49 protein-coding genes and 3 pseudogenes (2 of these 52 only partly in view) are annotated in these 56,450 nt (G+C 70.5%); 16 read left to right on the forward strand and 36 right to left on the reverse strand.

Annotated elements, in window-relative coordinates:
* Positions 1–2,013, reverse strand: partial view of a hydantoinase/oxoprolinase family protein gene (locus QA634_RS28490; protein ID WP_012335319.1) — the 5' portion only. It extends 81 nt beyond the left edge of the window; the window shows 2,013 of its 2,094 coding nt (coding positions 1–2,013); its start codon is at positions 2,011–2,013; its stop codon lies off the left edge, out of view.
* 1,023 nt (positions 2,014–3,036) lie between these two features.
* Between QA634_RS28490 and QA634_RS28495 the strand changes: the two genes are divergently transcribed.
* The 6 genes from QA634_RS28495 (at position 3,037) to QA634_RS28520 (ending at position 8,154) form a co-directional block, all read left to right on the forward strand.
* Complete coding sequence (locus QA634_RS28495) at positions 3,037–3,441, forward strand: PRC-barrel domain-containing protein (RefSeq protein WP_012335320.1); 405 nt, start codon at positions 3,037–3,039, stop codon at positions 3,439–3,441.
* Between the two features lie 85 nt (positions 3,442–3,526).
* The gene (locus QA634_RS28500; RefSeq protein WP_012335321.1) at positions 3,527–4,036 is read left to right on the forward strand and encodes a ferritin-like domain-containing protein; all 510 of its coding nucleotides are present in this window, start codon (positions 3,527–3,529) and stop codon (positions 4,034–4,036) included.
* Positions 4,037–4,055: 19 nt separating this feature from the next.
* Entirely contained in the window at positions 4,056–5,699 is a 1,644-nt protein-coding gene (locus QA634_RS28505; protein ID WP_012335322.1) for an FAD-dependent monooxygenase, read from the forward strand.
* A 300-nt stretch (positions 5,700–5,999) separates the two neighbouring features.
* Positions 6,000–7,058: a type III polyketide synthase gene (locus QA634_RS28510; RefSeq protein ID WP_012335323.1), complete on the forward strand. Its 1,059-nt coding sequence runs from the start codon at positions 6,000–6,002 to the stop codon at positions 7,056–7,058.
* Positions 7,055–7,558: an isoprenylcysteine carboxyl methyltransferase family protein gene (locus QA634_RS28515; RefSeq protein WP_012335324.1), complete on the forward strand. Its 504-nt coding sequence runs from the start codon at positions 7,055–7,057 to the stop codon at positions 7,556–7,558. Before QA634_RS28510 ends, QA634_RS28515 begins: the two co-directional genes overlap by 4 nt.
* Positions 7,559–7,656: 98 nt before the next feature.
* Positions 7,657–8,154 (forward strand): ferritin-like domain-containing protein, encoded by a 498-nt coding sequence (locus QA634_RS28520; RefSeq protein WP_012335325.1) that lies wholly within the window; start codon positions 7,657–7,659, stop codon positions 8,152–8,154.
* A gap of 87 nt (positions 8,155–8,241) precedes the next feature.
* Here QA634_RS28520 and QA634_RS28525 read toward each other — a convergent pair whose 3' ends face one another.
* From QA634_RS28525 to QA634_RS28560, 7 genes are all read right to left on the reverse strand, one after another.
* Entirely contained in the window at positions 8,242–8,607 is a 366-nt protein-coding gene (locus QA634_RS28525; RefSeq protein ID WP_012335326.1) for a hypothetical protein, read from the reverse strand.
* Between the two features lie 92 nt (positions 8,608–8,699).
* The gene (locus QA634_RS28530) at positions 8,700–9,266 is read right to left on the reverse strand and encodes a DUF2231 domain-containing protein (protein WP_265576441.1); all 567 of its coding nucleotides are present in this window, start codon (positions 9,264–9,266) and stop codon (positions 8,700–8,702) included.
* A gap of 433 nt (positions 9,267–9,699) precedes the next feature.
* On the reverse strand, positions 9,700–10,107 hold the full coding sequence (locus QA634_RS35980) for an integrase core domain-containing protein (RefSeq protein ID WP_083784748.1): 408 nt from the start codon (positions 10,105–10,107) through the stop codon (positions 9,700–9,702).
* 141 nt (positions 10,108–10,248) lie between these two features.
* The gene (locus QA634_RS28540; protein ID WP_012335328.1) at positions 10,249–10,578 is read right to left on the reverse strand and encodes a hypothetical protein; all 330 of its coding nucleotides are present in this window, start codon (positions 10,576–10,578) and stop codon (positions 10,249–10,251) included.
* A 326-nt stretch (positions 10,579–10,904) separates the two neighbouring features.
* Entirely contained in the window at positions 10,905–11,642 is a 738-nt protein-coding gene (locus QA634_RS28550; RefSeq protein ID WP_012335329.1) for a Crp/Fnr family transcriptional regulator, read from the reverse strand.
* A gap of 23 nt (positions 11,643–11,665) precedes the next feature.
* Positions 11,666–13,198: an acyl-CoA carboxylase subunit beta gene (locus QA634_RS28555; protein WP_012335330.1), complete on the reverse strand. Its 1,533-nt coding sequence runs from the start codon at positions 13,196–13,198 to the stop codon at positions 11,666–11,668.
* A gap of 177 nt (positions 13,199–13,375) precedes the next feature.
* Entirely contained in the window at positions 13,376–14,296 is a 921-nt protein-coding gene (locus QA634_RS28560; protein ID WP_150108887.1) for an alcohol dehydrogenase catalytic domain-containing protein, read from the reverse strand.
* 623 nt (positions 14,297–14,919) lie between these two features.
* Here QA634_RS28560 and QA634_RS28565 point away from each other — a divergent pair.
* Entirely contained in the window at positions 14,920–15,825 is a 906-nt protein-coding gene (locus QA634_RS28565) for a LysR family transcriptional regulator (RefSeq protein WP_012335332.1), read from the forward strand.
* A 52-nt stretch (positions 15,826–15,877) separates the two neighbouring features.
* Here the strand turns inward: QA634_RS28565 and QA634_RS28570 are convergent, their stop codons facing one another.
* The 3 genes from QA634_RS28570 to QA634_RS28580 all read right to left on the reverse strand — a co-directional run bounded on the left by QA634_RS28570 (position 15,878) and on the right by QA634_RS28580 (position 20,892).
* The gene (locus QA634_RS28570; protein WP_012335333.1) at positions 15,878–18,316 is read right to left on the reverse strand and encodes a YbcC family protein; all 2,439 of its coding nucleotides are present in this window, start codon (positions 18,314–18,316) and stop codon (positions 15,878–15,880) included.
* Between the two features lie 19 nt (positions 18,317–18,335).
* Positions 18,336–19,895, reverse strand: a complete 1,560-nt coding sequence (locus QA634_RS28575; RefSeq protein ID WP_012335334.1) for an NADH-quinone oxidoreductase subunit L — start codon at positions 19,893–19,895, stop codon at positions 18,336–18,338.
* A gap of 184 nt (positions 19,896–20,079) precedes the next feature.
* Positions 20,080–20,892 carry a DUF6671 family protein gene (locus QA634_RS28580; RefSeq protein WP_265576442.1) on the reverse strand — a complete coding sequence of 271 codons (813 nt, stop codon included), beginning with the start codon at positions 20,890–20,892 and terminating at the stop codon, positions 20,080–20,082.
* A gap of 619 nt (positions 20,893–21,511) precedes the next feature.
* Between QA634_RS28580 and QA634_RS28585 the strand changes: the two genes are divergently transcribed.
* On the forward strand, positions 21,512–21,709 hold the full coding sequence (locus QA634_RS28585) for a hypothetical protein (RefSeq protein ID WP_012335337.1): 198 nt from the start codon (positions 21,512–21,514) through the stop codon (positions 21,707–21,709).
* A gap of 312 nt (positions 21,710–22,021) precedes the next feature.
* Here the strand turns inward: QA634_RS28585 and QA634_RS28590 are convergent, their stop codons facing one another.
* Both QA634_RS28590 and QA634_RS28595 read right to left on the reverse strand, forming a co-directional pair.
* Positions 22,022–22,639 carry a PepSY domain-containing protein gene (locus QA634_RS28590; protein WP_012335338.1) on the reverse strand — a complete coding sequence of 206 codons (618 nt, stop codon included), beginning with the start codon at positions 22,637–22,639 and terminating at the stop codon, positions 22,022–22,024.
* Positions 22,640–22,740: 101 nt separating this feature from the next.
* Positions 22,741–22,875: a hypothetical protein gene (locus tag QA634_RS28595; protein ID WP_012335339.1), complete on the reverse strand. Its 135-nt coding sequence runs from the start codon at positions 22,873–22,875 to the stop codon at positions 22,741–22,743.
* 606 nt (positions 22,876–23,481) lie between these two features.
* Between QA634_RS28595 and QA634_RS28600 the strand changes: the two genes are divergently transcribed.
* The 4 genes from QA634_RS28600 (at position 23,482) to QA634_RS28615 (ending at position 27,622) form a co-directional block, all read left to right on the forward strand.
* A complete protein-coding gene (locus QA634_RS28600) occupies positions 23,482–24,726 on the forward strand; it encodes an NAD(P)/FAD-dependent oxidoreductase (protein WP_012335340.1) in 1,245 nt (414 codons plus the stop codon).
* Positions 24,727–25,224: 498 nt separating this feature from the next.
* Complete coding sequence (locus tag QA634_RS28605; protein WP_018263894.1) at positions 25,225–25,392, forward strand: hypothetical protein; 168 nt, start codon at positions 25,225–25,227, stop codon at positions 25,390–25,392.
* 368 nt (positions 25,393–25,760) lie between these two features.
* The gene (locus QA634_RS28610) at positions 25,761–26,570 is read left to right on the forward strand and encodes an MCP four helix bundle domain-containing protein (RefSeq protein ID WP_012335341.1); all 810 of its coding nucleotides are present in this window, start codon (positions 25,761–25,763) and stop codon (positions 26,568–26,570) included.
* Between the two features lie 704 nt (positions 26,571–27,274).
* Entirely contained in the window at positions 27,275–27,622 is a 348-nt protein-coding gene (locus QA634_RS28615) for a hypothetical protein (protein ID WP_150108743.1), read from the forward strand.
* Between the two features lie 468 nt (positions 27,623–28,090).
* Here QA634_RS28615 and QA634_RS28620 read toward each other — a convergent pair whose 3' ends face one another.
* A complete protein-coding gene (locus tag QA634_RS28620) occupies positions 28,091–29,269 on the reverse strand; it encodes an NnrS family protein (RefSeq protein ID WP_012335342.1) in 1,179 nt (392 codons plus the stop codon).
* A gap of 160 nt (positions 29,270–29,429) precedes the next feature.
* Between QA634_RS28620 and QA634_RS28625 the strand changes: the two genes are divergently transcribed.
* Positions 29,430–29,822: a metal-sulfur cluster assembly factor gene (locus QA634_RS28625; RefSeq protein WP_012335343.1), complete on the forward strand. Its 393-nt coding sequence runs from the start codon at positions 29,430–29,432 to the stop codon at positions 29,820–29,822.
* A 251-nt stretch (positions 29,823–30,073) separates the two neighbouring features.
* Here the strand turns inward: QA634_RS28625 and QA634_RS28630 are convergent, their stop codons facing one another.
* From QA634_RS28630 to QA634_RS28690, 13 genes and pseudogenes are all read right to left on the reverse strand, one after another.
* A complete protein-coding gene (locus QA634_RS28630; protein WP_012335344.1) occupies positions 30,074–30,655 on the reverse strand; it encodes a DUF2478 domain-containing protein in 582 nt (193 codons plus the stop codon).
* A gap of 55 nt (positions 30,656–30,710) precedes the next feature.
* The gene (gene mog / locus QA634_RS28635) at positions 30,711–31,232 is read right to left on the reverse strand and encodes a molybdopterin adenylyltransferase (protein WP_012335345.1); all 522 of its coding nucleotides are present in this window, start codon (positions 31,230–31,232) and stop codon (positions 30,711–30,713) included.
* A gap of 8 nt (positions 31,233–31,240) precedes the next feature.
* Positions 31,241–32,263 carry a GTP 3',8-cyclase MoaA gene (gene moaA, locus QA634_RS28640; RefSeq protein WP_012335346.1) on the reverse strand — a complete coding sequence of 341 codons (1,023 nt, stop codon included), beginning with the start codon at positions 32,261–32,263 and terminating at the stop codon, positions 31,241–31,243.
* Between the two features lie 191 nt (positions 32,264–32,454).
* A pseudogene (locus QA634_RS28645) lies at positions 32,455–33,054 on the reverse strand (carbonic anhydrase); the annotation flags it as partial.
* The gene (locus QA634_RS28650) at positions 33,029–33,613 is read right to left on the reverse strand and encodes a hemerythrin domain-containing protein (protein ID WP_012335348.1); all 585 of its coding nucleotides are present in this window, start codon (positions 33,611–33,613) and stop codon (positions 33,029–33,031) included. The gene QA634_RS28650 and the pseudogene QA634_RS28645, both read right to left, overlap by 26 nt.
* On the reverse strand, positions 33,591–33,899 hold the full coding sequence (locus QA634_RS28655) for a hypothetical protein (RefSeq protein WP_012335349.1): 309 nt from the start codon (positions 33,897–33,899) through the stop codon (positions 33,591–33,593). Before QA634_RS28655 ends, QA634_RS28650 begins: the two co-directional genes overlap by 23 nt.
* A gap of 10 nt (positions 33,900–33,909) precedes the next feature.
* Entirely contained in the window at positions 33,910–34,743 is an 834-nt protein-coding gene (locus QA634_RS28660) for a peptidylprolyl isomerase (protein ID WP_012335350.1), read from the reverse strand.
* A gap of 68 nt (positions 34,744–34,811) precedes the next feature.
* Positions 34,812–35,576, reverse strand: coding sequence for a respiratory nitrate reductase subunit gamma (gene narI, locus QA634_RS28665; protein WP_012335351.1), 765 nt, complete (start codon positions 35,574–35,576; stop codon positions 34,812–34,814).
* A gap of 12 nt (positions 35,577–35,588) precedes the next feature.
* Positions 35,589–36,335 carry a nitrate reductase molybdenum cofactor assembly chaperone gene (gene narJ / locus QA634_RS28670; RefSeq protein WP_012335352.1) on the reverse strand — a complete coding sequence of 249 codons (747 nt, stop codon included), beginning with the start codon at positions 36,333–36,335 and terminating at the stop codon, positions 35,589–35,591.
* Positions 36,336–36,349: 14 nt separating this feature from the next.
* On the reverse strand, positions 36,350–37,879 hold the full coding sequence (gene narH / locus QA634_RS28675) for a nitrate reductase subunit beta (protein WP_012335353.1): 1,530 nt from the start codon (positions 37,877–37,879) through the stop codon (positions 36,350–36,352).
* Positions 37,880–37,962: 83 nt separating this feature from the next.
* Entirely contained in the window at positions 37,963–41,721 is a 3,759-nt protein-coding gene (locus tag QA634_RS28680) for a nitrate reductase subunit alpha (RefSeq protein WP_012335354.1), read from the reverse strand.
* A 190-nt stretch (positions 41,722–41,911) separates the two neighbouring features.
* Positions 41,912–43,279 carry an MFS transporter gene (locus tag QA634_RS28685; protein WP_012335355.1) on the reverse strand — a complete coding sequence of 456 codons (1,368 nt, stop codon included), beginning with the start codon at positions 43,277–43,279 and terminating at the stop codon, positions 41,912–41,914.
* A 62-nt stretch (positions 43,280–43,341) separates the two neighbouring features.
* Positions 43,342–44,721, reverse strand: a complete 1,380-nt coding sequence (locus QA634_RS28690) for an MFS transporter (RefSeq protein ID WP_012335356.1) — start codon at positions 44,719–44,721, stop codon at positions 43,342–43,344.
* A gap of 265 nt (positions 44,722–44,986) precedes the next feature.
* Here QA634_RS28690 and QA634_RS28695 point away from each other — a divergent pair.
* From QA634_RS28695 to QA634_RS28705, 3 genes and pseudogenes are all read left to right on the forward strand, one after another.
* Positions 44,987–46,110 (forward strand): annotated as a pseudogene (locus QA634_RS28695) (efflux RND transporter permease subunit); the annotation flags it as partial.
* Positions 46,111–46,660: 550 nt separating this feature from the next.
* Positions 46,661–46,900: a hypothetical protein gene (locus QA634_RS28700; RefSeq protein ID WP_236728874.1), complete on the forward strand. Its 240-nt coding sequence runs from the start codon at positions 46,661–46,663 to the stop codon at positions 46,898–46,900.
* A 113-nt stretch (positions 46,901–47,013) separates the two neighbouring features.
* Positions 47,014–49,128, forward strand: a complete 2,115-nt coding sequence (locus QA634_RS28705) for an alkyl/aryl-sulfatase (protein ID WP_012335358.1) — start codon at positions 47,014–47,016, stop codon at positions 49,126–49,128.
* A gap of 114 nt (positions 49,129–49,242) precedes the next feature.
* Here the strand turns inward: QA634_RS28705 and QA634_RS28710 are convergent, their stop codons facing one another.
* From QA634_RS28710 to QA634_RS28755, 9 genes and pseudogenes are all read right to left on the reverse strand, one after another.
* Positions 49,243–49,557: a Rieske (2Fe-2S) protein gene (locus QA634_RS28710; RefSeq protein ID WP_012335359.1), complete on the reverse strand. Its 315-nt coding sequence runs from the start codon at positions 49,555–49,557 to the stop codon at positions 49,243–49,245.
* A gap of 25 nt (positions 49,558–49,582) precedes the next feature.
* Positions 49,583–49,720 carry a hypothetical protein gene (locus QA634_RS28715; RefSeq protein ID WP_012335360.1) on the reverse strand — a complete coding sequence of 46 codons (138 nt, stop codon included), beginning with the start codon at positions 49,718–49,720 and terminating at the stop codon, positions 49,583–49,585.
* Between the two features lie 11 nt (positions 49,721–49,731).
* Positions 49,732–50,436, reverse strand: a complete 705-nt coding sequence (locus QA634_RS28720) for an ABC transporter ATP-binding protein (protein WP_012335361.1) — start codon at positions 50,434–50,436, stop codon at positions 49,732–49,734.
* Positions 50,429–51,244 (reverse strand): ABC transporter ATP-binding protein, encoded by an 816-nt coding sequence (locus QA634_RS28725; RefSeq protein ID WP_012335362.1) that lies wholly within the window; start codon positions 51,242–51,244, stop codon positions 50,429–50,431. Before QA634_RS28725 ends, QA634_RS28720 begins: the two co-directional genes overlap by 8 nt.
* Entirely contained in the window at positions 51,241–52,287 is a 1,047-nt protein-coding gene (locus tag QA634_RS28730; RefSeq protein ID WP_012335363.1) for a branched-chain amino acid ABC transporter permease, read from the reverse strand. The genes QA634_RS28725 and QA634_RS28730 overlap by 4 nt, the downstream gene beginning before the upstream one ends.
* On the reverse strand, positions 52,284–53,156 hold the full coding sequence (locus tag QA634_RS28735; protein ID WP_012335364.1) for a branched-chain amino acid ABC transporter permease: 873 nt from the start codon (positions 53,154–53,156) through the stop codon (positions 52,284–52,286). The genes QA634_RS28730 and QA634_RS28735 overlap by 4 nt, the downstream gene beginning before the upstream one ends.
* Positions 53,157–53,222: 66 nt before the next feature.
* The gene (locus QA634_RS28740) at positions 53,223–54,371 is read right to left on the reverse strand and encodes an ABC transporter substrate-binding protein (protein ID WP_012335365.1); all 1,149 of its coding nucleotides are present in this window, start codon (positions 54,369–54,371) and stop codon (positions 53,223–53,225) included.
* 29 nt (positions 54,372–54,400) lie between these two features.
* Positions 54,401–55,602: pseudogene (locus tag QA634_RS28745) on the reverse strand (xanthine dehydrogenase family Fe-S subunit).
* On the reverse strand, positions 55,599–56,450 hold the 3' portion of the coding sequence (locus QA634_RS28755) for an FAD binding domain-containing protein (RefSeq protein ID WP_012335367.1). Its footprint extends 15 nt past the window's final position; only the last 852 of its 867 coding nucleotides appear in the window; the start codon falls outside the window, past its right edge — the gene reads right to left on this strand; it ends in the stop codon at positions 55,599–55,601. Before QA634_RS28755 ends, QA634_RS28745 begins: the two are co-directional and overlap by 4 nt.

Genomic DNA, 56,450 nt, shown 5'->3' on the forward strand with positions numbered 1-56,450 from the left:
GAACTCCTCGACGACGAGCGGTCCCGGCCGGGCCGTCGCGCCGAGGGCATCGCGGCCGACCACCTCGACGAGCCTGGGCTCCTCGCCGCGCGCGAAGGAGACCGCGCGGGTGCCCCGGCCGGCGGCGCCCGCGCGCGGGGCGATCGCCATGGCGTCGAAGGCGAGGCGCTTCTCCCGCAGCCCCCGGCCGACGACCCGCAGCTTCATGAACTCGATCGGCGTCGCGTCCCGGTAGCCGTAGGTCTTCACGTATTCCGCCACGAACCGCTCCTCGAGCGCGGCGAGGTCCTCGCCCTCGAACGGGACGGTCAGCTCGGTGGCCTGACCCTCGTGCCGGAGGTCGGCTTCCCAGAGCAGGTGCCGCCGCGCCTCCGGGTAGCCGTCCTGGGCAAGACGCTCCGCGACGTCGGCCTCCAGGGCGGCCTTGGCCGCGGCGAGGTCCCCGGCATCCATCGCGTCGAGGCGGCGCGCGACCACGGCGAGGGCCGTGTGCTCGGTGTCGGAGGCCAGCATGCCGACCGCGCAGAACACCCCCGAGAGGGGAGGGACGACCACGCGTCCGATCCCGAGCTGACGCGCGAGGTCGGGCGCGTGCACGCCGCCGTTCCCGCCGAACGCCATCAGCGTGAAGTCGCGGGGATCGCGGCCGCGCTCGATCGTCACGGCCCGCACGGCGCGGGCCATGGCGGCGTTGGCGACCGCGCGCACCCCGTGCGCGGCGTCGGCGACCGCGAGGCCGAGCGGATCGCCCACGTGGTCGCGGATCGCCCGCTCGCTCAGTTCCCTGCTGATCGCCAGGCGGCCGCCGGCGAGCGCACTCGCATTGATGAACCCGAGGACGACGTTGGCGTCGGTGACGGTCGGGCGCGCGTTGCCGAGGCCGTAGCAGGCCGGCCCGGGCACCGCGCCCGCCGAGTGGGGGCCGACGACGAGCAGGCCGCCCTCGTCGATGGCGGCGATCGAGCCGCCGCCTGCGCCGACCTCCGCGATGTCGATCGCCGGGACCTTGAGCATGTAGCCGCCGGCCTTGATGAAGCGGCTCGAGGTCGAGATCCCGTCCCGAAACTCGTACTCGGACGTCATGGTCGGGCGGCCGTCCTCGACGATCACCGCCTTGGCGGTCGTGCCGCCCATGTCGAACACGATGATGTCGCGGTCGCCGCGCGCGTGGCCGAGGCGCGCCGCGCCCGCGACGCCGCCGGCCGGCCCCGACGCCACCACCATCACCGGCCTCTCCAGGGTCGCGCGCGCGGCCAGCATCCCGCCGTTCGAGGTCATGACCAGGATGGGCGCCCCGACGCCGATCCCGCGCAGCCCGCGCTCCAGGGCGTGCAGGTAGGCGCGCATGGCCGCGAGCAGGTAGGCGTTCACGACCGTCGTGCTGGTCCGCTCGTACTCCTTCATCTCGGGCAGGACCGTGCAGGAGCTGGTGACCAGCAGGTGGGGGAACTGCTCGCGCAGGATCGCCTCGGCGCGCCGCTCGTGCGCGGCGTTGCGGTAGCTGTTGATGAAGGCGACGGCGACCGCCTCGATCCCGGCCTCGCTGAGCTGGCGGCCGGCGGCGACGACGTCGGCCTCGCTGAGGGGCCGCACGATGGAGCCGTCGGCGGCGACGCGCTCGTCCACCTCCAGCCGGTGGCGACGGGAGACCAGCGGCTTCGGCTTGTCCCAGGTCAGATCGAACATGTCGGGCATGCGGATGCGCCCGATCTCCAGCACGTCGCGGAACCCTCGCGTCGTGATCAGCCCCGTCCTCGCCCCCGTGCGCTGAAGGATCGTGTTGGAGCCGACCGTGGTGCCGTGAAGGACTTCGGCGACTTGCGAGGGCGCGATCCCGAGCTCCGCCAGCAGCGCGGCGACACCGGCCACGACGGCCCGGCTGGGATCGTCCAGGGTCGAGGAGAGCTTGCTCTGATGGACGGTGCCCGCCGCGTCGAGCAGGGCGATGTCCGTGAAGGTGCCGCCGATATCGACGGCCACGCGGACGCTGGCGTCGGAGGAGCGCGAGCCCATCGGGAACCTCTTCTAACTAACCAGTTAGTTAACTATGCGGCGCCGAAGCTGGAGTGTCAAGGAGCGCACGCGGCCCGCCGCAGCCGAGGCGGCGGGTCGGGATCGGGCCGGCGGGCCAAGCGCGCCTCGCGAGCCTCGTGCCGGCACACCGGACGGTTCGGCTCGAGGTTGCCGGCGGGCGCCCCGGCGCATGCCGGCGGGCGGCGAATTGCCTCACGCCGAAACAGGTGGACCGCGAGACAATTGTGCCGGGGTGGCCAGCAGCTCTGGCCGACTTCTCCGGGAAGGATGGCTCGATGACCGTGCAGGCTTGGCCGTGGCTGACCCTGTCCGCGACGTCGCCCGGTGCAGCGGCCATCCGCTTTCCCGCCAACCGCCGGTCCTCCGATGACGAGATGGGTCGTCACGATCGGACGTGGCCGGGGATGGGCACGCCTGCCGCTCGCAGCAGCCTCGGCAGCACACCAGGATCGTCCATCGGCTCACGACAGCGAATGCGCCGTCACGGCTCAGAACCGTCTCCGTGCCCTCGCCACGGAGGCAAGGCACCCCGGCCGGCACGGGGCGGAACCGTGTTCGGCAGGCTGGCCGCCAACCCGCCGCTCATCGCGACCGCCCTGTCCTTCGGCTGCCCAGAGATCTCTCGGGCCAAATGGAACTGGCATCACATTTTCCGCAATCCGACTGCCGCGGCTTACGCCATGATCTGACCACTTCCGCACGGATAATTTTGCAACAAAGCTGATGATTTGCATGAGACGCTTCGGCGTGACTTTGCACTCCTGTCGATGATCTGGATCAGACATGCGCCATTGTTGCGCATATGTTATTCGCTTTGCCTCATATGATAAGATTTATTGGCAAATGCGGGTAAGCAGGTGCCTACATAGCATCTATTTAAGACGTAAATGGAAACGCGAATGATGTTGGGCGGAAAGTAGATGCACAGAAGGTCGCAGGCCGGAACGAGAGCATGTCTGATGGATTGGAGAGCCGATCAATCTTCAACGACAGGAGCCTCGCATGCGACGTTCATTCCTGGCCATTGCTTTAACCGCCGCCATGGCGACGCCGGCCTTTGCGGTGGACGACAATCAGAAGGTCCCCACGCGCGGGCCCGAGTTCATCACCGTCCCTCAGGATGCCGTGCTCAGCTACAGTCTCATCGGCCTCAACGTCGTCGATGGGCAGCAGAATACAGTTGGCGAGATCAAAGATCTTGTCCTTGAGAGTGGCCAGCTGAAAGGATACATCGTTTCGGTCGGCGGCTTCCTCGGCATGGGCGAGCGCTACGTTGCCGTCCAGCCGAACTCCATCTCCCTTGGCTACGACGAGGAGAATAAAAAGTGGAAGGCCATCGTTGGCGCGAGCAAAGATCAACTTAAATCTGCTCCGGAATTCAAATACGAGGGCAAGTTCAAGCGGTAAAGTCAATTCACCGCATTGACTTTCCAGCAAATCATGCCTCGCGCAGCCGATCAACGCGGGCATCACTGCATCTATGGAGAAATGTATGGCTACCGACATCAGCTCGATCTACACGACCGCTCTGCGCAATACACACGCTCTCGAAACCCAAGGCCTCAGCCAGATGGAGCATCAGCTCACCGGTCTTGAGCACTACCCCGAGTACGCGAAGACCCTGCAGGCGCATGTCGGCATCACGCGCGAGCAGATCAGAAGAGTCGAGCAGGCGCTCTCAGCTCTCGACGCCAGCGCCTCGACCCTGAAGGAGACGGTCACCAACACCGCCGGCAAGATCGGCGCAGCCGTGCACGCCTTGGCCCAGGATGAGACACTCAAGAACCTCTACGCGGGCTACGCCTACCAGTACGACCAGATCGCCGCCTATCGCTCGCTGATCGTCATCGCTGAGGCCGCGGGTCACCCTGAGCACGCGCCCCTGTTCCGCAAGTCCCTCGAGGAGGAGAAGCAGGCGGCGCAGCGCGTCGACGGCCTCATCGAGTCCGTGACCCGCGCCTACATCGAGCGCACGACGGCGGGCGCGAAGGCCGACAGCTGAGCCGGCCCGGCGCCGACCGATGCGCGACCTCCGTGTCGATCTGGACAGCGACGTCCTCATCGTCGGGGCCGGCCCGGTCGGGCTGGCTCTTGCGATCGGTCTTCGGCTGCACGGGCTGTCGGTGCGCGTTGTCGACCGGGCACGAGGCCCGAAGAACGAACCCCGCGCCGCCGTGATCTGGCCGCGCGGGGCCGAGGTGCTCGACGACCTGGGCCTCGGGGCCGCCGTGTCGGAGGCGGCCAACGCGCTCCGCACGGTGCACTTCTACGGGCAGGGCCGGCGCCTCGGAGCCGCCCAGCTGGGCTCCGTCGCCAGCGCCTACCCGACCCCGCTCCTGATCGAGCAGCACGTGACGGAGCGCCTCCTCGAAGGCCGCTTGCGCGCGCTCGGGGCCGAGGTCGCGTGGGGATGCGAGGCGCGCGACCTCTCGCCCGATCCGTGCGGTGTGACGACGATGCTCGCCGATTCCGCCGGGCGGGCCCGCCCGTGGCGCAGCGCCTGGCTGGTCGGCTGCGACGGCTCCCGCAGCCTCGTGCGGGATCGCCTCGGGATCGCGTTCGAAGGGCACCGCGTCCCTGATCTGCAGATCCTGCAGGTCAACGCCGTCCCCCGCTGGCGGCACCCGGCCAACGCGCGCGAGGGCTACTATTTCCTCGCCCCCGGCGCGTGCCTCGGCTGCTTTCCCGTTGCGGAGGGCTCCTGCCGCTTCTTCTGCTACGCGACCGACCCGGATCCGGACGCGCACGCGCCGCCGTCGCTGGCGGAGGCCGAGGCGCTGATCGCGCGGGTTGCGGGGACGCCCGAGATCCGGCTCGAACGGGCGACCTGGTTCAACCGCGCGCGTTTCCAGACCCGCCTCGCCGCCCGGATGCGCCGGGGTCGCGTGCTCCTCGCGGGCGACGCGGCGCACGTGTGGTCGTCGCTCGGCGGCCACGGCATGAGCCTGGGATTGCGGGGCGCCCACAATCTTGCCTGGAAGCTGGCCGCCGTTCACGGAAAGCGAGCCCCGGACCTGCTGCTCGACAGCTACGAGGACGAGCAGCGCGCCAGCGTGAGGCGCTTCCTGAGCCTGATGCGCTACAATCTCGTCGAGACGCCGAGTTCGCGACCCGGCCTCCTCCTGCGGGAGGGCGCCCTGTGGGCGGCGCTAGCGCATTCCGCCCCGATCCGGTGGGTCGAGCGCGCGGTGAGCGACGTCGACGACCATCACCGTGACGGCCCGCTGGCCGGAGGCACGACCGCCCCGGCGCGAGCGCCGCGGGGACTGCGTCCGGGCGACCGTCTTCCCGACGCCGGCGAGGGCGATACGCCCGACCGCCTCCACGGCTGCCTCGACTACCGCTCCTGGACACTCCTGCTGCCGCTCGACGCGTCGGCGGCGGAGCATGCCGCGATCCGCTCCCTGCTCGCTCCCTGGAGCGACACCATCCGGATCCGGGTCGCGCCCGCTTCCGCCAGGATGATCCTTCCACGCGCAAGCCTCGTCCTGGTCCGGCCGGATCGGCACGTGGCACTGATCGCGCAGCGCCGGGACCTCGCGCGTCTTCAGCGGTACGCTGCGCGTTGGCTCGTCGGGCCGTCCCCAAGCGGGCCCACCGCCCCGGCAGCCGCGGACGCGAGCGCCGATGACGGGTCGCTGTGCCGCGACTCACCCCACCACTAGGACCGTCGGATGGACGAGCCGCCCGTGGCCCGACCACGACCGTGCCCGCGGCTCTCGGCTCGTTCGGCGACGCACCCCCTCATCACCCTGGCGCACGCGCCGAGCGTGCGCGGCCTCCGGCCCGCCGCGACCGACCGGGCCGAGGTCCAGGTCGGCTCCGTTCCGGCCCGATCTCGTCTTCGACGCTAAATCGTCGCGGCAGAAACATTGTGCCCTCCTCCTTGTTGGCCGATTGGAATGGCCGCCCCGGATCGGAGGGCAGCGTTCCACTCCCAAGCTGCCTCTCCGAGGATCCGCCGCATGACGTCCACACGCGCACGGCTTCTGTCGCTGGCGACCGCGGTCCCACCCCACGTCCTTCGCCAGACGGACGTTGCCGAGATGGCCAGCACCCTGTTCTCCGAACGCTACGGCGAGTTCGACCGACTGTCGCGCGTGTTCGCCACCACGGGCATCCACAAGCGGCATTCCGTTCAGCCGATCGACTGGTACATGCAGGCGCGCGGCTGGCCGGAACGGACGGCCGCGTACCTGCGGGGTGCGGAGGACCTGTTCGCCGAGGCCGCCACGAAGGCGCTGGACGAGGCGGAGCTCCTCGCCCGGGACGTCGATGCCGTGGTCACAGTGTCGTCGACCGGCATCGCGACGCCGAGCCTGGAGGCACGCGTCCTGCAGCGGCTCGGCCTGCGCCACGATGTCATGCGGGTTCCGGTCTTCGGGCTCGGGTGCGGCGGCGGCGTCTCGGGACTCGCGGTCGCGAGCCGGTTGGCCGAGAGCCGCCCAGGCTCCAACGTGCTGTTCGTCACCGTCGAGCTCTGCACGCTGGCCTTCCGCCTCGACAAGCTCACCAAGGCCAGCATCGTCGCCACCGCCCTGTTCGGGGACGGGGCCGCGGCGTGCATCCTGCGCGCGGGCGGGGACGCCGGCGTGGCCGAGGTGGAGGCGACGGGCGATCACACCTGGCCGGACACGCTCGACATCATGGGCTGGGACGTCGAGGAGGCCGGCTTCGGCGTCATCTTCGCCCGCGCCATCCCGCCCTTCGCGGAGGCGAATGTGGGCCCGGCGGTCCTCGGCCTGCTCAAGCGCTGGCAGCTCGGTCCCGAGCAGGTCGACCGGTTCATCTGCCACGCGGGCGGGACCAAGGTCATCACGGCACTTGAGCGCAGCCTCGCGATCGGCCAGGGCGCGCTCGACCACGAGCGCGCGGTTCTGTCGGAGTTCGGCAACATGTCAGCCCCCACCGTGCTGTTCGTGCTCGACCGCGCCCGCAAGGCCGGTCTGCCGCCCCGCTCGGTGCTGACCGCGATGGGACCAGGGTTCACGGCGAGTTGCGCCTCGCTGAGGAGCCCGTCGTGACGGCCGCGATCCTGGTCCTTGCACTGGTCACGCTGCAACGGCTGGGCGAACTCGTGCTGGCGCGCCGGAACACGCGGCGTCTCCTGTCGCGGGGCGGTGTCGAGGTGGCGCCGGAACATTACGGGCTGATCGTCGTCCTTCACGCCGCTTGGCTCGCCGGGCTCTGGCTCCTGGCTTGGTCACAACCCGTGGATCCGACCTGGCTCTCCGTGTTCATCCTGCTGCAGGCCGGCAGGCTCTGGGTGCTGGCCAGCTTGGGAGAGCGCTGGACGACGCGGATCATCGTGCTCCCGCAGGCACCGCTGGTGCGGCGCGGGCCCTACCGCCTGTTCTCGCATCCGAACTACGCCGTCGTGACGGGCGAGATCGCGGCGCTGCCACTCGCGTTCGGCCTCATCGGCTACGCGATCGTATTCAGCATCCTCAATGCGGCTGTGCTGGCGATCCGCATTCGCGCCGAGAACGCGGCCCTGGGCACAGTCCGCGTCGCTCCCCGATAGCGGCGCCGACCAATGGATCCTGCCCCGCGCGCGTGAGGCGGAACACGGGTTCGTGCGCGCGGTTGATCGAGCATTTCACCTCATGAAGGAGCCGTGCCATGGCCGCACCGAGCCGCCTCAAAGAGGTATACCTGGACGAGCTGAAGGATCTCTGGTCGGCAAACGACCAAATGGCAGGCGCCATCAGGCAGCTGACGAGCCAAGCGAGCGACCCGAAACTGAAGCAGATGCTCGAGCATTCCGTCGGGGGCATCACCAAGCACTCCGAGACCCTGCGCAGCCTGATTGAGCGAGCCGGCGGGCGGGCGGAGCCTGAATACTGCAAGGGCATGGCCGGCCTCGTCGCCGAGGCGCAAAAGCACGGCTCGCAGGAGGCGCCGCAGGATGGCAGGCTGCGCGACGTGGTGCTGATCGCCCAGTACCAGCGCATGACGCATTACGGCCTGGCGGGGTTCGGGACGGCTGCCGCGTACGCTCAGGCGCTGGGCCAGTCAGAGGACGCGGCGAAGCTGAAGCAGGCCACCGCGGAAATCTACAAGGGCGACGCGTACGCGACCAAGCTGGCCGAGAGCCTGCAGCAAGTCGCCGCCAAGTAACCGCCCCGAACAGGCAGCGGGCCGACCTCGACAAGGCCGGCCCGCTCTCAGATGATAAGGCCAGATCGCGCGAATTTCCGCCGTGCCTTATGGCAGGGCGCCGGCTTTCTCCTTGGCGCGAGTCATCGTATCGTTGCAGCCCTTCTCGTCACCTGCCTGCTGCTGCGCGCGCGCTTTCCGAACGAGTTCGCGCGCCTCCTGAACGCCCGATGCGGAGGGCTGAAGCGTCCGGTCCGAGGGCTTCGTCTCCGGCGGCTTGTCCAGGGCCTTCGGTGAGTTCGAGGACGTTGGGCCGCCCGGAGGCTCCCGGCCGGTCACCCGCTCGGCACCGGCACTGTCGAGGCGCCGCTCGATCGTCGCGATCTGTTCAGAGCACGAGGAGGCCTGTGCGCCCGGCGCGTTCGCCAGGATCGAGGCTGCGGTTGCAAGAACAAGAACAAGAGAAGCGCGCATCGAAAATCCTCATGAATCAGCCCGTCAACGAGCGGGCTGGGCGGTTGATCCGCGTGCCCGCGGCTTCGCTGTGCAGGACGGTGGCATGCTCCTCAGGACACCACGCGCTTCTCCTCGTCAGTGTGCTGGTCGGCATGACCATCCACGCCGACCATGTGGCGGTAGGAGAGTTCCGCGCCGGCCCAGCCCGTGATGCCGAGCAATGCCGCCGTTGCGCCCGACAGGGCGACGTCGGTTGCATCGCCGGCCTGGTCGCGATCGCGGCCAGACCGCCGGGCGAGGTTCGCAGCGGCGAGGGCCAGGGCCGCGGCGTTGCCGTAGGCATGCAGGCGGCCGGCCGGCTTCTGTCGCGCCCGGCGGATCGTGAGGTAGTCGATCGCGCCGACCGCGCCGGCGGCCACTCCGGACGCGATCCCAGCTCCCAGCAGGAGCTTCGACGCGCGCGCCCAGAACGGATCGCGCGTTGCACGTGCGGCGATGTCGGTCAGGAGCGCGCTGGTCAGAAACGCGATTGGAAACGGGATCATCATCGGGTGGACAGGGTGGCCGACAATCGCGGCCGTGCTCGGTAGACCTCGCGTCGGATTGGCGCGGTCTCCGTCCCGTTCCGGAGTGAGCTGAGAATACATGCGTTGAGCCGGCGTGACGTGTAGATTCATCATATTTCTCCTTTTATATTTCACCGTCGCCGCATAAATTGCGCGCGACGCATCATTGCAGAGATCACACTTGTCCGAATTTCCTTACGAAACTTGGAAAGACATGCATTTGTGTTTGGAAGAATAAATTGCTATGCTCGGTATTCTCGCGTCGAATTGCTTATTGTAATCACATTCAGGCGGCCGCCGTCAGGATGTCCGCCGATTTCCTGAGTGAGCATATCCGCACGCTTGCCACTCGGAGCATCCTCATCTCGGGACCAAGCCGTTCCCGGGCCCTGATTGCGGCCGGACGCTGTCACTTCGTCGCATATTGATGCTGGCATGCAGTGCGTGAGCCACCAACTCGCACCTAGATGCACTGTTCCAGCCTAGCAGTACCGCGCGCGTTGCTCACAATAGCGCTGCGGCATTGTGGCGGATCACAGAATGGTTAGTGCGGCAAATAGGAGCACGCCGTCTCGCGCCATCCATGAACAACGCCTATCCGTGATGCTCGCCGCAACCGGACATTTCCGTCAAGCGTCGCGATTGGCCGCTCAGGGTCGAGGCCGCGTGAGAACGCGGATCGTTCAGGGTGCGGGCGTCCGCGCGGAGGAGGCCCGCGGATCGAAGCCGCGGGCCTCGAGCCCGGATGGCCGCTCCCGGTGGACCGACCCCGAAGAGCTGGGTGGCGGTCCCCCGGATCCTGGTCCGGCCGGAGGGTGGGCCTCCGGGTCTCGTTAGGCGGCCTCCCGGGCCGCCGCCACGCCCCGATCTGGGCCCGGGCATCGGCCAACGACGAGAACCGGTTCGCGTTCAGGCACTCGTCCCGCGGGCGGCCGTTGAGCGACGCCGCCAGCGCTTTGTCGGTCGGCTTGCCAGGACGCGAGACGTCGAGACGACCTCAGGCCCGTGATCGACCTGAGTCGCACCCGGTGCTCCGCGCAGGAGCGCTCAGCGGGCGACGACGGCCACGGCCTGCTCGCCCATCCGGAGAGGCTCAGCCTCGCCGTTGAGCCTCCATCTGGGTGTGCCCCAGCCCAACCTGAGGCCGAGGCTCTCCACCGTGCGTGTCGGTGAAGGTGGAGCGCTCGCCGGTCTGCTTGGCCCGGTGCACCTGGACTCGCTGCCAGATCAGCACTGCGAACACGAGCGCGAAGGTTGAGAAAGCCAGCCAGTAGATCAAACCCGCGTCACCCATCGGTACCTCGAGAGCACGTTGCAAGATGTTGAGTGGCAACGCCAGCGCCGGAAGCTGCGTTCCAAGCTCGACAGCTCTATCGGCAAGAACTTTCTGCTGACCCGTGGCGGCGTTCTGCGGGCTGTCCATGCAAGGTCGGCAAGGGCCCTGACTGGGTCTCGAAGGCGCTCGATCGCCGGTCCTGCGAGACCGGCGTCACGCTCGACGTCTCACGTCCTGGCAGAGCGACCGACGACGCGCCGGTGGCGCATCTAAGCATGCGAGAGCCCGAACGCGAAAGACTGCCGTCGCTGACCGGCATGGACAACAGGATTGAATTCTCGACATCGTTCTACAATAAAGCCTCGCTCACACGTCTTTGCCGCGGCTCACATCCAGAGAATTGCTTTGGGATTGAGCCGAGGGATCGGCGAATCGCTCAGGCGGATCAGCCTGCCGGCACACCGAGATCGAACCTAGGATGCCTGTCGAAAAGCGCAGATGTAAGCGAAGTCATCATCGACATATCTGAGCAGACTTCTCACATCAACGACTTCGAGTTCATTATTGTTCACCCTAATCTCTCGATCAGCAATAAGTCTCTCGATTGCCGAGTCGAAGGAAACATCATTCAAACCTAACGCAGAGCAAAATTGCGCTTTCGCGAGAGGAATCACTGATTTTGCGGAGCGATCTGAATGGGACATCGTGAGACGGAGGGAGAATTCGCATAGCAGTTTCGCGAAGGCGAGCGACGGACGGTCGTGGGACGATCGGTGCGCCAGTTCGGAGCGGATCCGGGCGGCGATCAGCGTCTCGCGCCACAACGCCGTGGCGAGACGGGGGCTGCTCGCCATTGCGGCGAACAGGTCGTCGTGCGGCACGAACCCGAGCGTGGCCTCGGTCACGCTGCCGATCGCTTCCTCTGCGAGCGGCAGCATCAGGCTGCATGCATTGCACAAGTCTCCAGGCAGGTGGAACGACAACACCGATCGTCTCGACCCGCCCTCGCGGTAGCTGCACAGCCAGCCGTCGAGAACCACGCAGCAGGAGGACGGCAGGTCGCCAGCGCGAACGATCTCTGCCCCCGGTCCGACACGGCGAACGCGGACGGGAAGGGACGCCAGGGCTGCCTGGTCCTCCCGGGACAGCACGGTCCGCACCGTGAGCTTGCGGATCAGCGCCGAGATCGGGCTGCTCTCGATGTCGTACATGGTCGTGCGCGGGTCCGGGCCTCTCAGAGCGGGATGGTGTCGTGCTTCTTCCAGGGCTGCTCCACCCTCTTGGGACGCAGCATGGCCAGGACCCGCGCCACCCGGCGGCGGGTCGAGTGGGGCATGATCACCTCGTCGATGTAGCCCCGCTCCGCCGCCACGAACGGCGACATGAAGCGCTCCTCGTACTCGGCCGTGCGCGCCGCGATCTTGTCGGGATCGCCCATGTCCTGCCGGAAGATGATCTCGACCGCGCCCTTGGCGCCCATCACGGCGATCTGCGCGCTCGGCCAGGCGTAGTTCACGTCCCCGCCGATGTGCTTGGAGGCCATGACGGCGTAGGCACCGCCGAAGGCCTTGCGGGTGATGACGGTGACGAGCGGCACCGTCGCCTGGCTGTAGGCGAAGAGCAGCTTGGCGCCGTGCTTGATGAGCCCGCCATATTCCTGCGCCGTCCCGGGCAGGAAGCCCGGCACGTCCACGAAGGTGACGATCGGGATGCCGAACGCGTCGCAGAAGCGCACGAAGCGGGCCGCCTTGCGCGAGGCGTCCGCGTCGAGCACGCCGGCCAGCACCATCGGCTGGTTGGCGACCAGCCCGACCGTGCGCCCCTCGATCCGCCCGAAGCCCGTGATGATGTTGCGCGCGAAGGCCGCCTGGATCTCGAAGAAGTCGCCCTCGTCGACCACCCGGCGGATCAGCTCGCCCATGTCGTAGGGCTTGTTGGGGTTGTCCGGGATCAGGGTGTCGAGGCTCTTGTCGAGCCGGGAGGGGTCGTCGAAGCTCTCGATCTCCGGCACGCCCTCGAGGTTGTTGGCCGGCAGGAAGTCCATCAGGCGCCGGATCTGCAGGATCGCCTCGACGTCGTTCTCGTAGGCGCCGTCCGCGATCGAGGACTTGGCCGTGTGGACCTTGGCGCCGCCGAGCTCCTCGGCGGTGACGACCTCGTTGGTGACGGTCTTGACCACGTCCGGGCCGGTCACGAACATGTAGCTGGTGTCGCGGACCATGAAGATGAAGTCGGTCATGGCCGGCGAGTAGACGTCGCCGCCGGCGCACGGCCCCATGATCACCGAGATCTGCGGGATCACGCCCGAGGCGAGGACGTTGCGCCTGAAGACCTCGCCGTAGCCGCCGAGCGCGGCGACGCCCTCCTGGATGCGGGCGCCGCCGGCATCGAACAGGCCGATGATCGGGGCGCGCATCTTGAGGGCCATGTCCTGGACCTTGATGATCTTCTGGGCGTGCGCCTCCGAGAGCGAGCCGCCGAACACCGTGAAGTCCTTGGAGAAGACGAAGACGGTGCGGCCGTTGATGGTGCCCCAGCCGGTGACGACGCCGTCGCCCGGGATCTTCTGCCTCTCCATGCCGAAGTCGATGGAGCGGTGCTGGACGAACATGTCGAATTCCTCGAACGAGCCGGTGTCGAGGAGGAGTTCGATGCGCTCCCGCGCCGTGAGCTTGCCCTTGCCGTGTTGGGCGGCGATGCGCCGGTCGCCGCCGCCGCGCCGCGCATGCCCGCGGCAATCCTCCAGCCGGGCCAGGATTTCCTTCATGGCGTGGCAACCCATGTCTCGAGAATGACGGAGGCCGAGGTCTCGCGAGCAAGCGTCGGCGAGAGCGTTTTCCGACGCGGCGGATGCCGGTTCATCGAAGACGTTGCGGCAACATCGATGAGCAAGGGCAGCGTCCGGTTGCACGATGATCGGGCGCGCCCGGGCCGGGTTCGCGCCTCAGCGCGAGCCAGAGAGTTCCAGCACGTCGTCGAAGGTGCGCAGGCCCGCCTTCTGGGCGTTCACCAGCACCGCCATGTTGCCGGGCGCGTGCTGGTTGCGCCACATCTTGGTATGGGCGTGCGGGATCTTGTCCCACGGGAACAGCTCGCTCATGCACGGATCCACCCGCCGGTCGATCACGAACTGGTTCGCGGCCGCCGCCTGCTTGAGGTGCGCGAGCTGCACGCCGAACACGCCGAGCCCGCCCGAGGCGCCCCAGATCAGCACGTTCTGGCCGGGCCTCACCGTGTGCGGCGCGTGGCCGAACAGCATCCGGTAGGCGGTCGCGAGGGTGAGCGTGTAGCAGGCGCTCTCCTCCCAGGTCAGGTGCTGGGGCCGCCGCATCAGCTGGCGCGACTGCACCCGGCAGAACTGCCCGAAGGAGCCGTCCGGGGTCTCGTAGCCCCAGATCCGCTGCGACGGCGAGACCATCGGGTCGCCGCCATTGCACTCCTCGTCGTCCCCGTCGTCCTGGTTGCAGTGGACGATGACCTCGTCGCCGACCTTCCAGCGCTTCACCTTGGCGCCGACCGCCCAGACGATGCCGGACGCGTCCGAGCCGGCCACGTGGAAGGGGGCCTTGTGGACGTCGAAGGGCGAGATCGGCTCGCCGAGGCCCGCCCAGACGCCGTTGTAGTTGACGCCCGCGGCCATCACGAGGACCAGCACCTCGTCGTCGCCGATGGTCCAGGTCGGGACGACCTCGACCTGCATGGAATCCTCGGGCGGGCCGTGCCGCTCCCGGCGGATCGCCCAGGCGTACATCCTGGACGGCACATGGCCGAGCGGCGGGATCTCGCCAATCTCGTAGAGGTCCTTCGGCGCGACCGACGCGCTTGCCCTGATGAGGCGCGGCCGGTGCAGCAGGAGGGCGCACATGAGGGCCTGCCGGTCGACCTGACCGGCCACGAGCGGGACCGAACGCGCGGCCGAGCGCATCGCGGCCACGACCTCATCGAAGTCGATGCAGTACGACGATTGCAGCACGTACGATCGGGTCGCCGGGTTGGCGACATACGCGTCGATGGCCGCGTCGATATCAGCATCCAAGATGCTGTTCTGCCGCAGCAAATCCAGCACACTCGGCGTTGAACCCGCTGCAGCTGAGCCAGCCAAAGGGTATATATTGTTTTTCATGAACATGGCCGACTCCGCTGGAACGTCGCTTCTCTTTTCGGCGATTTATTGGTCAGGCAGGTGTACGAGGTGTTTTCTCGACAATAAGATCCATGATTTATCAATACAACTCGTAACAATAATTACATTATGTTCCATCCGCCTGGAATCAGGATGGTCCGGCTGTTCATCATCAACGAAATTAAATGTAACATTATTTTCCAGGTCGACACGACAGATGCTTCGATCACCTGCGGATCTTCAATGGTATAGTTACGCAAATCTCCGCAAAGCGGCCACTGAACAGATTTGATCGTACATGCCCTTATGCCGGACGGCAAATTCAAAGATTGTCACGCATCGTTCTATTAAGTAGATATGCCGGCATGACGGCCCTGAACTACCACCACCTGCGGCTGTTCCACCGCATCGCCCATGAGGGCAGCCTCACCCGCGCCGCCGAGGTCCTCAACCTGTCGCAATCTGCCCTCTCGGTTCAGCTCCAGAAGCTCGAGCAGCAGCTCGGACACCAATTGTTCGAGCGCCGGGGAAAGAAGCTGACCCTCACCGAGGCCGGCCGGATCGCCCTCGACTACGCCGACACCGTCTTCGAGACCGGGAACGAGTTGATCAAGGTGCTGCAGGGACGCCCTCGCGCGGCACAGCACGTGCTGCGCGTGGGAGCGCTGACCACGCTCTCGCGCAACTTCCAGCTCGAGTTCCTCAGGCCCGTGATCGGGCGTTCGGACGTCGAACTCGTGGTGCGTTCGGGCACGATGCGCGAATTGCTGGCCCAGCTGGAGATGCACAGCATCGACGTGGTCCTCGCCACCACCGCGGTTCGGCGGGACGCGGGCTCGGACTTCCACAGCCACCTCATCGCCGAGCAGCCCGTCAGCCTCGTCGGACACCCCGGGCCGCACCAGGAGCCGCTGCGTTTCCCGGAGGCGCTGCGCACCGTCCCGGTGACGCTGCCGAGTCTCGACAGCGAGATCCGGGTGGCCTTCGACCGGGTGCTGTCGCTGGCCGGCATCCACCCGATCATCCAGGCGGAGGTCGACGACATGGCCATGCTCCGCCTGCTGGCGAGGGAGGGGACCGGCGTCGCGGTCGTTCCCCCGATCGTCGTGCAGGACGAGTTGCACGCCGGGCTCCTGATCGAGCATTGCCGCATCCCGGACGTCGCGGAACGCTTCTACGCGATCGTGCAGACCAGGCGCTTCCCGAACCCGATCCTGCAGGAGCTGATCGCCGCGAGCGCCCCGCCGCGCGCCGCGTCGGCGGCCGATTAGGGGCTGGGCCGTCGCGATCCGCGTCGGCCCAGCCCCATGCGTTGCGCGGCGGTCAGACGGCGGCCCTCAGCGGCAGGCCAGGCACGGCGCCGTCGGAGGCCGCGGTGCTCGTCCACCGCAGGTCACCCGCGTAGCGCCACGCCATCCGGCCATCCTGGTCCAGTGCGAACAGGTGCAGCCAGCGATTGTCGAACAGGGCGCGCACCTCGCGGTGACGCTCAAGGACGTCGGTGATCGCCTGCCGCGGCGCCTCGATCAGGACCGACAGCCGCAGAGGCTCGTGCGCGTGGTGCTCGCCGTCGTGGACCGATTGCCGAGGCAGGCCGGCCCGCAACGGACCGCCATTCCCCTCCAGGACCCCGATGCCGCCCACGACGTTGTGCAGCAGCTTGTTGCCGCTGCCGAACAGCTCCGGCGCCACGGTCGACCCGTAGTATTGCAGGCTGATCCAACTCGCCACGACCACCGGCGCGGTCACGATCAGTTCCAGGACGCCGAAGCCCTCGTCCCGCTGCCAGTCGTAGTCGTGCAGGAAGGCGCGGCCGTGCAGGGGCTGACCCGCCGTGCGGTGGCGCGGCGCCGCGATGAAGGCATTGCAGCCGGCCAAGCCCCATTCGGGGCGGGTCTCGGCCCAGTCGCGGCTGCGGCGGACCACCGACGCGTTGTCGCGCGCGCGGGGCAGGCGGAGCGCGCGCTCCGCGCGGGCGAGCTTGCCCGCCTGCGCGAGCCAGACCCGCACCGGCTCCAGACCCTGCAGGGGCGACCCACCCGGAAGATCCCCGGCGTAGAGCGTCACCTCGTCGGTCGTCGTGTCGTGCAGCCCCGCGAGGAACACCGTGTCCGCGGGCACCTCGAGGCCGCGCTCCCGCAGCCCCGCCCGCACATCCGCATCGTTGAGAAGCTGGGCCAGCAGGCGGGCATTCACCTCGCCCGAGTACCCGCCGCACGCGCCGCAATGCAGCGCGCTGGCGTGAGGGTTGTTGACCACGTTCGCGCCGTGCCCGACGAGCAGGACGATCGGGGCGAAGGTCGAGGTCAGCGACATCGCGCGCAGGACGGCGTCCGCCGTCGCGACCCGGGACGCGAGGTCGCGCGGCGGATCGAGGCGCGGCATCGGATCGTGGGGCGTCGCCGGGCCGCCCAGGTGGAGCGAGTCGCCGAGCAGCTTCGCCGCGTAGAGGGGACCCGCCGCCTCCACGAAGGCGAACGAGGACACGGCCGCCTGCCGGAAGCGGCCCCAGGCGCGGCGCGCGCGCGCGGCGAGCCGCGACGCATGATCCGCGTCCGAGAGAGCGGGACCGCCCGCGCACGTGCGGAGCCCCGGATTGAGGAGAACGGGCAGGCGGCGCTCCGCGATGTCGGACGCGAAGCGCCGGTGCGCGGTCGCGAGGCCGAAGAAGCCCGCGAAGCCGAGGGTGCGGATGCCGGGATCGAGGGATTCCAGGGCGCGGCGGAAGACCTCCGACCGCACGTCGATGCAGAACGCGGCCTGCAGGGCCGGCCGGCTCTCCCCGACCCCGGGGGAGCCGCCGGCAAGCGTGGCGGCAAGCGTGGCGGCGAGCGCGCGCTGCGCCGCGCGCTCCGCGGCGTCCTGCAGGATGGAATCGATCACGAGGTCGCGCGTCGGCCGGGCGGGCGAGGCGTGCGCGGCGGCCACCGCCGCCCAGCTCTCGGCGATCCGCTCGCCGTAACGGGTGAGCAGGGCCTCGTCCCAGATCACCCGGACGGCGAGGAGATCCCTCAGCGTCCCGTCGGTGCCCCCGGCGAGCTCGGCCTGCCAGAGCTTGTAGCGGGCGTACTGGGCCCAGCCGCCGAGGGAGAGCAGAATCTGGTGAAAGTAGCTCTCGAGCGCGCCCGGGCTCAGGCCGAGCCCGCAGACCGCGCGGGCGAGGGCCGGGAGAGCCCCGTCGGGGACCTCCGAGACGTGCCGAGCGAACCCGCCCAGTCCGGCGATCTCCGGGGTCAGATCGTGGATGGCCCAGGCCCGCCAGAGCGCGAGGGTGCTCCCGCCCGAGGGAGCCGCCCACAGGGCCTGCCCCTCGTCGAAGTGCCCCGCCGCCCAGGCACCGAGCCGGTCGGCGATCAGGCCCGGCCAGTCGATCCCCGACGCCTCCGCGCACAGGGACGCCACGGTCGGAAGGGGCCGCACGGGCTCAGGGTCCAGCGCGGCGGCGCCTCTCAGGGCGCCGAGGTCGGCCGGGCGCAGGTCCGCAGGCGCGTCCGCCAGGGCGTCCAGGAGATCCTCGTCGGTGATCGACCCCGCCGCGATCCTGTCCCGGTACCAGGACCGGGGCATGGTCACCGCCGCGCCGCTCGCCCGTCCAAGGCGCGCCCCGGCGGCCCAGAGCGGCTCGCCGGTATGGCCCAGGAAGGGATTGACGGCGACGCTGGAGGCCAGCGGCCACAGGGGCGGAATGAGGCGTCCGGCACCATCGGCCGCGGCCCTCACGGCGTCGTGCGGGGTCGGCAGGGAGTGGACAATCTCGATCATCGCAGGATCTCCGAAGCGGTCAGGAGGCGCCGCGCGCGGACCAGCCACCGATCAGCCGATCGAAGGCGGCGTTGGCGTAGAGCCCGTTGGCGAGGTGCACCCGCAGGCCCGCGGCCGCGGGGTGGTAGGCCCAGAGCGGGAACATCGCCTGCAGGACCGCGACCAGCCCGAAGCTGAGCAGGGCGAGCACGATCAGCGCCCATTCCAGCGGCCCCGGCGCCGGCGTCGGCGGCAGCACGCCCGCGGTGAGGCGGATGGCGGCCAGCTGCAGCGCGAAGTAGGCGACCGAGGTGGCGACCGCGTAGACCGCGGTGCGCCGGGTCAGCTCCCGGGGCGCGGCGTCGGCGAAGCCCTGGGCGAGCATGTAGGCGACGCCGAAGATCAGGATGGCGCCGAGCGCGAGGGCCTGGGGCGACTTGTGCGCCAGCCCGAACCCGAGGCCGACCAGCACGAAGATGATGAGGGCGGACAGGAAGGCGCGGCCGACGGCGACGGCGCCCGGGACGGCGACCGGCCCCGGGCGGCGAATGGCTGCGACCGCCTCGACGGCGCCGCCCGAGGCCAGGAAGGCGTGGGCCTTGTAGAGCGAGTGCGCCACGATGTGCAGCAGCGCGAGCGGGAACAGGGCCAGCCCGCATTCGAAAGTCATGAAGCCCATCTGGGCGACGGTGGACCACGCCAGCGAGGTCTTCACGGCGGGCTGGGTCAGCATCACCAAGCCCCCGAACAGGGCCGTGAAGCCGCCGACCATCACGAGAACCGCGAGCACCCCGGGGGCGAGGAGGAGCACGTCCGCGAAGCGGATCAGCAGGAACCCGCCCGCGTTGATCACGCCGGCGTGGAGCAGCGCCGAGACGGGGGTCGGCGTCTCCATGACCTCGGTCAGCCACCCGTGCGTGGGGAACTGGGCCGACTTGAGCATGGCGGCGAGCGCGAGCAGGCCGGCGGCCGCGACGGCCAGCCCGCCGCCCTCTCCGGCGCGGGCCGCGCCCAGGATCCGGCCGAGGTCGCCGGTGCCGTAGGCCGCGGCGAGCAGACCCGCCGCGGCGATCAGGGCGGCATCGCCGAGGCGCGCGGTGATGAACTTCTTGCGCGCCGCCCGCCGAGCGGCCGGGCGTTCGCCGTAGAAGAGCAGGAGGCGGTGCAGGAACAGGCTGGTCGCGATCCACGCCGCGACCAGTTGGGCGAGGTTGCCGGCCGTGACGAGCAGCAGCACCGAGGCGAGCGTGAGGCAGAGCCAGCCGGTGAAGAGGCCCTGGCGCTCCTCGCCGTCGAGGTAACGCGACGCGTAGCGCACCACGATCCAGCCGATGAAGGTCACCAGCAGGAGCATGGTGATGCTGACCGCATCCAGTCGGACCGAGAGGCCGATTCCGTGCAGCCCGACCAGGGAGCCCGCACCGGGCCCCGCCATCGCCAGCACGGCCGCCGAGACGATTGCGACCGCGAGGGCAACGAGGGTCGCTCCCTCGGCGAGCCGGAGGACGACATGCGGGCGCCGCTCCCGGTTCGAGAAGCAGGCGGCGGCGCAGGCGAGCAGCGCCGCGGGCGCGAGCAGCGGCACGTCGAGAATGGGCACGAGGATCTCCTCGGGATCTGCTGTGGTCGCGAGATCTCGTACCTAATCGGATGGTTTCTGGAAAATTGATTGTTTATGACACATCATTCTATGAAATGAATAGAGCGAGGCGTCCGGGATCGGGCAGGGTCGGGAGCCTCCGGCTCCGACGAGACGGGCCGGTGATCGGGAGGAGACCCGACCGCTACGGATTGCACGCGGGGCAGGAGCGCGCGGGCGCGCGGCTCAGCCCGTCGCCGCGCGCCCGCTCGTCCCGGTGACCGCAGGCGGGACAACCGAATAGCTCGGCCGCGACCATGTCGGTCGGCTCTCCACACTCCTCGCAGATCAGCCCGCTCCGCGTCCCCGTGCGGCCGAAGCCGGGAGCGCCGCAGGCCGGGCAGGGCGTCGCCAGGCGCCGCGCCAAGCGTTCTGCCAGCACCCCGAGGCTCCTCATCCGAGTCGGATTGAGGTGCGCCCGCATATCGGTCTCCAGGCGCGCCGCACCGTCAGCGGAGACGGCCGCAGCGTCCCGAACGGCCCGCTCCAGGTCGGTCCGGGAGGTGATCCCCTTGGTCAGGGCCACGAGCGGATCACCCGCGTTGGGGCGGACGATGAGGCCGTGCGACGGAAAGCCGACCCGTTCCAGGAAAGGCGCGAGGGTGTCGCCTGGGGCACTCACGCAATGCGCGAAGTTCGTGGCCTCGTCCACGAGGCTCTCATGGACGACGAGGCCGCGCACCTCGTCGACGAACACGAGCAGTTCCATGCCCGCCGGGAAGAAGGGCACGGCCGGATGCGGTCCGAAGGTGCCCTCGCTGGCGAGCCCGAGCGGGAGGCCCGCGATGTGCATGCCGAGCCGTGCCTTGCGCAGGGCAACCTCCAGCATGGTGCCCCGGCGCGGAACCTCACCCGAGAAGGTTCCGAGCTGATCCGTATCGAGGCCGAGCGCCGGCCGGACGATGAGGCCGAGGTGGTCGGCAAAGGGAGGCGCGATGGCCCGCTCCTTGCCGTGCATGGTTGCGAGCACGACCGCGGCCCCCCCGTAACGCGCGACCGCCGATGCTCCCGGCCCTGGTCGTTTGCCCATCGCACCTCACGCCGCTTCGACACGCGTCAGGATGGTCGTGACGTCCTCGATCCGAACGTCTTGGATCCGAACGTCTTGGATCCGAACGTCCTGGATCCGATGATGGGCATGATGCGCGAGCGCCCGACATGCGAGAAGTTGTCCGTGACCATCTCCGTTCCGCGGGTGGCCTGCCGCACGTGAGTGATCTCCTGCATCGTCGCGCCCTGCTTCCCCATTGCCGAATATCGCCACGATGCCAAATTCACTACCAACTTTGGTTAGCCTATGCCGAGTTGACGGGCGGTTTCAACGATCTTGTCCTGCGCGTGCTCAGCCACACCCTCGCCCCAATCGCCCAGGCCGTTTGTGGATGGCAACGGAGCAACCGGGCCTCATCAGACGATCGTTCGAGCCTGCCCTGGCCCGCCCGGCACCCTTCGCCGTGGGGGCCGTCCTCGTCGCCGCGACACCTCGGCTCTTGCGGCCGGAGTGTGGCGCAGCACAGCCGCGTCCCGCGCACCGTTTCACGATGCTGGTCAGCAAACGCGCTGACGCAGAGGAGACGATGATGCTCAAGACCCGGACGAAACCGGCTCAGCTGAAGCTCGACACGCGGGCGGCCATGTCCGACGCGGACCTCGATCAGGTGTCAGGTGGCCTCAACCCGCAGCCGCTGCCGCCGAAGGAACTCTTCAAGGCGTTCAGCTTCTCGTCCTTCAAAGTGCTGCCGTCGTTCACCCTGCCGAGCTTCTTTCGGTTCTGATCGTCCGGAACCACCACAGCGTTTCAGCCCGCCCGGTCCTGCCGCGGCGGGCTTCTCTTTGCCGACGCGATGGCGGCCGGGCTCCGCGACGTCCAGACCGCCTTGGCCAGTGATCCGGGATTCGCTTGATCGAAGCGGATCCCGGATCACGCGCCTGCGCGGCGCCTGAGCGCGGCGCCTGAGCGACGCCGCCATCCGCATGGCCGAAATCGGAGATGGCGAAGCCATCAACCGGATGTCGGATGAGCTGGCCGACGCCTTCACCCGCCGCCCTGCCTGTTCCAAGGCGGCGGTCGCGTTCTCTTCGCGTGCTTAGTCGATCACCTTACCGTCTGGCCCGACTTTGATCTTCTGGCTCCTGTCGGACAGCGCTACACTGATCTCGTAGGCTACCGAGCTACCCTCGCGCTCGACTTCGGCCTCAAATGCTTTCCCGCCACCGGCCTTCTGCTCGGCTATCGCGAGTGCGTCCTTCAACGAGGTCTTGGCGTTCTGGAAATCGCTGACCTTCAGGCGCGTGAAGTAGCGCTCAATCGGCTGGTTCTCCGACTTGATGAGCGCGCCCGTGTCGGCGTTGATGTAATGCTCGACCAGCTTGCCATCCGGGTAGACGACTTTGATCTCCCAATGGGCCGGATTGTTGCTCTTGGCCTTCTCGAAGTCGGCGTCAATGGCACGGCCGCCCTGTCCGCCCTGACTTTCGGCGGTGGCCAGTGCCTGCGCCAAGCCGATCTTGCTCGCCTTTGCGGCTTCCCATTCCTTCAGATCGCCGCTGGCTCGGGCCGAAGGTGCGGGCGTTGGGGACGTTTGCGGGGCTGGAGCCGCGGGTGCGGGCGCCGGGGTCGTGGGTGCAGTCGGCGCGGTCTGCGCAAGGGTGAGGTTCGTGGTGAGCACGAGCAGGGCCAGACCGATAGGAAGACGCGTTGTCATGGGGGATCCCTCTCCCAGGCTGATGACGACGCCCAAACGCTTTGCCTCGGACAGGGTTTCAGCAGAGGATCCCAAGCTCTCAGAGCCTCCGGTTGCCAAATTCAGGCCGAGCCCCGCGGTCCGGCACCCGCCACGAACAAGTTGCGGCGGGTCTCGGCCCAGCCCTCCTCCAGCGTCCTCGTCGCGTTGACGGCCGGCCGTCGCTCGTTCACGTCCCGGCCGGAGCGACGCACCATCTGGTCATCTCGGCGATCGCCGAGACCACGGCTTCGGTGCGGCCGGTTTCCGGCAGCATGTCGAGCGCGTTCTTGCGCGGGCCGCGACGGACGAAGCCTGCGTGCCGACGCTGCCCCGATCTCATGCTCGATCTCACGGAATGCACGCCGAGGCTCCCGGCCGCGTCACGGAGCGGCTTCGTGCCCGGTCCGGCCTCGGTTCCGGCACGGGCGGCCGTCCGCGTCGTGCCGGAGCTTCCACGCCGAGACGAGAGGCGGGGCCGCACGCGGCGCCAGCGCCCCCCAAGTTGCCGCGCACCCCCAAGTTGCGAGGCGGAGATCCGAGGGGCCGAGATGCGCCGATGTCATCGAAACACGCGGGACGCCGCCGAAGCGGCACGCGGCACCGCGCCGAGAGCGTTCCTTCACGAGCGCTCGTGGATCCGGACGAGGCCGCGAACGCGGCGGACCGCTCCAGCGCCTGCGAGGCTCTGCTCAGCAGAATTGCATGGCGCAATTCTGCTTAGACTTTTGTTTTCGCATCATTCTTGCCGCCAAACCGGTGACCACTTCGGCGAATGATGCTTAGGGTGAGAGCGTCTGGTCCGTGCGCGGAGGCAACTCTCAATGGCCAAGCGGATCCTGGTGGTGGGCGGCGGCTTCGCCGGCCTCTGGAGCGCGGCAGCGGCCGCGCGGGCCCGCGACGCGCTCGGGCTGAGCGGACAGGTCGCCGTCACCCTCGTCGCACCGGACCCGTTTCACGTCATTCGGGTGCGCTGCTACGAGGCCGACCTCGCGCCCCTCGCCGTGCCGCTCGACGACGTGCTCGGCCCCGTCGACGTCGACCGGATCGAGGGGACCGTCACGGGGATCGATGCCGTCGCGCGCCGCCTCGTGGTGCAGCCCCGGGGCGGGCCCGGCCCGTTCACGCTCGCGTACGACCGGCTGATCCTCGCCCCGGGCAGCGTCCTGACCCGCCCCCAGGTGCCGGGGATCGACGCGGCACTCAGCATCGACACGCTCGCCGGCGCGCGCCAGCTCGCCCGCCACCTCGACGGGCTCGGCCGCGGTGCCGGTCGGGACCGGACCGGACGCTGGACCGCCGTCGTGGTCGGCGGCGGACTCGTCGGACTCGAACTCGCCTGCGAACTCCCCGCCCGCCTCGCCGCGGCCCGTGACCGGGCCGGGGAGGCAGGTCCCGTACGGACCGTGCTGGTCGACCGCTCCGCCGAGGTCGGGTCGGCGATGGGCGGCGCGGCGATGCCGGCCATTCGGCAGGCCCTGGCGGCGGCCGGCGTGGAATCCGTCGTCGGCGGCGTTGCGGCGGTCGACGCGGCGGGCGTGACCCTCGGCGACGCAACCGCGATCCCGGCGCTCACCGTGGTCTGTGCCACCGGGATGCGGGCGAGTCCCCTTGCCGGAGAGCTCGGGGTACCCCGCGACGACCTCGGCAGGCTGCCCGTGGACGCGCTGATGCGCGTCATCGGCGTCCCGGCCGTGTTCGCGGCGGGCGACGTCGCCGTGGCCGACGCCGACGATGCCGGTCACCGGACGGTCATGTCGTGCCAGCACGCGCGGCCGATGGGCCGCTTCGCGGGACACAACGCGGTCTGCGACCTGGCAGAGCGGCCGGATCTTTGCCGACCGTTCGCGGCGCCCGATTACGTCACGGTGCTCGATCTCGGCGAGTGGGGGGCCGTCTACACCGCGGGCTGGGACCGCGAACGTCTGATGGCCGAGGGCGCAGCGGCGAAGGCGATCAAGCGCACGATCAACGGCAGCCGCATCTACCCACCGCTCTCCCGCGATCGCGCCGCGATCCTGGCCGCGGCCGCGCCCATCATCCAGGCGCGCCCCGCGACGGCGGCCTAGAGCAGCACCCGATCACGTTGCAATCGGGTGCTGCTCTCGATCTTCGATCCTGCCGCATTTTCTGCGACGAACCGGCATCCACTTCGTCGGAAAATGCTCTAGCGCGGGATCGGGTCAGCCGGCTCAGGGAGGGGCGAGCGGGACACCGGCGCGCCGGGACGCCGCCCCGTCCGCGCGCCTCGCAGGCGCGGCGGTCCGGCCGGGGCCGGTCGGGCCGCACGAGGACAGCGGCTGCCACGCGGTGCCGCCCGCGGTCCGGCGTGTGTGCGGCGCGCGATCTCGTGAAGAAGAAAGAATTCGCCGCGACATCCTTCAGATGGAGGATGATCGATCGCGTGAATATAAGATCGCACGCAATGCAACCGCTGCCATTCGACACTAGTCTCACGATTCGTGCTTTGGGCGAGAACTTTATTCGTGCATGATGCCAGCCGACAACGTCGCGCAGGTGATCGCCTGTGGACCGGGCTGCCGCATGGCACGATGTGGGAGGCTTGCATGAACAAGCTGAGCTTATTCGCCGCCGCTCTCGCCCTCGCCACGGCGGCATTCTGGGCCACGATGCTGACCTCTCCGCCGACGTCGGAGGCCTCGGCGCCTGCCGGCCGCGTCGGCGCGGAGTTGTCGACGGCAGACCACTGCGTCTCCTTCGGCGTCTGCCCGTGACGCCCCGCCCGCCGCGGGCGGGCGCCCGTGGCCTCGTTCGAGGGTCTCAGGCACCCGGGAGGCGTTGCGTTCGCTCCCGTCGGATGGTGGCTCGCCATCCTGGCGCTGAGCGGCGCCGGCCTCTCGCTCCCGGCGCATCGGGGCGACCTCCGCCGCTTACGACCTAAGACCGACGCGATATTCCGGCTGATGCACCCGCGCCATCAATCACAAGTGACCGAGTAGCAGGTGCTATCGAGAGGCATACAACGTGAGATTATACATCTGCTAACCGGTCGTATATCAAATTTTAGATGTTTGTCCGATAAAAAGAGCACCGATCGCTGGGATGCGGGGGGCCGCCCCTCGAACCGATCGGAATCTGTACCATGACTGCTCTCTCGTCGATCAAAGCGCGACTTGTCGGAACCCTGCTGCTGCTCAGCAGCCTGCTCCTGGTCTCGGTCGCGGCGGGCTACCTCTCGCTGTCCTGGAGCACGGCCAGCACCCGAACCATCTACCAGGATCGCGTCGTCTGCCTCGGGCAGATCGCCTCGATCCGGGACGGCTACGACCGCATCACCGCGATCCTGCGCGAGATCCGCGAGAGCGCGCTCGCGCCCCGGACCGGCCTCGAGCGCGTCGCCGGCATGCAGGCGGAGATCAACTCGGCCTGGTCGGCCTATCGGGCCACCTACCTGGCTCCGGAGGAGAAGCTGATCGCCTCCGAGGTCGAGACGCGCATGCGGGAGAACGCCTCGCTGCTGCGCGGCATCGGGCAGGCCGCGGAGACCGACTCGGCCGGCCTGCGCCAGATGGTCCAGCACGCGCTCGACACCATGGTCCGACCCACCCACGCGGCGCTTGAGAAGCTGACCGCGTTCCAGATCCAGGAGACCGGCCAGGAATTCGCCCGCTCGGAGCAGACGGCCGGCCGATCGAAGGCCCTCCTGATCGCCTGCCTCGCGGCGGCGATGCTGGCGATCGGCTTCGGGCTCTACACGGTCGTGAGCGGCGTGGTGCAGGCGGCCCAGGGCACGCAGCTGGTCGCCGCCAGCATCGCGGGCGTGCGGGACGCGGCGTCGGAGACGGGCGCGGCGTCGGCGCCGGTGCTCGCCTCCGCGGGCGCGCTCGCCCGTCAGTCGGACCGGCTCGGCGTCGAGGTCGCGACGTATCTGCGGAACGTGCAGGCCGCCTGAGCGGGTTCGGGCACGAAGCCGTCCGTCCCGCTCGGCCGAGCGCTGACGGCCCAGCACTCGGCTGCGACCGAGGGCTGTCGCGATCTTGCCTCGCGGCGCCGGAGTGCCGTGATCCGGGATCCGGTTGACCAGAGCGGATCCGGGATCACGCGCCCGCGCGGCGCCTGAGCGAAGCCCAGATCCGCGAGACCCGAAGGGATCAAGCGGATCAGGAGCCCGCGCGGCGCTTGAGCGAAGCCCACATCCGCCATCCCGAAGGGATCATTCGGATTTGCGATGATACGGGATGGCGCGGCACCCTGGAGGAGCGTCTTCCGGCGCCTGTCGTGCCCCGCGATCGCGCCCGGCCCGCCGCCCGCGCGACGGGCCGGCACCGGCAAGCTGCGCGCCGCCGCGCAGCAGGACCTCGCCGGGCCGTTCGGGGCATCGACGCTCCGAACGGGGAATGCGGACCGTCATCCGACAAGCCGCCTCGCGCGGCCTCATACGACGGAGCCACTCAATCCTAGATTACAACGGCACAGATCTACCAAATCGTCAGCCGTCGAGATCTTATCACATGTTATAGATATAGTTCCTACGGCATATGCAATGTTCGTCCTACGGCTAAGTTGTTCTCTGTGTTGGATTTATCTATAAGACTAGCAAAGCGGCTGCATCGCACGACGATTCTGTCTCGACTATGCGAGCGGCCGAACACCAGAATGGTGGATGCAATGGAAAATGTAATCCCATTCTTGAATGTGAACGCATCGCAAGACGACTTCAGGAGGCTCACAGACGACCTGAGGGCCGCCTTCGAAAGAGGAGACGATCTTGGTTCTCGGGCTATTCACATTGAGAAGATTGCCACCGAAATCAATATTAAGATCCTGAATTTGCGAGCTGAAATTGAAAATCTGGAGAGGATCAGATACGTTGATGGCGCCACTCACGACGTATTTTTAGAGTCGTGCGAGAAGTTATGTGATGATTTGGAGACAATCGCAAATTCGTTCATAGCTTTGTCAAATCATGCGGCCAATGTCGAGGAGGAACAGGAAATCCGCTGAGGATTTCAGCGCGGAAGAGATCCTGACCGGTGTCGCTGACTCGCGGAGTTGAAGGGCCGCAGCCGATCCCTCGACGGCTCGCGCCCATGCTTCGAAGCAAACGCAAGGGAGCTGTCCGGCTCCGCCTGCCGAGGCTCGGCCGCAGCACGCGCAGGGACGGCCGCGGACGGGCCGGCCGGCGATCTCCTGGACGCCCGCCGTCCGGCAGCCGGGGCCCGCTCGGGACGTGCGTCGCGTGCGCGAGGCAACGCCCCGCGCCGGCCGTGACCGTCGTCGGCCCCCGATGCGCGCCCGTCTCCCCGCGAGGTGCGGGGAGTGCCGTGAAACCGAGGAGGATCGCGGGCACGACGAGGAGCGGCAGCGCCTTGAGCCCGGCCCACCGCGAGGGCTGGGCGCTCCAGCTTTCGTGGTCCCGCGTTCGGGCCCGGATCGCCGCGCGACGGCGTTACGCGCCCATGCCGACGCCGCTCACTTGAGCCTGGGTCGGGTGAGCACGGTCCAGTACGCGGCCGCGAAGCCCAGGAAGGCAGCAGCCCACAGGGTCCCGGCGATGGGAAGCAGGACGCCGAACCATGCCGGGTGGACCGAGGCGCAGACCCGGGCCAGCACCGAGGCGACGACGAGGGCGTAGACCGCCTGCACGGCGGGGGACGCCGCAAGGGGCCGGCCGGTGTGCCCGAGGCTTGCGCGCGACATCACGGCGAGGGTCATCACGCCGATGGCGCCCCCGGTCCAGGCGTGGATGCCGGCCCCGGCCGGCAGCGTCCCGAGCGCCGCGAGGCCGACGAGCACGAAGCCGAGCGGGACGAAGCCGTAGGCCACGTGCAGGATCAGGACCAGCCGGTCCCGCCAGGTGCGGTCTCCGGCCCAGCGGGCGAGGCGCACGGCCTGGAGCAGCCCGGCCGCGAGGAGCGCCGCGCCCGTCCAGGGCCCCTCCGGCACCGCGACCCAGGCGGCGAGCGCGACAGCGGCACTCACCAGCGCGACCGCGTCGAAGCGGTCCGCCGGGGCGGGCAGGCGTCCCGGGTTCTCGCGGGCGAGCCAGTTGCGGGTGAAGCTCGGCACGATGCGGCCGCCGATCAGCATGACGAGCGCCAGCGACGCGGCGATGCCGACCCGGGTGCCGTGCGCGGCGATGCCGGACAGGTGCGCCTCCGCGTGGAACAGCGCGTTGCCGCCGAGGAGCAGGACGAGGACGCCGAGCACCTTGAGGTTGCGCCAGTTGCGACCGGCCAGGATCTCGCGGGCGACCGCGGCGGTGAGGAGAGCGAGGAAGGACAGGTCGGCCAGCGCGGCGGGAAGCCAGCCGGTCAGGGCCGACAGCCCGACCGCGAGCCGTCCGACCACCCAGGCGAGCACGAGGACGAGGAGGGGGGTTCCCTGCAGCGGCAGCCGGCCGGTCCAGTTCGGGACCGCGGTGAGCAGGAAGCCGGCCACCACCGCGGCGACGAAGCCGTACAGCATCTCGTGCACGTGCCAGTCGCGCGCCGCGAACGCGGTCGGGAGCGCGAGGTCTCCGCCGAACATCGGCAGCCACGCGAGCACGGCGAGGCCCGTGTAGAGGGAGGCCAGCAGGAAGAAGGGCCGGAAACCGTAGGACAGGACCGCCGGTCCCTCGTAGGCGCGCAAGCGCGGTATCGGAGCCATGGCCGTCCCTCCTCGCTCGGCTGGCCCGCCAGGGCGGCGCGCGCCGGCCGGGCGGTCCGATCCCGGATAGCGGCTCCGACGACGATGCTGATTGACCTGGATCAAGGCCATGATTGGCACAGGTCACATCTTTCGGACGCGACCACGGGAGGGGGTGACGATGCTGTCCTGGCTGAGACGTCGCGCGGCGCGGCAGGAGCCCGAGGCGGCGGACGATCCCGGTTCCCTCGACCCGGACGTGCTGGATTGCCTCAAGGGCGTGCTCGACCCCGAGGTGGGCGTCAGCGTCGTCGCCCTCGGCCTCGTCTACCGGGCGCTCCGCACGCCGGACCGCGTCGAGGTCGACCTGACGCTCACCACGCGCACCTGCCCGCTCGGCGGTCTCCTGGTGGAGGACGCCCGGGAGCATCTCCGCCGGCGCTTCGGCGACTGCCCCGACGTCGTCGTCACGCTGGTCTGGAGCCCGGCTTGGACGCCCGACCGGATCACCGGCGAGGGCCTGGAGGCGCTCGGCCACCAGCCCCCCTCCCTCCGGGAGCGCCTGCGGGATTGATCACGGTCACCGTGAACAGGGATCGCGGCGAGCGGGGTCCTCCCGGGTTGCACGGCACGCAGCGGCCACCCCGCGCAGCCCGCTGCCGGCCGGCGGCCGGGAAGCCCGGCCGAGGATTCGGGTGACGGCGGCTGGGCCGCAGCGGCCGGCGCGGCCGCTGCGCGCACGATCCGCGGATGTCGGCTTCGCTCAGGCGCCGCGCACAGGCGCCGCGCAGGCTCGTGATCCGCTTCGATCAAGCGGATCCCGGATCAGGCGTGCCCGGCCGGCGCGTCGCCGCCCATCCCGTCCAGGGCCCCCGCGCGCCCTGACGGCGATGGGCGCGTGAGCAGCCGGCCGCGGCACCACGCCTCGATCCGGTCCGCATCCGGGGGCATGACGGCGTCCTCCTCTCCCGCGAAGGCGCGCCACGCGGGCAGCAGCGCCTCGCTCACCGGCACGACCGACGGGATGCCGGCCACGATCGCCGCCGTCTCGGCGCGGAGCCCCCGCCCCTCGGCCTCCTGACGGCCGAAGCGGTTGACGAACAGGAGCTCCGGCTCCGCCGCGACCGCGGCCGCGAGCCAGGCGGCCCCCTCCGCGAGACCGCAGGTGGTCAGGCGGCACCCGCGCGCCGCGCCGCCGCGGCTCTCGAAGATCTCCACCCGCCGGCCGGACCCGATCTCCTCCAGGAACAGGCTCGCGCAGCGCGACGGAGTGCCTCCGCGGCGGAACTGGAGCAGGCCGCCGACCCGGTATCCGGCGCCGGCGAGCCGGCGGACGACTTCCGCCAGGACCGCGTCGGGGCGGCTCGCGCGCCCGTAGGCGACGACGCAGATGGAGGAGGCGCACATGGCGGAGAACCGATGGCGGGGAACCGATGGCGGGGAACCGGTCTCGGAGCAGATTTCAGGACGGCCGGAAGGCCCGCACCACGGCGGGGTCGGTCTCGATGCGCGCCGCCCCGATCAGGTCGAGGCAGTAGGGCACCGCCGGCATGATTGCGAGCAGGGACAGGCGGATCGAGGACGGGCGTCCCGGCAGGTTGATGACGAGGGCCCGGCCGCGGATGCCGGCGGTCTGGCGTGACAGGATGGCCGTCGGGACCTGCTCCAGGCTGCGCGCGCGCAGCACCTCGCCGAAGCCCGGCATCATCCGCTCGCAGGCCGCCCGCGTCCCCTCGGGCGTGAGGTCGCGCGGTGCCGGGCCCGTCCCGCCGGTCGTGAGAACGAGGTCGCACCCCTCGCCATCGACGAGGTCGATGATGGCGTCGCGCACGCTCTCCAGACCGTCCGGCACGAGCCGGGCGACCGGCTCCCAGGGCGAGGCGAGCAGGTGCGCGAGTTCCGCCCAGATCGCCGGGCCGCCCTCGTCGGCGTAGAGGCCGGCCGAGGCGCGGTCCGAGACGGTCAGGATGCCGATGCGGGCCATGTCCACGGCTAACCTCCCGTGACGCTCATGTGGCGGGCCAGCGCGGCCCCGGCGCCCCGTCCGATGACGAAGTCGTGGCCCTTCGGCTTGCGCAGGACGGCGGCGTCGATCGCCGCCTGCAGCAGCCCGTCGCCCTCCGAGCCCCGGAGCGCGGCGCGCAGGTCGCGCCCCTCCTCGTGCCCGAGGCAGGTGTAGAGCATGCCGGTGCAGGTCACCCGCACCCGGTCGCAGCCCTCGCAGAAATTGTGGGTCAGCGGGGTGATGAAGCCGAGCCGCCCGCCCGTCTCCGCGACGCGGACGTAGCGGGCCGGGCCGGCCGAGCGGTATGCCAGCGGTTCAAGGGTGAGGCGCCGCGCCAGGCGCCGACGCACGACGTCGAGGGGGAGGAACTGGTCGGCCCGGTCGGGTCCGACCTCGCCGAGCGGCATGACCTCGATCAGGGTCACGTCCATGCCGCGCCCGTGCGCGAACCGCACGAGGTGCTCCAGCTCGTCCTCGTTGGTCCCCTTGAGCGCCACCGCGTTCAGCTTCACGGACAGGCCGGCGGCCTGCGCGGCGTCGAGCCCGTCGAGGACCGCGCCGAGATCCCCGCGGCGGGTGATGGCGCGGTAGCGGTCCGGGTCGAGCGTGTCGAGGGAGACGTTGACCCGCCGCACGCCGCACGCGGCGAGGTCGCGCGCGCGGGCCGCCAGCAGGGTCCCGTTCGTGGTCAGGGTCAGTTCGTCGAGCCCGCCCGCCCCGAGGTGCCGGGAGAGGGAGTCGAGCAGCCGGACGACGTCCCGGCGCACCAGGGGCTCGCCGCCGGTGAGCCGGATCCGGCGCACGCCGCGCGCCACGAAGGCCGAGCAGAGCCGGTCGAGCTCCTCCAGGGTGAGGAGGTCGCGCCGGGGCAGGAAGGTCATCCGCTCGGCCATGCAGTAAGTGCAGCGCAGGTCGCAGCGGTCCGTCACCGACACGCGCAGGTAGCTGACGTGCCGGCCGTACCCGTCGACGAGCGGGTGGCCGGAGCGGGCGGGGACCGGGCAGGTCATGGTGCGGCGGCCTCTCGGTGGTCCATGCTCCGGCGGGCATCCGCCTCCCCGCAGGGGGCATCCTCGACGCCGTCGAGCAGGTGCACGGCGCTGAGCCTGATCTGAGCCGAGCGGTCGTCGGCCGGCGTCGGGTCGACGTGCCGCGCCGGGACGGGCGACGCCCGCGGCCCCGCGGCGTCGTGCGTGACGCAGAGGTCGCGCACCAGGCCGTCCCGCAACCCGTAGATCCAGCCGTGAACATGCAGCGGGCGGCCCGCCGCCCAGGCGGCGCGGACGATGGGCGTGCGCGCCACGCGCGCGACCTGCGCCTCGACGTTGAGCTCGCAGAGCAGGTTGACGCGGGCCTCCGCGTCGCGGATCGGGGCGAACCGGTCGCGCTGGCGCGCGTGGATGGCGGCGACCGGCGCGAGCCAGTGGTCGACCAGGGAGCCGCCGTCGCACCGCAACGCCCGGCGCACCCCGCCGCACCCGTAATGCCCGCACACGATGATGTGCCGCACGCCGAGCGTCCCGACCGCGTATTCGAGCACCGAGAGCAGGTTGAGGTCGCCCGTGTGCACCACGTTGGCGACGTTGCGGTGGACGAACAGCTCGCCCGGGTCGAGCCCGATGATCTCGTTGGCCGGCACGCGGGAATCCGAGCAGCCGATCCACAGGAAGTCGGGGGCCTGCTGCGCCGCCAGCCGGCGGAAGTAGCCGGGGTCCTGCCGCGTCTTGGCGATGGCCCAGTCGGCGTTCCGGTCGAACAGGTCCGCGATGGTCCGGTCAGGCATGGCCGACCCCGCCCGCAAGCCGCCATCCCCGGCGCGCCGCCATCCGCCGCGACAGGCCCGCCAAGTCCGCCGCCGTCAGCCGCGTCCCGGCGAGCGGCATGACGAGCGCGTTCTCGACGGCCACGCGCCGGCGCAGGCGGGACGCGAACAGGCGGAGGGACCGGCGCAGGCCGTCGTCCGGCGCCGCGCCGCCGGCCACGGCCGACAGGCCCTGCGCCAGGGCCGCGACCAGCTGCTCCCCGAGCGCGTGGTCGCCGGCGAGCGCGCCGAGCACGTCCTCGACGCGGTCCTCGGGCCACGCCCTGCGCCGCACCAGCGGGTGGAGGTCCTCCTCGTCGTCCAGCCCGTGGATGGAGAGGTCGCCGACGAGGTGGCCGGCGAGCGCGAGGGCGAGGGCGCGGTCGACGGCGTCCTCGTCGGCGGTCTGCTCGGCGAGGGTGCAGAGCCGGCGCATGCGCAGGTGGTCGACGAGGAGGTAGTCGAGCGGGTGCGCGAGCAGGCCGCGGTCGGGCGGGGCGAAGGCCTCGCGCCCCGCGCGCGCGTTCGCGGCGGGCTCAGTGGCGGTGTCCGCAGGCATGGGAGCCTCCCGGGGCGCTCAGCGCGAATTCGACCATCCGGCGCAGGCAGGCGAGGCCGGGCTCGGTCGTCCGGCCCATCGCGCCGATCAGGCCGACCCACTCCTCGTCGGAGGCGGTGTCGGAGAACAGGCCGACCGCCCGCGCCGCGAAGGCGCCGGGCGCCACACCCGCGCGGGCCGCGGCCTCCTGGACCCGGCCGAGCAGGACGAGGTCGCCGAGCTGGACGAGGGTCTCGGCGGCGACGGCCTCGTCGTCGAGTCGCGCGATGATGTCGCCGAGCAGCATGGCGCTCTCCTCAATTGACGTTGAGCGCGCCCGGCGCCGGGATCTCGATGCCCTCGATGCGCGCCTGCCCGAGGAGCCGGGCGACGTACTGCGCCTGGGCGCGGCGCCGGAGCGCCTCGGACAGGTACGCGGCGATGCGCGGGCTCGCGGCCTCGAAGGGGAGGGTGCCCCCGTCGAGGCGGCGCCCGAGGCGGATGACGTGGACGCCGTAGCGGGTCTCGACGGGTGCGCGGGAGATCTCGCCGGGGCGCATGCCGCGCAGCGCCGCCTCGAAATCCGGCGTGGTCTGCCCGGTCGTGACCTGGCCGAGGCTGCCGCCGACCTCGCCCGAGGGGCAGGCCGAGTGCAGCCGCGCCAGTTCCTCGAACGTGTCCGGATCCTCCTCGAGCATCGCGATGATCATTTGGGCGTTGAGCCGGGCGAGCTCGTAGGCGGCCGCGTCGTCCCTGGCCGCGGCGAACAGGATGTGCGACGCCTCGAACAGGTCCGGCGTGCGGAAGCGGGCGGGGTTGCGCTCGTAGTAGCGCCGGCACTCCTCCTCGGTCGGCGCGGGCACGGCCACTTCGCGCTCGACGAGCGCCCGCATGCGGGCCTCCTCCTCGGTCTCGCGGCGCCCCTCCGCGTCGCGCGCGGGCTGCGCCGCGATGCCCAGGCGCCTCGCCTCCTGCCCGAGCGCCTCGCGCAGCACCAGGGCGAGCGCCGCCGCCCTCCAGGCCGCGACCGGGGTCGGGGCCGGGTGGTTCTGCACCTCGCGCGAGATCGCCGCGCGGGAGATGGTGACGCCGTTGACCCGGATCGGCGGCCTGGGGGCGTCGGGAACGGGGTGGAGGGAGCAGGCGGACATGGTGGGCGTCTCGGGTCGGGCGTCTCGGCGCGGGGGAGGGGGAGCCCGGGGCGAGCCCCGGGACGGGGTCACTCCGCCGGCTGCGGGGCGGGGACGGGGCGGATCCCCGAGAGGGCGGGGCGCGCTGCGGCCTCGCGGACGGGCCGCGGCCTCCTCGTGCGCACCACCTGGTAGCCGCGGCGGCCGAGGTACCAGACCGGCGCCGACCAGACGTGGACGAGGCGGGTGAACGGGAACACCAGGAGGATCGTCATGCCGAGCACGATGTGCAGCTTGAACACCGGGTGCACGTCCGCGACGATCTCGGCGAGGCCGGGCCGCAGCGTCAGCACGCCCTGGGCCCAGGTCATGAACTTGACCATCTCGTGGCCGTCCATGTGGCCGAGCGAGACCGGGATGGTCGACAGCCCCAGGATCAGCTGGGCGTAGAGCATCAGGAGGATCGCCGTGTCCGAGACCGACGAGGTCGCCCGGATGCGCGGGTCGAACAGCCGCCGGTGCACCAGCAGGCTGAGGCCGACGAAGCAGGCCGTGCCCGCGACACCGCCCGCCACGATGGCGAGGCCCTGCTTGAAGCCGTGGCTCACGCCCACGGCGTCGAAGACCGCGATCGGGGTCAGCAGCCCGAGCGTGTGGCCGGCCAGGATCGCCAGCACGCCGACGTGGAACAGCACCGAGCCGAGCATCAGCTGCCTGCGGCGCAGGAGCTGGCTGGAGCCGGCCTTCCACGTGTACTGCTCGCGGTCGAAGCGCAGGAGCGAGCCGACCAGGAACACGGTCAGGCAGAGATAGGGGTACCAGCCGAACAGGACGTGGTTGAGGTTGCTTGCCATGGCCCTCTCTCCTCAGGCGCGGGAGGACAGGTGGGTGAAGACGGCGCGGGACGGATGCGCCCCGGGCACCTCGACCCCGGGCGCCGGGCGCCGGGCCTGGCGCAGCTTGGCGGCGAGGCTCTCGGTCCCGCAGGCGGCGTCCGCCCCGAGCCCGAAGCGGACCTCCACCTCCTCCCAGGCGGCGTCGAGCGCCCCGAGATCGGTCGGGTCCTCGCCCGCGTCCGGGACCACGGCGCCGCGCGCCTCCTCGCTCGGCGCGGCGGCCGCGAGGGCGACGAGCGCCTCGAACACGGCCGCGTAGGCCGTGTCCCGCTTGCGCAGGCGCTCGCCGAGGGCGGCGAGCACGTGGGCCGGCTCGGCCAGGAGCTGGCGCGCCTCCGCGGGCGGGCGCAGCGCGCAGAATTCCAGGAAGAGCGGCACGAAGTCGGGCAGGTCGCCGCCCTCGATCGCGAAGCCCGCCGCCTCGTAGACCCCGCGCAGGTCGACCATGGCCTGGCCGCGGTCGCGGCTCTCGCCGTGCACGTGCTCGAACAGGTGCAGCGAGAGCGAGCGGGTGCGGTCGAACAGCATCCCGTAGCGCTCCTGCAGGTCGTAGAGGTCGCCGGCGGCGAGGTCGCGCAGCAGCGGCTCCAGGGCGTCGCGCCGCGGTCGGGCGAGGACGCCCTCGTCGTGCAGGACGTCGCGGATCTCCGGGACCGCCCGCGCCAGCGCGGGCGACGGGTAGGTGAGCAGGGCCGAGAGGGCCTTCAGCGTCTTCATGTCGGTGCTCCGCCTCAGGCGACGTCCACGGGGGTCTTGACCCTGGCGGCCTTCGGCGCGCCGAACAGGTTCGCCTCGGTGCGGCCGCCCGAGCAGCCGTTGCCGAAGGAGAAGCCGCAGGAGCCGCGCAGGTCGTAGGCGTCCTCCAGGCCCATCTCGCGGTGGCTGGTCGGGATCACGAACCGGTCCTCGTAATTCGCGATCGCCATGACCCGGTACATCTCCTCGACCTGGGCGGCGCTCAGGCCGACCCGGGCCGCCAGGGCCTCGTCCACCACCCCGTCGACGGTCTTGGCGCGCATGTAGGCCCGCATCGCGAGCATCCGCTCGAGGCCGGTCACCACCGGCGCCTCGTTGCCGGCGGTGAGCAGGTTGGCGAGGTAGCGCACCGGGATGCGCAGGTTCCTCACGTCCGGCATCTCGCCGTCGAGGCCGATCTTGCCGGCCGCGGCCGCGGACTGGATCGGCGAGAGCGGCGGCACGTACCAGACCATCGGCAGGGTCCGGTATTCGGGGTGGAGCGGGAAGGCGATCCGCCACTCCATCGCCATCTTGTAGACGGGCGAGCGGCGCGCCGCCTCCAGCCACGCCTCCGGGATGCCCTCCCGGCGGGCCTCGGCGAGGACGCGCGGGTCGCAAGGGTCGAGGAAGACCTTGAGCTGGGCCTCGTAGAGGTCGCCCTCGTCGCGGGTCGAGGCGGCCTCCTCGATCCGGTCGGCGTCGTACAGCACCACGCCGAGGTAGCGGATCCGCCCGACGCAGGTCTCCGAGCACACGGTCGGCTGGCCGGCCTCCAGGCGCGGGTAGCACAGCGTGCACTTCTCGGACTTACCCGAGGACCAATTGTAGTAGATCTTCTTGTAGGGGCAGCCCGACACGCACATCCGCCAGCCGCGGCACTTGTCCTGGTCGATCAGGACGACGCCGTCCTCCTCGCGCTTGTAGATCGCGCCCGACGGACAGGAGGCGACGCAGGCCGGGTTGAGGCAGTGCTCGCACAGCCGCGGCAGGTACATCATGAAGGTGTTCTCGAACTGGCCGTAGATCTCCTCCTCGATGCCCTCGAAGTTCCGGTCCTGCCGGCGCTTGGCGAATTCGCCGCCGAGGATCTCCTCCCAGTTCGGCCCCCAGGCGATCGTCTCCATGCGGGCGCCGGTGAGCTTCGAGCGCGGCCGCGCGGTCGGGAAGGTCTGCAGCTCGGGCGCCTTCTGCAGGTGCTGGTAGTCGAAATCGAACGGCTCGTAGTAGTCGTCGATCTCCGGCAGGTCCGGATTGGCGAAGATGTTGGCGAGGATGCGCCACTTCGCACCGATGCGCGGCTCGATCCGGCCGTCCTGGCGGCGGCGCCAGCCGCCGTTCCAGCGCTCCTGGTTCTCCCAATCCTTCGGGTAGCCGATGCCGGGCTTGGTCTCGACGTTGTTGAACCAGGCGTACTCGACGCCCTCGCGGTTGGTCCAGACGTTCTTGCAGGTGACGGAGCAGGTGTGGCAGCCGATGCACTTGTCGAGGTTGAGAACCATCGCGATCTGCGCGCGGACTTTCATGGCGGACTTCCTTCGTCACCGGCGGCCGGGACTGGGTGCTCGGGAGGGGAGGGCGGGGGCGGGGCGCCCCCGGCGCGGCGGGCCTACTCGGCGGCGTGGAGCCTCGCGGCGCCCGGCCCGGCCCCCGCGGGGCGCGGCTCCTCGAGCCAGTCGACCTGCGCCATCTTGCGCACCACCACGAACTCGTCGCGGTTCGCCCCGACAGTGCCGTAGTAGTTGAAGCCGTAGGAGAGCTGCGCGTAGCCGCCGATCATGTGGGTCGGCTTCAGCACCGCCCGGGTGACCGAGTTGTGGATGCCGCCGCGCTGGCCGGTGATGCCGGAGCCGGGCGTGTTCACGATCTTCTCCTGGGCATGGTACATCATGCACATGCCGTCCTTGACGCGCTGGGAGACCACCGCCCGGGCCGCGATCGCGCCGTTGACGTTGTAGACGTCGATCCAGTCGTTGTCGGCGATGCCCGCCTTGCGCGCGTCGCTCTCGCTGATCCAGACCACGGGCCCGCCGCGGTTCAGGGTCAGCATCAGCAGGTTGTCCGAGTAGGTCGAGTGGATGCCCCATTTCTGGTGCGGGGTGATGAAGTTCAGCACCAGTTCGGGATGGCCGTTATCGACGCGGCCCCGGATCGGCTCGATGGTCTTGAGGTCGACCGGCGGCCGGTAGACGCAGAAGCCCTCGCCGAAGGCCCGCATCCAGAGGTGGTCCTGGTAGAGCTGCTGGCGCCCGGTCAGCGTCCGCCACGGGATCAGCTCGTGGACGTTCGTGTAGCAGGCGTTGTAGCAGACCTTCTCGGATTCGAGGCCCGACCAGATCGGCGAGGAGATGATCTTGCGCGGCTGGGCGACCACGTCGCGGAAGCGGATCTTCTCGTCCTCCTTGGACAGGGCGAGGTGGGCGTGCTCGCGCCCGGTCGCCTTGCCGAGGCTCTCCCAGGCCTTGACCGCGACCTCGCCGTTGGTCTCCGGCGCCAGCATCAGGAGCACCTCGCAGGCGTCGATCGCCGTCTCGATGCGCGCCAGCCCCTTGGTCGGCCCCTCCTCGGTCACGGTGCCGTTGAGCGCCTTGAGCAGCTCGACCTCGTGCCCGGTGTTCCAGGCCATGCCCTTGCCGCCGTTGCCGACCCGGGCCAGCAGCGGCCCGAGCGCGGTGAAGCGCTTGAACAGGTTCGGGTAGTCGCGCTCGACGATTGTGACCGTCGGCATCGTGCGGCCGGGGACGGGCTCGACCGCGCCCGTCTTCCAGTCCTTCACGTCGAGGGCCTGGGCGATCTCGCCGGGCGTGTCGTGCAGGATCGGGGTCAGCACGACGTCCGTCTCGACCCCGAGCACCTCGGGCGCCACCCGCGAGAAGGTCTCGGCGAGGCCCTTGTAGATGTTCCAGTCGGTGCGCGCCTCCCAGACCGGGTCCACCGCCGCCGTGAGCGGGTGGATGAAGGGGTGCATGTCGGAGGTGTTGAGGTCGTCCTTCTCGTACCAGGTCGCGGTCGGCAGCACGATGTCGGAGTAGACGCAGGTCGTCGACATGCGGAAGTCGAGGGTGACCAGGAGGTCGAGCTTCCCCTCGGGCGCGTCCTCGTGCCAGACGACCTCGTCGGGCTTGCGGCGGCCCTCCGCCCCGAGATCCTTGCCGAGCACCCCGTGCGAGGTGCCGAGCAGGTGCTTGAGGAAGTACTCGTGGCCCTTGCCCGACGAGCCGAGCAGGTTCGAGCGCCAGACGAACAGGTTGCGCGGCCAGTTCTTGGGGTTGTCCGGGTCCTCGCACGACATTCTGAGCTCGCCGGACTTGAGGGCCCGGGCGACGTAGTCCTTCGGCTCGAGTCCGGCGGCGGCCGCCGCGGCGGCGATCCCGAGCGGGTTCTGCTCCAGCTGCGGCGCGGAGGGCAGCCAGCCCATCCGCTCGGCGCGGACGTTGTAGTCGATGATGGCGCCGTCCCAGGGCCCGGCCGGCGCGGTCGGCGAGAGGATCTCCTTCACGTCGAGCGTCTCGTAGCGCCACTGGTCGGTATGCGCGTAGAAGGCCGAGGTGGAGTTCTGCTGGCGCGGCGGGCGGCCCCAGTCGAGGGCGAAGGCGAGCGGTGCCCAGCCGCTCTGCGGGCGCAGCTTCTCCTGGCCGACATAGTGCGACCAGCCGCCGCCGGACTTGCCCACGCAGCCGCACATCACCAGCATGTTGATCGCGCTGCGATAGTTCATGTCCATGTGGTACCAATGGTTCATCGCGGCGCCGATGATGATCATCGACCGGCCATCGGTCTTCTCGGCGTTCCGGGCGAATTCGCGCGCGACGGTCACGATCTGGTCGCGCGGGACGCCGGTGATCCGCTCCGCCCAGGCCGGCGTGTAGGGCTCGTCGGCGTCGTAGGAGGCGGCGACGTTGCCGCCGCCGAAGCCGCGGTCGAGGCCGTAATTGGCCAGGAACAGGTCGTAGACGGTCGCGACGAGTGCCTCGCCGTCGCGGGTGGCGAGGCGCCGCACCGGCACGCGCCGCTCGATCACGCTGGCATGGTCGCTCGACGCGAAATGCGCGTGCGCGATGTTGCCGAAATACGGGAAGGCGACGTCCTCGAACCCGTCCGCGGCGCCCGCCAGGGACAGGCGCAGGTCGACCGCGCGTCCGTCCCCGGCCCGGCTCTCCAGGTTCCACTTGCCGGTCTCGCCCCAGCGGAAGCCGACCGAGCCCAGGGGCGCGACGAGCGCGCCGGTCTGGTCGTCATAGGCGAGGGTCTTCCACTCGGGGTTGTTGGTCTCGCCGAGCGCGCCGTCGAGGTCCGAGGCGCGCAGGAAGCGCTCGGGCACGAGCCGCCCGTCCTGGCGCACGAGGCGCACCAGCATCGGCATGTCCGTGTAGCGCTTGGCGTAGTCGATGAAGGAGGGCACCTGCCGGTCGAGGTGGAACTCGCGCAGGATCACGTGGCCCATCGCCATGCCGAGCGCGGCGTCGGTGCCCTGCTTCACCGACACCCACATGTCGGCGAATTTCGAGGCCTCGGAGTAGTCGGGGCAGATCACGACGCTCTTGGCGCCGCGGTAGCGCACCTCGGTGTAGAAATGCGCGTCGGGGGTGCGGGTCTGGGGGACGTTCGAGCCCCACAGGATCAGGAAGCCGGCATTGTACCAATCGGCGCTCTCGGGCACGTCGGTCTGCTCGCCCCAGGTCTGGGGCGAGGAGGGCGGCAGGTCGCAGTACCAGTCGTAGAAGGACATGCAGACGCCGCCGAGCAGCGACAGGTAGCGGGCGCCCGCCGCGTAGGAGACCATCGACATGGCGGGGATCGGCGAGAAGCCGAAGACGCGGTCGGGGCCGTGCGTCCTGACCGTGTAGGCGTTGGCGGCCGCGATGATCTCGTTGACCTCGTCCCAGGTCGCGCGCACGAAGCCGCCATGGCCGCGCACGGAGGTGTAGGAGCGGCGCCGCTCCGGGTTCTCGACGATGTGGGCCCAGGCCGCCACCGGGGTCCGCATCACCCGGGCCTCGCGCCACAGCCGGAGCAGGCGCGAGCGCACCAGCGGGTGCTTCACGCGGTTGGCCGAGTAGAGGTACCAGGAATAGCTGGCGCCGCGGGCGCAGCCGCGCGGCTCGTGGTTGGGCAGGTCGGGCCGGGTGCGGGGATAATCGGTCTGCTGGGTTTCCCAGGTGACGATGCCGCCCTTGACGTAGACTTTCCAGGAACAGGAGCCGGTGCAGTTCACGCCGTGGGTGGAGCGCACGATCTTGTCGTGCTGCCAGCGCTTCCGATAGCCGTCCTCCCAGGCGCGGTCCTCGGCCGTGACGATGCCGTGACCATCCGAGAAGGTGTCGACCGTCTTCCGGAAGAAGGTCAGTCTGTCGAGGAAGTGCGACATCGCGCGGTGCCTGGTCGGTTTCGAGGTCTTCGAGGGCACTCTGGCCGCGTGGTCAGGCCCAAGCCTTGACTTGGATCAATCGCTCAAGTGACCTCCGTCATGTCGCCCCAACGGGACGGCCGGCGGGAGGTGTGCCTCCCGCCGGCCGTCCGAGCGTCGGTGCGGCGTCGCCCTTCGGCAGGGCGGCCCGTCAGCAGGGCGTGGCGGCGCCGCGGCGGGCGTACATCCACCAGTTCATCGCGACGTTGAGGGCGAAGAACAGCGCCAGCCCGTGGAAGACCCCGTTCGGGCCGCCGAAGCGGTCGAAGGCCCAGCCGAACAGCATGCCGAAGGCGAAGGGCCCGTAGGCCGCCACCGCGCCCGTGAAGCCGATGACGCCGCCGGCCTGGCGGGGCGGGAAGATCATCGGCATCTGCTTGAAGGTCGAGGCGTTGCCGATGCCCGCGAAGGCGAACAGCCCGAGCATCGCCGCGACGAACCAGGGGAAGCACTCCATCGAGGTGGGGGCCGTGAACAGGGGGACGATGGCGGCGCAGGCGGTCATGCCGAGGCCGGCGACCACGGTGACCTTGGCCCCGCCGAACCGGTCCGAGACCGGCCCGGCCGCGACGCGCAGGAGCGACCCGACCAGCGGGCCGAGGAAGGCGTAGGTCAGGGGGTCCGGGGCGCCGGGCAGCGTGCCGTAGCACTGCTTGATCAGCAGCGGGAAGGTCCCGGCGAGCCCCGAGAACGCCCCGAAGGTCATGATGTAGAGCGAGGTCATCGCCCAGGTGTGGCGCGAGCGGAAGATGTCGACCTGCTCGCGGACGTTGGCCTTGACCGGGACGCTGCGCAGCGCGAGCCAGGCGGCCAGGGCGAACAGCACGATGAACGGGATGTAGACGGCGGCGGCGTTGTGCAGCCAGACCTGCCGGGCGATGGCCCCCTTGGTCATGGTCTGCGACTCGCCGAGCAGCGTGCCGCCCGCGAGCGCGAAGCCGATCACCCAGGGCGTCAGGAACTGGACCACCGAGACCCCGAAATTGCCGATCCCGGCCTGGATGGCGAGGGCGGTGCCCTGCAGCCGCTTGGGGAAGAACAGGCTGGTCGAGGGCATGAAGGAGGAGAAGTTGCCGCCCCCGAGCCCGGCCAGGAAGGCCAGCACCAGGAGGACCCAGTAGGGCGTGGACGGGTCCTGCACCGCGTAGAACCAGCCGATGGCCGGGACGAGCAGCGACAGGCTGGCGAAGGTCACGACGCGGCGCGTGCCGAACATCGGCGTCAGGAACATGTGCGCGAGGCGCAGCGTGCCCCCGGCGAGGCCCGGCATGGCGGCGAGCCAGAACAGCTGGCCGGTGGTGAGCCTGAAGCCGACCGCCGGCAGGGCGACCACCAGGGCCGAGACCATGAACCAGACGATGAAGGACATCGTGAGGTTGGCGGTCGTCACGGTCAGGGTGCGCCAGGCGAGGCGGCTGCCCTCCCGGGCCCAGAAGGCCGGGTTCTCCGGCTCCCAGCGGGCGAGCCAGCTGCTCCCCGCGGGCCGGCCGGCCGTCAGCGTTTGCGTACCAGCACTCATGGCTGTTGCCTCTCAGGATCGGGACGGGCCGGCCGGCGCCCCGCGCCGGCCGGAAGGGGGATTCAGGCGGCCGGGAGGCCGGCCAGCGGCGCGGCCCGGGGGGCGCCCTCGCGGGCGGCGCGCAGGCGCTCGACCTCGGCGCGCAGCGCCTCGACCTCGGGGAGGTCCTTCGGCTCGCGCAGGGCGGGATGCTCCCGCGTCTCCAGGGCGCGGATCGCCGCGAGCATCCAGGCGGTGCTGCCGGCGGCGATCGCGAAGAGCAGCATGAAGCAGGAGGTCCAGACGCCGACGAGGTCGTTCATGAGGCCGAAGGCGATCGGCAGCACGAAGCCGCCGAGGCCGCCGATCAGCCCGACCACGCCGCCCACGGCGCCGACCCGGTCCGGGTAGTAGACCGGGATGTGCTTGAACACGGCGGCCTTGCCGAGGCTCATGAAGAAGCCGAGGGCGAAGGTCAGCACCGTGAAGCCCGCCGGGCCGAGCGCGAGGTCGAAGGCGATCGGGCCCCGGATGCCGGCGACCACGTAGTGGGTCGCCGGGTAGGACAGCAGGAAGGTGCAGGCGCAGGAGCCGGCGAAGGTCCAGACCATGACCTTCCGGGCGCCGTGCCGGTCGGCCAGGCGGCCGCCCAGGATGCGGAAGAGCGAGCCCGGGATCGAGTAGGCGGCGGCGAGCCAGCCGGCCGTGACGATGTCGAGGCCGTAGACGCCCGTGTAGTAGCGCGGCAGCCAGAGCGCGAGGGCGACGAAGCCGCCGAAGACGAAGAAGTAGTAGAGCGAGAAGCGCCAGACCTGGAGGTTGGCGAGCGGCGCCAGCATGGCCCAGAGGGGCTCGGGGGACGCGCCGGCGCGCCGGCGGGCGGCGAGGTCCGGGTCGTCCGCGGTGCCGAAGTAGAAGACCAGCGCCGTCACCACGAGGCCGAGCGCCCAGATCTGCGCCACGGCCTTCCAGCCGAAGGCGACCATGACCAGGGGCGCCAGGAACTTGGTGACCGCGGCGCCGACATTGCCCGCGCCGAAGATGCCGAGCGCGGTGCCCTGCTTCTCCTTGGGGAACCACTTCGACACGTAGGCGACGCCGACCGAGAAGACCCCGCCGGCAAGCCCGACGCCGAGGGCGGCGAGCAGGAAGGTCGGGTAATCGTGCGCGTAGGTGAGGAGGTAGGTGGCCAGCGCGGCGAGCAGCATCACCGCGAGGGTGACGGTGCGCCCGCCATACTGGTCGGCCCAGATGCCGAGGATCAGGCGGACGAGCGAGCCGGTCAGGATCGGGGTCCCGGCCAGGAGGCCGAACTGGGCGTCGGTCAGGCCGAGGTCCTTTTTGATCTGGACGCCGATGATCGAGAAGATGGTCCAGGCCGCAAAGCAGGTCGTGAAGGCGAGCGTGGAGAGCCAGAGCGCGCGGCCCTGGTCGCGGCTCGCGGGAGCGGCGGGATCGTGCATGGGAAGACCCTTCAGGCGGGTGTGTCGCCCGAAGGACTGTGTTGCGAAGCGCATCAACGGCGTAATTGATGCAGATCAAGGATGAGTTTGGGACAAATCAACGAAGGCTGAGGCGCGCGATTCCTGTCACCATCCTCAGCGGCATCCCGGAGCTGACATCTCCGACGCGGTTCGGCCGCTCGCGCGAGCGATCATGCCGGGCCCGTGGGGCGGCCGAGCGACTGGAGGGAGAGTGGGATGGCCGAGGAGCCGGAGGAGTTGCCGTCGGGTCGAGGTGCTGGTCGAGGCCGCGGCCGAGGTCGGGCCCTCGCTGTTCTTCTCGCTCCTCGTCATCACGGTGAGCTTCCTGCCGATCTTCACCCTGGAGAGCCAGGAGGGGCTGCTGTTCGGGCCGCTCGCCTTCACCAAGACCTTCGCCATGGCGGCGGCGCTCCTGTCGGTCACCCTGGTGCCGGCGCTCATGGTGCTGTGCGTGCGCGGGCGCATCATCCCCGAGCACCGCAACCCGCTGAACCGACTCCTGATCTGGCTGTACCGGCCGCTCATCGCCGGCGTGCTGCGGGCGCGGGGGCTCACCATCCTGCTCGCCGTATGCGTGCTGGCCGCCACCGCGTGGCCCGCCCGGCAGCTCGGCTCCGAATTCATGCCGGACCTCGACGAGGGCAGCCTGCTCTACATGCCGACCACCCTTCCGGGCCTCTCGGTGACCAGGGCCGGCGAACTCCTCGCCACCCAGGACCGCATCATCAAGTCGTTTCCCGAGGTCGCCTCGGTCTACGGCAAGGCCGGGCGCGCCAGCACGGCGACCGACCCCGCGCCGATGGAGATGTTCGAGAAGGTCATCGCCCTGAAGCCGAGATCCGCGTGGCGGCCGGGCGTGACGCTCGCGAGCCTCAGGGCCGAGATGGACAGGGCGCTGCAATTCCCGGGCGTGTCGAACGCCTGGACGCAGCCGATCCGCGCCCGCATCGACATGCTCTCGACCGGCATCCGCACCCCGGTGGGCGTGAAGGTGCTGGGAACCGACCTGAAGGAGATGGAGGCGGTCGCCCGCCGGTCGAGGCGGTCGTCCGGAATATGCCGGGCACGTCGAGCGCCTACGCGGAACGCGTCATCGGCGGCGACTTCCTCGACATCACGCCGGACCGCGAGGCGCTCGGGCGCTACGGCCTGATGGTCGGCGACGTGCAGGACGTGATCGCGACCGCGCTGGGCGGGCAGGCCGCGACCAACACGGTCGAGGGCCGCGAGCGTTACACCGTGAACGTGCGCTACCCGCGCGCCTTCCGCTCGGACCCGCGGGCGATCGCCGACGAGGTGCAGGTGCCGCTTCCGGCGGGCGGCACGGTGCCGCTGCGCGAGGTCGCCAGGGTCGAACTCACCCGGGGGGCACTCGCCGCCCCGGCCCGGCTTCGTGCCCTCGCGGGGTCGGCCCGGTCGCCGGGGGCCGCCGGCTCGAAAGCGTGAGGCAGGGCCCGCGCCCTCGGCGGCCGGAACCCCGTCTCGACGCGCCCGCCGCCCGAGGCATCGCTCGTCCTCGGAGCGACCCTGATCGCCCCGGGCGCGGTCCGGGGATTGCGGGATGCCGAGCTTGATCCAGATCAAATCAAGATCTCATCGCTCGTCATAGATTGATGCGATCAGTTGCGTCGCGTATTGTCCGCCGCAATCGAGTGAAATCGCACCGGATCGGCGGCACCATCTCTGCGGCGTCTGCGGGCGAAGATCCCATTCGCCCCGGCAATGCCCTGACAGAGCGGGAAGGCCGCGCGTCGCGGGCTCGCCCCGACGGGTCGACCGGGCGGCCTCGGACAGGCCGGTCCCGAGGCAGCGCCGGGCCGGCCGGAAGCGGGGGCGCCGCGGAGAGAAGGCGATCAGGCCGTCGTCGGCCTTCGGCTGGAGATCGGAAGCCAGAGTTCGACACGAGGGGAGAATGGCCATGGACTCGATGCACCGTCGCGCCGTGCTCAGGCAGTTTTCGTGCGCCGTCATCACGGCCGCCGGCCTGGCTCTGGTGCCGAGCGCCGCGGAGGCCGTGCTTCTCAGGGCAGGGCCCGTCGGCGACGCGAACGACGACGCCCTCGTCGAGAAGGCCCAGGCCGTCGTCGTCGTCCCTCGCCGCCGCCGTCGCAGGGTCTGCTGGTGGCGGCGGGGACGCCGCGTCTGTGCGTGGCGCTGATCGCGTGTCCCGCGAGCGCCGTCGGCCGCGGCCGGTCAGCCCCGGCCTTCCGGCACTCTGGCGAGAAGCAAGCCGATGAACCGAATTCGCTCTGCCCGGGATGGAGTTGGCCGATGTCAACGAGACGCGAGTTCATCAAGGCCCTGCCCGGCGCAGGCGCCGCATTCTCCGTCGCGGGTGCCTTCGTGCCCGGGGAGAGCGTCGCCCGGGCCCAGGGAGCCGAGAGCGTCTCTCCCCCCGAGGGGCATTTTCACCCGCAGGGCAAGCCGCCCTCCACCTTCACGCGCGACGTGTTGCGCCGGGCGCGAGCAACCCTCCCGTTCGCGGACGACAGGGACTTCGCGGAGCAGCGCAAGGGGCTGATCGCCCCCATGACCGCCATGACCATCCCGGCCGAGGCCGGCCACGTCGCCTGGGACATGCAGCAATTCCGCTTCCTCGACGAGCAGGACGAGTTCGACAGCATCCACCCGTCGCTGGTCCGGATCTCGCGGCTCAACAACAATTACGGGCTCTACGAGGTCGTCCCCGGCATCTACCAGGTGCGCGGCTTCGATCTCTCCGATCTCACCATGGTGCGGGGGAGGAGCGGGTGGATCGTGTTCGATCCGCTCATCAGCCAGGAGACCGCGCGCGCCGCCTGGAGGCTGTTCCAGGCGCATGTGGGCGAGGGGCGTCCGATCTCGGCGGTGATCTACTCCCACACCCACGGCGACCATTGGGGCGGGGTGCGCGGCATCCTCGATGAGGAGGAGGTCCGGTCCGGCCGCGTGCCCGTGATCGCCCCCGCCGATTTCATGGCCCACACGGTGGCCGAGAACGTCTACGCCGGAAACGCCATGAACCGGCGGCTGTTCTATCAGTACGGGCTGCTCCTGCCGGCGGGACCGCACGGCTATGTCGGGCAGGGCCTGGGCCAGCGCGTCTCGGCCGGCGCCACCGGCCTGATCGCTCCGACCCGGCACGTCGTCGATCCCATCGAGGAATTCGAGGTCGACGGCGTCCGTATGATCTTCCAGAACACGCCGAACACCGAAGCGCCCCGCGAGATGAACACCTACCTCCCGGACATGAAGGCGCTCTGGATGGCGGAGAACGTCATCGCATCCCTGCACAACATCTACACGCTGAGGGGCGCCCCGGTGCGCGATCCCCTCAACTGGTCGAAATACATCAACGAGGCGCTCTACCGCTTCGGCATGAAGGCCGAGGTGATGTTCGCCTCCCACCATTGGCCGCGCTGGGGCAACGCGCGGATCCAGGAGGTGCTGCGGGCGCAGCGCGACCTCTACGCCCACATGAACAACCAGGTGCTTCACCTCGCCAACCAGGGCGTGACGATCAACGAGATCCACACCGTCTACGAGGTGCCGCGGAACCTGCAGCAGAAGTGGCATTGCCGCGGCTATCACGGCTCTCCGGAGCACAACAGCCGGGGCGTCGTCCAGCGCTACCTCGGCTTCTGGGACTGCAACCCGGCGACGCTGATCCCGCTCGCCCCTTCCGAGAGCGCCCCCCTCTACGTCGAGATGATGGGCGGCGCGGAGGCGATCCTCGCCCGCGGCCGCCGCCTGCACGACGAGGGGAAGTACCTGCTGGCCCAGGAGATCGTGAACAAGCTCGTCCAGGCGGAGCCGCGCAACCGGGCCGCCAAGGAGCTCTTGGCCGACATTTTCGAGCAGATCGGCTACCAGCAGGAGAATCCCGGCCTGCGCAACAGCTTCCTGGCCGGGGCGTACGAGCTTCGGACCGGCATTCCGGAGGGCGAGACGGCGAGTTCGAGCAGCCCCGACGTGGTGCGGGCGATGACGACCGAGCTGTTCCTGAACTTCCTCGCCATCCGCATGGACAGCCGCAAGGCGGAGGGGATGCGCTTCACCATCAACCTGGTCACGCCGGACAATGGCGAGCGGTTCGTCATCGAGCTGGAGAACGCGACGCTGACCAACATCGCGGGGTTCCAGGCCGAGAAGCCGGACCTGACCCTGACCATCAACCGCTCGGATCTCGAGCGGACGATGATCGGGGCCAAGACCCTGGAGGCGCAGATCGCCGACGGAACCGCGACGGTTCAGGGCGACGCGGGCGTTCTGGCCCAGCTGGCCGCGACGATGGTGGATTTCGACCCGCGCTTCGAGATCATGCCGGGCACCAAAGGGACGGCCGCCCCGGAGCAGGTCCATGCCGAGGCGTATCGGGCCGAGCCCAGCCGGACGATCGCCGAGTAGCCGGGGCCGGTCCTCCGGCAGGCTCGGCATCATTCGCCGAAATGGTCACCGGTTCGGCGGCCAAAAATGATGCGGCACCAGGAGACCAAGCAGAACTGCCCGATGCCGTTCTGCTCAGCCCTGGACGAGGTCCGAAGCGTCGACGAAGACTTCGGCATTCCGGATCTCGACCGGGTAGAGGCGGAGCGGCCGCGTCGGCCATCCGGCGGAGACTTGCCCGTCGCGCAGGTCGAACGACGCCCGGTGGTGCGGGCAGAGCAGCCGCCCGTTCGCGCACCGGCCGCGCGCGAGGTCCGCGCCCTCGTGCGGGCAGGCGCGCTCGGCCGCGACGATCGTCGCGCCGTCGCGCACGAGGACGAGGTGACGTCCGCCCACGAGGACCGGGACGATGGGCCCCGCCTCCGCCTCGTCGAGGCGGCACGCGCGCACCCAACGCTGCGCCCCCGCTCCAGCCTCACCGGGTCTCGAGGGCATCGCGCGTCTCGTCCGCCGTCCGGACGATCACGTCCGGACGGCGGACGACCAGCCGGCGCGGCGCTTGCGCGAAGCCGACATCCGCATGGCCGAAATCGGAGATGGCGACGCAATCCATCGGATTTCGTCTCAGCCGCCCAGATAGGCTTCGCGGATGTGCGGATCCGCGATCAGGGCGGAGCCCGTTCCCGAGCGGACGATGCGGCCCGTCTCGAGGAGGTAGGCGTGGTCGCAGAGTTCGAGGGCCGCGAAGGCGTTCTGCTCGACGAGCAGCACCGTGGTGCCGGCGGTGCAGATCGCCCGGATGACCGCGAACATGCGCTCGACGATGTTGGGGGCGAGCCCCAGCGAGGGCTCATCGAAGAGCACGAGCTTGGGGCGCGCCATCAGGGCGCGCCCGATCGCCAGCATCTGCTGCTCGCCGCCCGACAGGGTGCCGGCCGCCTGATGCCGCCGCTCCGCGAGCCGCGGGAACTCGCCGTAGATGCGGTCGAGGTCGGCGGCGACGCCCGCGCGGTCGCGGCGGAGATACGCGCCCATCGCGAGATTCTCGGCCACGCTCATCTGCGGGAAGACGCGCCGCCCCTCCGGGCAATGGGCGATGCCGTGGGCGAGGATGCGGCGCGGCTCGGAGCCGGTAATGTCGCGCCCGTTGAACGAGATCGCGCCGGAGCGCGGCGGCACGAGCCCGGAGATCGCCCGCAGCGTCGTCGACTTGCCGGCGCCGTTCGCCCCGACGAGGGCGACGAGCTGCCCCTCCCTCACGGCGATGCTCAGTCCCTTGAGGGCCGTGACGTGGCCGTAGCCGCAGACGAGGTCGCGGATCTCAAGCATGGGCGGCCTCCCGCGCCTCCGCGGCGGCCCGGCGCGCGGCACTGCCCTGGCCCAGATAGGCCTCGATCACGGCCGGGCCGGCGCGGATCGCCTCGGGCGGTCCCTCGGCGATCAGGCGGCCGTAGTTCAGGACGACGATGCGGTCGGAGACCTCCATCACCATCGGCATGTCGTGCTCGACCAGCAGGATGGTGACGCCGCGCGCGCGGATCTGGCGGATCAGCCGCACGAAGACCCGGGTCTCCGAAGCGTTCATGCCGGAGACCGGCTCGTCGAGGAGGAGCATCGCGGGCTCGGTCGCGAGCGCGAGCGCCACGCCGACGAGGCGCTGCTCGCCGTAGGCCAGCGCCCCGGCCTTCTCCCGCGCGCGCGCCGCGAGGCCGACCCAGTCGAGGAGCGCCTCGGCGCGCCCGCGCAGCGCCCGCTCTCTCGCGCGGCTCCGGCCCGGCAGCGCGTCGAGGAGGGGCGCCCGGCGCGCGCCGCCGTGCCCGTGCAGGCCGATCATCACGTTCTCGAGCACCGTGTCGTCCGGGAACACGCTGGTGCGCTGGAAGGTGCGGGCGAGGCCGAGCCGGGTGATCTCGTGCGGCTGGAGGCCCGTCAGGCGCGTGCCGCGGAAGCGCACCTCGCCCTGGCTGGGCTTGAGGAAGCCCGTCATCACGTTGAAGGCGGTGGTCTTGCCGGCGCCGTTGGGGCCGATCAGGCTGACGATCTCGCCCTGCGCCACCTCGAAGTGCAGGTCGGCGATGGCGACGAGGCCGCCGAAGCGCACGCCGACGTGCTCGACCGAGAGGATCGCCGCGCTCATCGCTGCACCGCCGGGTTGGACTTCAGGATCGGCGCGGACGCGTCCGCGGCCGTTCCGCGGCCGCGCGCCAGGAGCCCGGCGGCCCCCGGGACGATGCCGCGGGGCATCAGGAACAGGATCAGGATCAGCACGATCCCGTAGACGATCCACTGCGCCTCCGGGGCCATGACGGGGCGCAGGGCCACCGGCAGCAGGCCGAAGATCAGGCCTCCGACCACCGGGCCCATCAGCGTGCCCTTGCCGCCGCCCACCACCATGATGACCATCGTCACCGTGGTGGCGAACAAGAACACGTCGGGGTCGATGATCCGCAGGTAATGGGCGTAGAGGCTGCCCGCGGCCCCCGCCATGGCGGCCGAGACGACGGCCGCAACGGTCAAGGTGCGGGTGGCATTGATGCCGACCGAGAGCGCGAGCGGCTCGTTCTCCTTGAGCCCGCGCATGGCGCGGCCGAAGCGCGCGCGCACCATCCGGGCGATGATCGCGTAGCAGAGCGCGCCGACGCCGAGGACGAGGTAGTAGTTCTGGAGCTTGGTCCGCAGCGTCCAGGCGCCGAGGCCCGGCACCCCGAGGGTGAAGGCCGGGATGCCGGTGAGCGCCAGCGGCCCCTGCGTCAGCTCCACCCAGTTGAGCGCCACGAGCCTCACCACCTCGGCGAAGGAGATGGTCACGATCACGAAGTAGGCGCCGCGCACCCGGAACGAGAGCCGCCCGATCAGGTAGCCGCAGGCCCCCGCCGCCGCGACCGCCACGAGGAAGCCGGCGGCGGCTGGCCAGGGCTCGTGCATCACCCGGTAGCCGAAGCCGACCTCGACGTCGAAGCCGAGGCTGGTCAGCGCGCTCACGTAGGCGCCGATGCCGAAGAAGGCGATGTGGCCGAGGCTCAGCTGCCCGGTGTAGCCGAGGAGCAGGTTCAGGCTCATCGCCCCGATGGTCAGGATGCCCGTCGTGATCAGCGCGTTGAGGAGGTAGGGGTCGGCGCCGAGCGCGAGCGGCAGCGCGGCGAGCGCCGCCAGGAGAGCCAAGGGGAGGAGGCGGGTCATCCGATGCGCTCCGCTTTCGCGAACAGCCCGGTCGGCCGCCAGAGCAGGACCGCGATGATGATCAGGAAGCCCATCGCGTCGCGGTAGCCCGACGAGACGTAGCCGGCCCCGAGCTCCTCCGCGAGCGCCAGGATGAAGCCGCCGATCGCCGCCCCCGTGACGTTGCCGAGCCCGCCCAGGATCACGATCGCGAAGGCCTTCAGCTCGGCGAGCTGCCCCATCTGCGGGAACACCACGTAGACCGGGCCGAGCAGCGCCCCGGCGGCGGCGGCGAGCGAGGAGCCGAGCGCGAAGGTCGCGGTGTAGATCCCCCGCACGTCGACGCCCATCAGCGCCGCCGTGTCGGAATCCTGGAAGGCGGCGCGCATGGCGAGGCCGAGCCTCGTGCGGTTGATCAGCGCGTAGGTGAGCCCGATCAGGAGCAGCGCGCCGCCGAGCACGAACAGGCTCAGCCACGAGACCGAGACCGGCCCGAGCCGCAGCGGCGCCTCGGGGAAGGGCGAGGGCACCGCCTTGGCGACGCCGCCGAAGGTCCAGAGGGTGCCCGATTGCAGCACGATGCCGGCCCCGATCATCACCAGCATGGTCGTGTCGATGTCCTGGCCCCGCAGCGGCCGGAGCAGCAGGAGCTCGATCACGGCGCCGAGCGCGAGGCCGCCGAGGATGGCCGCCGGCAGCGCCAGGAAGAAGTTGAGCCCGAGCGCCGCGACCGCGAGGTACATCAGGTACGCGCCGACGGTGTAGAGCGCGCCGTGCGTGAAGTTCACGACGTTCATGATCCCGAAGATCAGCGTGAGCCCGACGCCGAGCAGCGCGTAGGTCCCGCCCAGGATCAGGGTGTTGACGAGGTGCTGGAGCAGCTGGTCCATGCGGGTCCCCTTGGGCTCCCTCGGCGGGCGGCGTGCCCGGCCGGCCCGGGGGCCGGCCGGACCGCGTCAGAGGGTCGGCTGGACGACGCGGCCGTCCTTGATCTCGATGATGTAGACGTCGGGCTTGCTCTGGCCGCTCTCCTTGCCGGCAGGGCCCGATTTCGCGAAGCGGATCGGGCCGTTCAGGCCTGTGAGGTCGACCGACCAGAACGCCTTGGTGATCGCGGCCGGCTCGGCCGAGCCGGCCTTCTCGATGGCCTGCGCGATGGCGCGGATGCCGTCGTACCCGCGGAAGCTCTCGGTGACGCCCGCGAACGCGAAGCCGCGCTTCTTCCACTCGCCGATGAAGTACGCGGTCGCCTTGGGATTCGGGGTCTTCTCCGGCAGCCAGGGCAGGAACGTCGTCAGGTGCATGGTGCCGTCGGCGGCGGCCCCGGCCTGAGCGATGATCTGGTCGGGGTTCTGCGAGCCGCCCGTGGTGATGACGCGCTTCTTGAGGCCGAGCGCCGCCATCTGCTTGAACAGCAGCACGAGCTGGTCGACGGCGCTCGTGATCATGATCGTGTCGCTGTCGGAGGCCTTCAGCTTGGCGAGCTGGGCGCTCATGTCCTGCGCGGCCTGGTCCATGGTCTCGACGAGGCCGATCTGGACGCCCTTCTCCTTCAGCATCTTGCCGAAATCGGTCGCCGCGCCGCGGCCGAAATCGTTGTTGATGACCAGGAAGTCGACCTTCTTGATGCCGAGGCGCGACACCATGGGCGCGAAGTTCTCGGCCTCCAGCGCCGAGGGCGGCGAGATGCGGAAAACGAACGGGTTGCCGGAGGTGGTGATCTTCCCCGAGGAGGAGGTCTCGACCAGCATCGGGACCTCGTAGTCGATGAGCTTCGGCATCACCGCGAGCGTCAGGCTCGACCCCCAGGCCCCCATCATCACCGGCGTCTTGTCGCTGGTGATGAGCTTCTCGGCCACGGCGGCGGCCTCGGTCGGGTTGCTCTTGTTGTCCTCGATCACGAGTTCGAGCGTCTTGCCGAGCACGCCGCCCTTGGCGTTGATCTCGTCGGCGGCGATCTTGGCGCCGTTCACCACGTAGGTGCCCGAGGCCGCGAAGGCCCCCGTGAGCGGCTCGTTGACGCCGATGCGGATCGAGTCCGCGAGGGCGCCGGTCGCCGCGAGGGCCATCAGCATCGCCGTGGTGAGGGTGAACCTGCTCGACATGGAGGTCTCCGGTGGGGGCGGGAACGGGGTCAGGCGCGGGCGAGCCACGCCGCGAGGCGCGCGCGGATCAGGCCGAGGAGCAGGCGGACGGGGTTGAGGGCGGCGGGGGCGGGGGGCGCGGCCCCGGAGAGCTGCGCGTCGAGGTTGCGGGCGAACGCGGCCGCGATGCGGCCGGCGAGGTCGCGCACGAGGCCGGGCCGGCCGAACTGCGCCAGCGGCCCGGTCAGGCTGTAGCCGACCTCGAGGGCGACCCGCGCGGTGCCGGGCTCCGCGCCGGGCTCGACCCGGTAGCGGATCTCGCCCTCGGTGGCGGAGCGCCCGCCCGCGTCGCTGCCCGCGCCGCGCACGCGGCCGGTGCGGGCGGCCTCGTCCCGCTCGATGAGGGCGCGGCCCCGAAACGTGGCGGCGATCGGCCCGATCCGCACCTGGAGGCCGCCCTCCACCGCGTCGGGGGCCGGCCGGCCGGTGAGCACGGCGCCGGGCAGGCAGGCGGCGACCGCCGCGATGTCGCCGAGGAGCGCGAAGACCGCCTCCGGCGGATGGGCGAGGTCGATCGTCTGCGTGAAACGATGCGCCGGACGGAAGGTCCCGGCGAGCGTCGGCGCGGCGCCCGGGGCGGCCGCGGCCGCGGTCGCCGGGGGCGCTGGGCCGCTGCGAGGCCCTCGCCGGCCCGCGCGCCGACCGGACCGAGCGGGCGCGGCGCGGGCCCGCTCGGTCCGATGCCGCGGGCGCGGCGGTCGGCGATGACGCTCGCCACCGCCCGCACGATACCGGCGTAGCCGGTGCAGCGGCAGAGATTGCCCGAGAGGCCGACCCGGATGCGCTGCGCGTCCGCCTCCGGCAGCCGCAGCACGAGGTCGCGCGCGCTGACCAGCATGCCGGGCGTGCAGTAGCCGCACTGGAGCGCGTGCTCGCGGTTGAAGGCTGCGCGCAATTCCGCCGCGACCGGATCGTCGTCGAGGCCCTCGATGGTGGTGACCTCGGCGCCCGCGCAGGCTCCCGCGAAGGTGAGGCAGGCGCGCGCCGGCTCGCCGTCGATCAGCACCGTGCAGGCGCCGCAGACGCCGTGCTCGCAGCCGAGATGCGTGCCCGTGAGGGTCAGGTCCTCGCGCAGCACGTCGCCGAGGTGGCTGCGCGGCTCGGCCTCCACCCGGACGGGCCGGCCGTTCACCGTCAGCCCCAGCGCCACGCGCCCCGCTGCCGCGGGCGCCTCCGCCAGTCCGGCGCTCATGCGACCTCCGTGAGGGGCATCGGGGTGGGCCGCGCGGCCTGCGCCACCGCGCGGGCGAGCACCGTGACGTGGACGTGTCGCTCGACCGCGTCCGACATGCCGGCGGCGGCGAGGGCGCGCTCCGCGGCGGCGGCGTCGAAGTGCCGGGCGAAATCGGGGCCGATCCGGCCGCCGAAGAGCGGGCGCGCGTCGGCGAAGAGGAGGGGCGGCCCCTCGATGGCCCCGATCACCGCGCGGCCCCGGCCGGCGGCGGGATCGAGCCGCACGGCCCCGATGGCGTGCGCGAACTCGCCGATCTTGGCACAATGCTTGACGTAGCCCCAGGCCACGCTCTCGGGCCGGGCCGGCACCCGAACGGCGACCAGGACCTCGCCCGGTTCGAGCGCGGTCTCCAGCGCCCCGGTGACCAAGCGCTCCACCGGCAGCCGCCGACGCCGGCGGGGCCCGGCGATCTCGACCTCGGCGCCGAGCGCCGTCAGGGCCGTGACCCAGTCCGCCGCGGGATCGGCGTGGACGAGGCTGCCGCCCACCGTGCCGCGGTTGCGCACGGGCCGGTAGGCGATGGCCGCGGCCACCCGCCGGAGCGCGCCCCCGGTCACGTCGGGCACCCGCCCGTCCTCGATGTCGGCGTGGGTGACGCACGCGCCGAGGACGAGCGTGTCGCCCTCGACCGCCGCCCGCCGGAGTTCCTGCAGGCCGGTGATGTCGAGGATCAGGTCCGGCGCGACGAGGCGCAGGTTGAGCATCGGGCCGAGCGACTGGCCGCCCGCCATCAGCTTCACGGAGCCTCGCGCCTCGCCGAGCCGGGCCAGGAGGGCGGCGAGGTCGCGCGGCCGCTCGTAGGCGAA

The organism is Methylobacterium sp. CB376, assembly GCF_029714205.1.
Lineage (GTDB): Bacteria > Pseudomonadota > Alphaproteobacteria > Rhizobiales > Beijerinckiaceae > Methylobacterium.

Excerpts from the sequence above, each read along its gene's own strand:
- QA634_RS28560 (WP_150108887.1), bottom strand. The coding sequence starts at position 14,296 with ATGTGCGCCCTCCTGCTGCACCGGCCGCGCCTCATCAGGGCAAGCGCG.
- narJ (WP_012335352.1), bottom strand. The coding sequence starts at position 36,335 with ATGAAGACGCTGAAGGCCCTCTCGGCCCTGCTCACCTACCCGTCGCCC.
- QA634_RS28700 (WP_236728874.1), top strand. The coding sequence starts at position 46,661 with ATGGACTCGATGCACCGTCGCGCCGTGCTCAGGCAGTTTTCGTGCGCC.
- QA634_RS28600 (WP_012335340.1), top strand. The coding sequence starts at position 23,482 with ATGGCCAAGCGGATCCTGGTGGTGGGCGGCGGCTTCGCCGGCCTCTGG.
- QA634_RS28580 (WP_265576442.1), bottom strand. The coding sequence starts at position 20,892 with ATGCACGGCAAGGAGCGGGCCATCGCGCCTCCCTTTGCCGACCACCTC.
- QA634_RS28615 (WP_150108743.1), top strand. The coding sequence starts at position 27,275 with ATGGTGGATGCAATGGAAAATGTAATCCCATTCTTGAATGTGAACGCA.
- QA634_RS28740 (WP_012335365.1), bottom strand. The coding sequence starts at position 54,371 with ATGTCGAGCAGGTTCACCCTCACCACGGCGATGCTGATGGCCCTCGCG.
- QA634_RS28625 (WP_012335343.1), top strand. The coding sequence starts at position 29,430 with ATGCTGTCCTGGCTGAGACGTCGCGCGGCGCGGCAGGAGCCCGAGGCG.
- QA634_RS28680 (WP_012335354.1), bottom strand. The coding sequence starts at position 41,721 with ATGTCGCACTTCCTCGACAGACTGACCTTCTTCCGGAAGACGGTCGAC.
- QA634_RS28605 (WP_018263894.1), top strand. The coding sequence starts at position 25,225 with ATGAACAAGCTGAGCTTATTCGCCGCCGCTCTCGCCCTCGCCACGGCG.
- QA634_RS28630 (WP_012335344.1), bottom strand. The coding sequence starts at position 30,655 with ATGTGCGCCTCCTCCATCTGCGTCGTCGCCTACGGGCGCGCGAGCCGC.
- mog (WP_012335345.1), bottom strand. The coding sequence starts at position 31,232 with ATGGCCCGCATCGGCATCCTGACCGTCTCGGACCGCGCCTCGGCCGGC.
- QA634_RS28725 (WP_012335362.1), bottom strand. The coding sequence starts at position 51,244 with ATGAGCGCGGCGATCCTCTCGGTCGAGCACGTCGGCGTGCGCTTCGGC.
- QA634_RS28590 (WP_012335338.1), bottom strand. The coding sequence starts at position 22,639 with ATGACAACGCGTCTTCCTATCGGTCTGGCCCTGCTCGTGCTCACCACG.
- QA634_RS28525 (WP_012335326.1), bottom strand. The coding sequence starts at position 8,607 with ATGCGCGCTTCTCTTGTTCTTGTTCTTGCAACCGCAGCCTCGATCCTG.
- narH (WP_012335353.1), bottom strand. The coding sequence starts at position 37,879 with ATGAAAGTCCGCGCGCAGATCGCGATGGTTCTCAACCTCGACAAGTGC.
- QA634_RS28690 (WP_012335356.1), bottom strand. The coding sequence starts at position 44,721 with ATGCACGATCCCGCCGCTCCCGCGAGCCGCGACCAGGGCCGCGCGCTC.
- QA634_RS28650 (WP_012335348.1), bottom strand. The coding sequence starts at position 33,613 with ATGCCTGCGGACACCGCCACTGAGCCCGCCGCGAACGCGCGCGCGGGG.
- QA634_RS28540 (WP_012335328.1), bottom strand. The coding sequence starts at position 10,578 with ATGGACAGCCCGCAGAACGCCGCCACGGGTCAGCAGAAAGTTCTTGCC.
- QA634_RS28715 (WP_012335360.1), bottom strand. The coding sequence starts at position 49,720 with ATGGATTGCGTCGCCATCTCCGATTTCGGCCATGCGGATGTCGGCTTC.
- QA634_RS28655 (WP_012335349.1), bottom strand. The coding sequence starts at position 33,899 with ATGCTGCTCGGCGACATCATCGCGCGACTCGACGACGAGGCCGTCGCC.
- QA634_RS28495 (WP_012335320.1), top strand. The coding sequence starts at position 3,037 with ATGCGACGTTCATTCCTGGCCATTGCTTTAACCGCCGCCATGGCGACG.
- QA634_RS28705 (WP_012335358.1), top strand. The coding sequence starts at position 47,014 with ATGTCAACGAGACGCGAGTTCATCAAGGCCCTGCCCGGCGCAGGCGCC.
- QA634_RS28595 (WP_012335339.1), bottom strand. The coding sequence starts at position 22,875 with ATGGTGCGTCGCTCCGGCCGGGACGTGAACGAGCGACGGCCGGCCGTC.
- QA634_RS28720 (WP_012335361.1), bottom strand. The coding sequence starts at position 50,436 with ATGCTTGAGATCCGCGACCTCGTCTGCGGCTACGGCCACGTCACGGCC.
- QA634_RS28550 (WP_012335329.1), bottom strand. The coding sequence starts at position 11,642 with ATGTACGACATCGAGAGCAGCCCGATCTCGGCGCTGATCCGCAAGCTC.
- QA634_RS28565 (WP_012335332.1), top strand. The coding sequence starts at position 14,920 with ATGACGGCCCTGAACTACCACCACCTGCGGCTGTTCCACCGCATCGCC.
- QA634_RS28555 (WP_012335330.1), bottom strand. The coding sequence starts at position 13,198 with ATGAAGGAAATCCTGGCCCGGCTGGAGGATTGCCGCGGGCATGCGCGG.
- QA634_RS28730 (WP_012335363.1), bottom strand. The coding sequence starts at position 52,287 with ATGACCCGCCTCCTCCCCTTGGCTCTCCTGGCGGCGCTCGCCGCGCTG.
- QA634_RS28505 (WP_012335322.1), top strand. The coding sequence starts at position 4,056 with ATGCGCGACCTCCGTGTCGATCTGGACAGCGACGTCCTCATCGTCGGG.
- QA634_RS28530 (WP_265576441.1), bottom strand. The coding sequence starts at position 9,266 with ATGAATCTACACGTCACGCCGGCTCAACGCATGTATTCTCAGCTCACT.
- QA634_RS28610 (WP_012335341.1), top strand. The coding sequence starts at position 25,761 with ATGACTGCTCTCTCGTCGATCAAAGCGCGACTTGTCGGAACCCTGCTG.
- QA634_RS28660 (WP_012335350.1), bottom strand. The coding sequence starts at position 34,743 with ATGTCCGCCTGCTCCCTCCACCCCGTTCCCGACGCCCCCAGGCCGCCG.
- QA634_RS28500 (WP_012335321.1), top strand. The coding sequence starts at position 3,527 with ATGGCTACCGACATCAGCTCGATCTACACGACCGCTCTGCGCAATACA.
- QA634_RS28685 (WP_012335355.1), bottom strand. The coding sequence starts at position 43,279 with ATGAGTGCTGGTACGCAAACGCTGACGGCCGGCCGGCCCGCGGGGAGC.
- QA634_RS28510 (WP_012335323.1), top strand. The coding sequence starts at position 6,000 with ATGACGTCCACACGCGCACGGCTTCTGTCGCTGGCGACCGCGGTCCCA.
- QA634_RS28620 (WP_012335342.1), bottom strand. The coding sequence starts at position 29,269 with ATGGCTCCGATACCGCGCTTGCGCGCCTACGAGGGACCGGCGGTCCTG.
- QA634_RS28570 (WP_012335333.1), bottom strand. The coding sequence starts at position 18,316 with ATGATCGAGATTGTCCACTCCCTGCCGACCCCGCACGACGCCGTGAGG.
- QA634_RS28585 (WP_012335337.1), top strand. The coding sequence starts at position 21,512 with ATGATGCTCAAGACCCGGACGAAACCGGCTCAGCTGAAGCTCGACACG.
- QA634_RS28735 (WP_012335364.1), bottom strand. The coding sequence starts at position 53,156 with ATGGACCAGCTGCTCCAGCACCTCGTCAACACCCTGATCCTGGGCGGG.
- narI (WP_012335351.1), bottom strand. The coding sequence starts at position 35,576 with ATGGCAAGCAACCTCAACCACGTCCTGTTCGGCTGGTACCCCTATCTC.
- moaA (WP_012335346.1), bottom strand. The coding sequence starts at position 32,263 with ATGACCTGCCCGGTCCCCGCCCGCTCCGGCCACCCGCTCGTCGACGGG.
- QA634_RS28520 (WP_012335325.1), top strand. The coding sequence starts at position 7,657 with ATGGCCGCACCGAGCCGCCTCAAAGAGGTATACCTGGACGAGCTGAAG.